This window comes from Streptomyces sp. DH12 (assembly GCF_020873895.1).
In the GTDB taxonomy this organism is placed as follows: domain Bacteria; phylum Actinomycetota; class Actinomycetes; order Streptomycetales; family Streptomycetaceae; genus Streptomyces.
Genome location: NZ_JAHWGT010000018.1, coordinates 114546 through 160375, shown reverse-complemented (window position 1 = coordinate 160375; position 45830 = coordinate 114546). Strand labels below are relative to the sequence as shown.

The window sequence follows — 45830 nt, the reverse complement described above, 5'->3', positions numbered from 1 at the left end:
GTGCCCGCCGTGCCCGCGTCCGCCGCCCCCGCGGCCGCCGTCAGCCCGGTGCTGCGTGTGCCGCCCGCCGCTCCCGCCGCGGCGGCCGCGTACTTCGCGGCCGGCCTGGCCTTCCACACGGACGTCTCCGACGTCGCCGCCGCCCTCGCCACCGGCGGGGACCCCGGGTTCGTCGTGCTCGACTCCCGCTCGACCGAGGCGTGGGACCAGGGGCACGTCCCCGGGGCCGTCCACCTACCGACGGCCCTCGTCGCCGAACGGGCCGAACGGCTCCTCGACCGGGACGTCCCGGTGGTCGTGTACTGCTGGGGGCCCGGATGCGACGGCGCCGCCCGCGCCGCCCTGGCCCTCGCCGAACGGGGCTTCCGGGTGAAGGAGATGCTCGGCGGCTTCGAGTACTGGGCCCGCGAGGGGTTCCCGTACGAGACGCGGGAGGGCCGGCGCCGCCAGGACGCCGACCCCCTGACCGCACCCGCCGGCACCGACCCCTGCGGCTGCTGACCGGGCCCGCGCCCCGGGGCCGGGCGCGGTCAGCAGCCGGGACAGCTCGTCAAGGCCGGGAGGGCTCGTCAGAGCCGGGACAGCTCGTCGACGAGGTCGTCCAGGCCGAGGGGGCCCTGGGAGAGCGCCGCCATGTGCCACTTCTTCGCGTCGAACGCGGCGCCGTGCGCCCGGCGGGCGTTCTCCCGGCCCAGCAGCCACGCCCGCTCGCCGAGCTTGTAGCCGATGGCCTGCGCCGGCATGGAGAGGTAGCGGACCATCTCGCTCTCGACGAACTCCGGCGGCCGGCTGCTGTGCCGCTGGAAGAACTCCTGCGCCAGCTCCGGCGTCCACCGCTCACCGGGCCGGAACGGCGAGTGCGCGGGGATCTCCAGCCCGAGGTGCATGCCGATGTCGACGATCACCCGGCACGCCCGCATCATCTGCGCGTCGAGGTAGCCGAGCCGCCGCTCCGGGTCGGGGAGGAAGCCCAGCTCGTCCATGAGCCGCTCCGCGTACAGCGCCCAGCCCTCCGCGTTGGCGCTGACCATGCCGACCGTCGCCTGGAAGCGGGAGAGCCGGTCCGCCACGTGCGCCCACTGCGCCAGCTGGAGGTGGTGCCCCGGCACGCCCTCGTGGTACCAGGTGGACACCAGGTCGTAGACGGGGAACCGCGTCTCGCCGTTGACGGGCAGCCAGGTCCGGCCGGGGCGGGAGAAGTCCTCCGACGGTCCCGTGTAGTACGGCGCCGCGGCGCTGCCGGGAGGCGCGATGCGCGACTCGACGCGCCGGACCCGCTCGGCGAGTTCGAAGTGCGTGCCGTCGAGGGCGTCGATCGCCTCGTCCATGAGCTGCTGGAGCCAGGCCCGGGCCTCCTCCGCGCCCTCGATGTGCGTACCGTGCTCGTCGAGGTGGGCCAGGGCCTCCCACGGGCCGGCGCCCGGCAGGATCTTGGCGGCCTCCTTCTCCATCTCGCCGAGGAGGCGGTGGTACTCGTCCCATCCGTACGCGTACGCCTCGTCCAGGTCGAAGTCCGTGCCGTTGTGGTACCGGGACCAGCGGGCGTACCGCTCGCGGCCCACCGTGTCCGGCGCGCCCGCCACGGCGGGGGCGTACACGTCGCGCATCCAGTCCCGCAGCCCGGCGACGGCCGCGGTGGCGCCGCGCGCCGCCACGTCCAGCTCCCCGCGCAGCGGGGACGGCCCGCCCGCGGCGAACTCCTCGAACCAGCCGCGGGCGCCCTCACCGCTGCCCGCCCACTTGCCCAACTGGTCCACGAAGGTGGCCGTGGCGCGCGGCCCGCCCGGCAGCCCGCGCTCCAGACCGAGCGCCAGGGACTCCCGGTAGCCGTCGAGCGCGGCCGGCACGGCGCGCAGCCGCTCGGCGACGGCCGCCCAGTCCTCGTGCGTCTCCGTCGGCATCACCGTGAAGGCCATGCGCACACTGTGCGCGGGCGAGCGGAGGTTGCTGACGGTGCGCAGGCCCTCCTGCGCCTCGTGGACGGCCAGTTCGGCGGTGAGCCGCTCCCGCAGGAGCCGCCCGCAGCGGCGCTCGGCGTCGCTGCGCGCGCCCGGCAGGAGTTCCGCCGCGTCGAGCCGGGCGAGCGTCTCGCGGGCCAGGACGGCCAGTTCCTCCTGGCCGGCGGGGGAGAAGTCGGGCAGGAGCGCGGAGCACTCGCGCACGCCCAGGTACGTGCCGGTGACCGGGTCGAGGGCGACGAGGGCGTCCACGAAGGCGTCCGCGACCTGTCGCGGCAGAGCGCTGCTGGGGGTATCTGGCATGCCCCCATCCTGGTACGCGTCCGCCGCCCGCGTCACCTCATTCGATCACAGTCGGCTGACAAATGAGCGACGGTCGCGTGCCCCGGTCGCGCGGTCCGGGGCGCCGGACCCCCGGCGGGCCGGGCGGCGCCGGGACGCCTGCCGCCGCGCGGTGCCGGTGCCGGGCGCGCCGCCGGTCGGCGCGACCTGTGGCGCAGCCCGAGCGGAGCGCCCCGCCGTCCGGCCGGCGGGCCCGCGGGGCGGGGGCCGGTGTGCCGGCGGGGGCGTGGCGGCCGGGCCGCCGGGTGGCCGCGGTGGGGGCGCGGTCCGGTTCGCCGGGTGGCCGACTTTGGCCGGATCGCGTCGATACCGGAGCGGGGGAGGCGGGGCTACGGCCGGTGCGAAGCGCCCTGACCGGCGGGACCCTGCCCGGTGGACCGGTCGGCGTACGGGGCGTGGCGGCCCTGCTCCCCGGCCGACTTGTGACGTTCGGCGTGCGGGCCGCCGAGCCGCGCGGTGATCACCAGGGTGCCTTCCTCGATCTGGTAGTCCAGCGGCAGGTGCAGCGCGCGCATCGCGGCGACCATGCCCGTGTTGGACGACTGGGTGACCGCGTACACGCTGTCGCACCCGGCGTCGACGGCGAGTCCCACCAGCCGGCGCAGCAGCTCGGAGCCGATGCCCCGGCGCTGCCAGTCGTCCTCGACCAGCAGGGCGACCTCGGTCTCGTCGCCGTCCCAGAGGAGGTGGCCCAGGGCGACCAGCCGGCCCGACCCGGACCGGACGGCGAGCGTCTGCCCGAAGCGCGGGCTCAGGAGATGGCCGAGGTAGCGGTCGGCGTCGGCGACCGGGCCGTGGTACCGCAGCCCGAGGGTGCGCTCGGAGCAGCGGTCGTGCATGGCGCGCGCGGCCGCCAGGTCGTCCTGGTCGGCGCGGCTGACGGTGATCTCGCCCCCCTCGGGCAGCGTCAGGACGTCCTGGCCGCGCGGGACCCGCGGCCCGAGCCGGGCGTCCAGCTCGACGAGGGCGCGGGCGCGGGCGAACTCGCTGGGGGTGAAGGGCAGGTAGGGGCGCTCGACGGTGAGCACACCGCCGTACGGGTCGCGCAGCAGCATGACGGTGTCGTCCTGCTCCAGCGCGCCCTCCACCGGAGCCGTGCGCTCGCTGCGGCGGCCGGTCGGGGACACGGGCGGGTGGGAGCGGATGGCGCAGCGGCCGAGCAGCTGGCGCAGTGCCAGGGGGAGTTCCGCGGCGTCCAGGGCGGTGCGGGTGGCGAGGGTGAGGACACGGGTGGGGGAGTCGACCAGGTCGTGGGCGTCGGCGCGTTCGACCCAGGTCCGCGCGCCGCCCGCCGCGGCGACCCGCCGGGTCAGGTCGGCCGGACGCAGCGGTTCGGGGGCGCGCAGCAGGAACTCGTCGACCGTGCCCTCGGCCAGGGGGTGGGTCTGCAGGGTGAGGATGTCGACCCGCAGCTCCGCGAGGGCGGCGCACAGGGCGGCCAGGCTGCCGGGCTCGTCACGCACGGTGGTCCGCATCCGCCACAGGGCGGTCTCCTCCCTCCCGCGGACCGCCCCTGCCGGTGCCGGTGTCGGTGTCGGTGCGGCCGAGGGCGCGGATGCCGGCGTGCTCGCGGTGGGCCGGGAGGGTGATGACGCGGGCGGCGCATGGCTGTGCCGCCGTGCCCACCAGGTGTGGAACGCGGCCGTCGCCACCAGCGCCACGGCGGAGACGGCCAGCAGGTACGGCCCGTCCGGGCCGTGCGCGATCGTGTTCGCGACCGCGTCCGCGACCGCCACGGCGGTGAAGAGGGCGGCCAGCTCTACGAGGTCCCGCCGCCAGTGGTGCTGACGGCGGGTACGCTGCGCGGGGGCGACGGTCGTCGCGGGAGTCGTGTCGGTCATGGCAGCACTCTCGCGCAGTGGTGTTGCGCGATCACGAACGGTCTGTGACCGATGGGTTAAGCATGCGTCTGTACGCTTAGTGGTTGATTTTTCCACTTTGCGCAGTCCGGGTCGATCGTGGCGCCGAGCGCTTGAGGACACCGGCGCCCGACACCGGCGCCCGACACCGGGGCCGCCTCCGACTCCGCCGGGGCGGCTCACCGAACGCCTCACCGACTGCTACGCCGATCGCTTCGCGGGCCGTCCCGCCGGCCGCTGCTCCCCGGCCCGCAGCGCCTGCGCGAGCCGTCTCGCCTGGACGGCGAGTCGTGTGGACCCCCGCCGCGCCGCCACCTCGGCCAGCCCCTCCGGCGGCCCGCCGGGAAGGTGCCGCGCGTCACCGCACCGCTCGGCGCAGTCGCCGCCCACCGCCAGCAACTCGCCGAGCCCCCGCGGCGGTTCGCCGCCGGTGAGGAGCGTCGGCAGCGCCGCCCCCAGCACCGTCCACACCGTCGCGTACGCGCCCGTCGCCGCCGCGGTGCGTACGGCGTCGGCCAGCCGGTTCACCTTGACCGTGCCGAGGCGGACCAGCTCGGCGAGGTCCCGGCCGAGGCGGGCCGCGTCCAGCTCCCCGCGCGTCGCCAGCACCAGCAGCGCGTCGACGGCCGCGAGCCGGTCCTCCGAGTGCCGCGCGCCGAGCCCGTACGCCACCGCCAGGTGCAGCGAGGGCCCCGCCTCCCCGCCCGCCTCGGCGAGGACCGGCAGCCACCGCGCACCGTCCGGCTCCTCGGTCTCGGTGGCCCGGGCGACCCGGGGCAGCAGCCACGCCGCGAGCGTCTCGCGGTCCTCGGGGAGCACCGTCAACTGGAGCCCGGTCACCGGCCCACGGCAGGAGCAGCGGTCGTCCGTCCCCGCGAACGGTTCGGCCAGGGCACGCAGGGCGGGCGGGAGACCCGCGCACAGCGCGGGCCGGCCCGGTGTCGCCACGGCCACGGGGACCACCGGTGGGCGCCCCGCCTCCCGGGCCCGGCCGGGCCGCGCGGCCTCGGTCGGCACCCGTGTGCCCGGCCCGTACGGCGCCGGGCCCGCCAGCCACGCGGCGAGGCGGTCGCCCGCCCGAGTGCCCAGCGCGCCGGCCGCCTCCGCGGCGGCGGCCGCCCCCGGGCCGGTCCGCTCGACGCGCAGCAGTGCCTGCGCGAGGTCGCACTCCGCGGGCCGCGCGTCCAGCCGCCGGTACTCCGCCAGCCGGGCCACCAGCTCGCCGGCGTCGACCGACCCGGTGTGCCAGGTGGGCGTCGCCAGCAGGAAGGGCAGCGGCTCGGTGAGCACCCGAAGCGCCGCCTCCTGCGTCCGCGCGAGCCAGACGAGCGCGAGCCGTTCCCCGGCGCACACCTCCGGCCCCGCCTGCCGGCGCAGCGCACGGCGCAGGTCACCGGGGTCGACCCGGCCCAGCAGCGCGGCCAGCACCAGGTGCAGGCCCTCCAGCCGGTCCGGGCCGAGCCGTGTCTCCCGCTGCCACCACAGGCCCGGCAGGAGCGCCGTCAGCGCCTCGCGGAGCGCGGCCGGGTCCGTGTGGGCGTGGCGTACGAGCCCGGCCAGCACCCGCTCGACGCCGATCGGGTCCGGGTCGCCGGGGCGGAGCGCCTCGGCCAGGTCCCCGACCAGCTCCGGCAGCGCCCGCGGGGCCGGAGCGACGCGCCCGCGCTCCGGGGCCGGCGGCAGCAGCTCCTCGTACGGGCCGTCCGCGCCGGCCGGCTCGGGCAGATCGCCGAACACGTCGACCGCCGCGGCCCGGTGTACCGGGCTCAGCAAATCGGCGGCGGTACCGGCCAGGGCGCGGCGCACGTCCGCGTCCACCGCGCCCAGGTGCCGGCCCACCAGCCCCAACGCCTGCTCCTGCATGCCGGTGTCCTCGTGCCCGAACAGCTCGGCCACCACCGGCAGCAGCTCCCCGGCCGCGCCGGCGTCGTCCCGCAGGATCCGCGCGAGCAGGGACAATTGGGCGCGGACCAGCTTCTTCTCCGGGCGGAACAGGACCGAGGCGGACGCCTCGGCGGCCTGCCGCACCGGCAGCCGGCCGGCCTCGGCCAGCCGGGACAGCACCTCCAGGGCGTGCCCCGCGACCGGCGACGGGGCTTGTGCCGCCAGCGCCGCCCAGTCGGCCGTGTGCGCCGCCTCCTCGTCCGCCGTCGGCTCCAGGGCCGTCAGCAGACCGAGGAAGAACCGCAGGTCGGCCTGACGGCCGCCGAGCAGCAGCCGCGCCACGCACCCGTCCACGAGGACTGTCCGCGCCACGGTGCCCGTGGCCGGGAGGGCCGCGAGGGCGTCCGTCCACTCCTTGCGCCACACCAGGGCCTGCGCCGCCCCGACGGTCTCGAACAGCCGGGGCACCAGGTCCGGCGCCTGCGGGTCGGACGCCAGGTCCGGCCGTGCCCCGTGCCGCGACAGCGAGTCCACCCAGCCGTGCAGGTAGCCGTCCGTCCTCGGCACCGCGCACCCGGCGCGCCGTACCAGCTCGTGGATGAGGGGGTAGTCGTCCCGTGCCGTGGCCGAGCGGCGCGCCAGTCGGTGCGCCACGTCCCCGAGCCACGCCCGGTCGCGGTCCGCCACCGCCTCCACCACCTGCTCGTAGGGGACCGGCACCCATCGCCGCAGGTCCCGGGCGGCGATCCAACCGGCCGCCGCGGCGGCGTCGTCGTGGCAGGCTGCCCCCGCCACGAGGAGGGCCCGCTGGGCGGCGCACCCCTCGTCCCACCGGTCCCAGCCCCAGTCGCGCACCTCCGCGCGCAGCGCCTTCAACCCGCGCAGCGCGGCGGCCCGGTCCGCCGGGGAGAGCCCCCGCACCACCGCGGGAACGTCCCGGAACCGGCCCTGCCGCACCGCGTCCGGCAACTCCGTCACCGCGCACCCCCGCCGACCGCCGTGCCGGGACGGCCCCCCGGAACGGCCGCGGCCGGCGTCCCGACCGGTCCTTCCGAACCGGGCGACCGGGCCGGGCGGGAGGAGCCGGGGGGTGTCTCGCCGATCATGCCGGGCTCCCGGCGTCCGGTGCCGCGCCTCGCCGCGTCGTCGTCGGTCGCCGATGCTCCGCATCGGCTCCCTCCTCCGCCCCGCGCCGCACGGCACCGGACACCGCTCGCCGATCCGGCCCGATCGACAAGGCACCCCCTGGGGGCGGACGGGCGTGCGGGGGCGAGTGCCTGAACGGATCGCGTCATGTCTCCGACCGTAGGCCCCGCCACTGACAACGCGGCCACGAGCCCGACCGCCCCGCGACCGGGGTCGCTCAACGTCGCCGCGGGCCGCATCGCCCGCCCGTCACGCGCCCCATGGGCCGCCGGGCGACCCACATCTACGAAGTGCCCGGTCCCCTGCCGCGCACCGCGTCGGCCAGGGCGCGGACCCCGCGCGCGATGTCGGCCGGGGAGAGGTGCGCGTACCCCAGCACCAACGCCGCACCGCCCCCGCCCGCCCTTCCCTCCGCGCCCCCGCCCGTATGCGCGCCCCCGCCGGCCTCCCGGTCCGTGCCGTAGTCGGTGAGTGGGCGCAGCACGACGCCCGCCGCGGCCGCGCGCTCCAGGAAGGCGGCCGCCGGCCCGTACCGCGCCGGTACGCGCGCGATGACGTGCAGCCCCGCGGCGATGCCGGTCACCTCCGTACCCGGCAGCGCGGCGGCCAAGGCGCGCACCAGGGCGTCCCGCCGCTCCCGGTACGCGCTGCGGCAGCGCCGCAGGTGCCGGTCGTAGCCGCCGCGCGCGACGAAGTCCGCCAGCACCGCCTGGTCGAGCACCGGACAGCCGAGGTCCGCCATCCGCTTCCGCTCGACCACGGCCTCCGCCAGGGCCTCCGGCAGCAGCAGCCACCCGAGCCGCAGCCCCGGGGCGAGCGACTTGCTCACCGAACCGGTGTGGACGACCCGCTCCGGGTCGAGCCCCTGCAGCGCGCCGACGGGCTCCCGGTCGTAGCGGAAGTCGCCGTCGTAGTCGTCCTCGACCACCCACCCGTCCACGTCGCGCGCCCAGTCGAGCAGCGCGGCCCGCCGCCCCGCCGAGTAGCCGATGCCCAGCGGGAACTGGTGCGCCGGCGTCGTCACGACCGCCCGGACGCCCGACGCGGCCAGCACCCCCGGCTCGGCCCCCTCCGAGTCCAGCGGCACCCCGACGGCGCGCAGCCCGACCGCCGCGAAGAGCGCGCCGTGGTTCGGGCTCCCGGGGTCCTCGACCCCCACCGACCGCTCGCCGCGCTCCCGCAGGACGGACCCCACCAGCGTCAGCGCCTGCGCGACGCCCGCGCAGACCACCAGGCGCTCCGGGTCCGCCACCACGCCCCGCCGCCGGGTGAGGAGCGCCGCCAGGGCGGTCCGCAGCTCCGGCAGGCCGCGCGGGTCCGGATAGCCCAACCGCCGGTGCGCGAGCCCGCCCAGCGCCGTCTTGTACGCCGCCGCCCACGCCGCGCGCGGGAACAGCGACAGGTCCGGGACGCCCGGCCGGAAGTCCACGCGCACACCGGGGGAGTGCGGCGCCAGGTCCCGCGCGCCGCCCGGGGCGGGGGCGCGCGCCGCGTCGCCGACCCAGGTTCCCGAACCCCGGGCGCTGCGCAGGTACCCCTCGGCGGTCAGCTGCTCGTACGCCTCCGTCACCAGCCCGCGCGACACGCCCAGTTCGGCCGCCAGCTCCCGGGTCGACGGCAGGCGCGTCCCGGCCGCGAGCCGTCCGCGGCGCACCGCGTCGCGCAGCGCCTCCCGCAGGGCGCGGCCCCGCGCGCGGGCCGGCGCGGCCGCCACCGGGGCCAGCAACTCCCACGTGCCGCCGCCCTCTTCGCGTACCGACATGACCGTGACCCTACAAGGCGCCGACGCGGCGGCGTTGTCAGTGCCGCGCACTAGGTTGCGGAGCAGAAAGTGGTCCCCGAAGAAAGGAGGAAAGTGGTCCTCAAGCAGGACAACCACGTTCCCTAGCGTCGACGTCATGAACGCCACCTCACGGAGCGGCGCCCTCCTCGCGGCCCTCGCCTGCGTCCTCGTCGGCGCCTCCTTCACCGCCAACAGCGTCCTCGGCTCCTACCCGTACGCGGGCGGCCAGGCCCTCCGCTACGGGCTCGCCTGCCTGCTCCTCCTGCCCCTGCTGGGCCGTGGCGGACTGGCGCCCCTGCGCGCCCTGTCCGCCGCCGCGTGGATCCGCCTCGCCGCCCTGGCCGCCATCGGCATGGTCGGCTTCAACCTCGCCGTGCTCGCCGCCGAGCGCACCGCGGAGCCCGCCGTGCCGGGCGTCCTCGTCGGCTGCGCGCCCGTCGTGGTCGCCGTCCTGGTACCGCTCCTGGCCGGCCGCGGACCCACGCGGCCCGTCCTGTACGGGTCGGCACTGGTCGCCGTCGGCGCCCTCACCGTGCAGGGGTGGGGGCGCACCGACGCGGCCGGTGTCCTCTTCTCGGTGTGCGCCCTGGTGGGCGAGGTGGGCTTCGCGGTGCTGGCCGTCCCGGTCCTGAAGCCGCTGGGCCCGAGGCTGCTGGCGGCGACGGTGTGCGGGGTCGCCGCCGCGGAGTCCGCCCTGCTCGCCGCGGTCACCGGTGGGGCGGACGCCCTGCGGCTCCCCGCCCCGGCGGAGGCGGCGGCGCTGCTGTGGCAGGCCGCCGTCGTCACGGTCGTCGGCTTCGTCTGCTGGTACACGGGCGTGCAGCGGATCGGCGCCGAGCGGGCGACGCTCTTCTGCGGACTGATCCCGGTGTCCGCCGCGCTCACCGCGCCGCTGGTGGCCGCCGGTTCCTACGGACCGGCCCAGGCGGTGGGCAGCGCCCTCGTCGGAGCCGGGGTGGCGTACGGCTCCGGGGCGCTCACGGGCACCGTCCCGCGCGGCCGGTCAGCGCTGCGACGGGCCTTCGCCGGCCGCGGCGCCGCCGCTCCGGCGGTCGGCCCCGCGGCCGGTGGGGCGGGCGGTCAGGCCGCCGCTGCCGTCCAGCAGGACGCGGGCGACGAGCGCCGGGTCGTCGTGCATGGGGACGTGCCCGCACCCCGGCAGCCGCACCAGGCGGGCCCGCGGCAGCACGCCCCGCGCCCGAAGACCCTGCCGCGGCGATAGCAGACGGTCCCGAGTGCCCCAGCCGATCGTCACGGGCACGCCGGGCACGTCCTCCCGGTACGGCACGCCCCGCCCGGCCGCCAGCGTCCGCTCGAAGCCGACGGCCGCGCGCAGCGCCAGTGCCTCGGCGACCACCGCTTCCGGCGAGCGGCGGGCGGGCCGGGCGTAGATGGCGCTCGTCAGCGCCACCCGCCCGGCGGCCGACCGCGACAGCCGCTCGATCAGCGGTACCGGCAGCGCGCGGGCCCCCAGCCGCATCGCCCGCAGGGCCGCGTAGGCGTACCTCCGCTCCGCCTCCGACCAGAACCCCGCCGGCGACAGCGCCGTGACCGACCGGGCGAGCCCCGCCCGGCCCATCCCCAGGGCCAGCAGGCCCCCCAGGGAGTTGCCCGCCACGTGCGGGCGCTCGACGCCCAGCGCCGCGCAGAGCGCCCCCAGGGCCGGCACGACCGCCACCGGGTCGTACGCCACCCCGTCCGGCAGCGCCTCCGACCCCCCGAAGCCGGGCAGGTCCGCGGCGATGACGTCCCGCTCGCCCGCCAGGACGTCCAGCACCGGTTCCCACGCCTGCCAGTGGTGCCCGATCCCGTGCAGCAGGAGGAGCGGCTCCCCCTCACCCCTGCGCTCGTAGCACACGGACAGCGCGCGCGGCCCCCGCGGCGTGTCCACCGTGAACGAGACCTCCGTGGCCATGTCGCCCCTCCTTGTTCGTCCGACCGTCGGGGCCCGGCGCCGCGGACACCCGCGGCCGCCCGGCCCGCTTGCCGGACCGCCCCGCGCGAACAGCTTGTCAGCCCCGATTACCGTGCGGTAGCCCCGCGTTCAGGCGCGGATCGGCCACACCCCGCCGCCGCGTTCCCCCCTTCGGCCACGATTGGTCTTGACCAAGCGGGTGGCCCGTCCTATGGTCGCAGGGATAGTGCAGGGACCTTTAATAAACAAGGGCAAGGAAAAGTCGTCCGGTACACGGCGATCGCGGAGGATCAGGGTGGGGACCACGCAGCTGGAAACGGTGCCGGAGCCCAAGTACTGGCACCTGAAGACCGTGCTCGGTGAGGCGCTCGACTCCGAGTTCCAGGTCGGGGAGGTCCTGCCCAACGAGCGGGAGCTCGCCGCGCGCTTCGGCGTCGCGCGCGCCACGCTCCGCCAGGCGCTCGAGCAGCTGGAGCTGGAGGGCCGCCTGCAGCGCCGCCGCGGCGTCGGCACGACCGTCGCCCCGCCGCGCGTAGGCGTCGACGTCTCCACCGCCCGGCACCACTGGCCCACCGCGGGCGACGAGAGCTGGCAGGCCGTCGACTGCTCCGCCGCCCGGCCGCCCCTCGCCGTCCTGCGCCTGCTGGACGCCGAAGCCGGTGCCCGCGGCGGCGCGGGCGCGCCCGCGGACCGCCCCGTGTACGTCGTGCGCAGGCTGCGGGCGACGCACGGCCAGGCCGTTGCCGCCGAGCAGCTCTACGTGCCCGCCGCCTCGGTCCCCGGCCTGGTGGCGCCCGGGACGCTGGGTGGCACCGCCCTGGCCCGCGGCGTCCTGCGCGAGTTGGAACGGCTGCCCCTGGAGGGCCAGGACCGCGCCGTCGAGCTGGGGTCGGCCCGCGCGGACGACGCCAAGGAGCTCGACCGCCTCCCCGGCGCGCCGGTCCTCGTCGTCACCACGCGCTACCTCTCCGGCGGCCGCACCGCGGCGGTCTCCGTCGCCACGTACCGCGCCGACACCTGCCGGCTCACCTTCGGCGACGCGGGCGACTTCCAGATCGCCTCCTGAACGCCCCCTGAGCGCTTCTTCCTGGCCCGGGAGGCCGGGTTCCACCCGGGGGCACGTGCCGTAAGGCCCGCCGGCCCGGGACGTGCCGTAGGGGTCCCGCCGGCCGGCCGCGGGCATCCGCGGGGGACACCGGCGCGGCCGCACGCGCCGCGGCGGGTCCGCGCGGCCGGCGGCGGTGCGGTCAGCGCCGGGCGGTGACCGTGCCCTCCACGGCGAACAGCTGCTCCTCCACGTGGTCCAGGGCCAACCGCAGCGCGCCCGTCGCCACCGCCGCCTCGCCCAGCAGCGACAGCGCCACGCGCGGCGGCCGCAGGCAGAACCGCGCCAACTCCTCCCGCAGCGGCGGCAGGATCCCGTCCAGTCCGGCGGCCCAGCCGCCCACCACGACCAGCTCCGGGTCGAGCGCCAGCACCAGCGCGCCCACGTCGTGCACCAGCCGCTGCGTGAACCGGTCCACCGCCGCCAGCGCCCCGGCGTCACCCCGGCGCGCCCGCGCGAACACCTCGGCCACGGCGTGCTCGTCCAGCGGGTGCAGCGGCTCGTCCGTCGTTGACAGGAGCGTCTCGGGGGTCGCGCCGCGCCCCAGCAGGTGCAGCGCGCCGATCTCGCCGGCCGCCCCGCCGAACCCGCGGTGCAGCCGCCCGCCGATCAGCGCCCCGGCGCCCGGGCTGAGTCCCGCGAGGACGAAGACGACGTCGTCGGAGTCGATCGCGGCGCCCTTCCAGTGCTCGGCGACCGCCGCGGCGTTGGCGTCGTTCTCCACCAGCACCGGGCAGCGGAAGGACCGGCTCAGCCGTTCGCCCAGCGCCAGCCCCGTCCACCCGGGCAGCGCCGTGCCGAGCCGGACCCTGCCGTCCGCCTCGACGATCCCGGGCGTGCCCACGCCGACCGCCCGCAGCATGCCGCGCGCGACGCCGGTGCGGCGCAGCACGTCGGCGACGGCCGCGCGGACCCGTTCCAGCCGCTCGTCGGCCGACGCCGTCTCGGATACCTGCCGGGTGCCCGCCCCGATGATCCGGCCGTCGAGCCCCGAGAGCAGCGCGGCGACCCGGTGGGGGCCGATCTCGATGCCCAGCAGGTGCCCCGCCTCGGCCCGGAAGCGGAAGCGGCGGGCCGGCCGCCCCTGGCGCCGCACCTCGCCCTCCTCGGGGCCCGCCTCGATGACGAGACCCGCCTCGATCAGCCCCTCGGTCACCCCCTCCACCGTGGGTCGCGAGAGGCCGGTGAGACGGGTGAGATCGGTCAGCGTGCGGGCTTCACCGCCGCGCAGCGCATGGAGTACCACCGCGGAGTTGATCCGCCGCAGCAGCGACGGGTCACCGCCGGTAAGTCGCCCCACCGTCTGTCCTCCCAGCTCGTGCCGCGTGTCTGCCGGATCGTACTCAATGTCGAGTGGAGCGGCGAGCGCGGGCCGCCCAGCGGTCCCGCCGCCCCGCGCCGGCGGCCGATCCCCGGCGGCCCCTGTACGACGGGCCCGTACCCGGCGGCCCGTGGTGCTCCTGGCGCCGTGGTCCCTGTGGTCCTGGGGTCCTGGTGGTCCTGGTAGTCCCGGTGGCCCCGGTGGTTCCCGTAGCCCCGGTGGTTCCCGTGGTTCCCCTGGCCCCCGTGGTCCCCGGGGCGCCGGCCCGTCGCCCGCGGCGCCCGAAGCGGCGCCCGCGGCCCGCAGCACGGAACCGCGCGGCACGCCGACGCGGGGCCCGTACGCGGGTGCCTGACGCGCCGCCAGTTGTCAGTGGCGGCCGGTTTACTGGAGCCATGACCACGGCCCGGCACCTGGCGACCATCGACCTGCTGCGCAGCCGCCCCTTCCCCGGGCGCCGCGGCAGATCGGACGCGGGCGACAGCGGCCCCGGCTACCACGTCGCCGAACTCGCCACGAGCGGGGACTTCTGGGAGGACCGCGACCGGGCCGAGGAGGTGGCGGAGCAGTACGAGGCGGAGCGCGACGCCCTCGGGGCGTCCCTGAGCGCGCGGTGGGGGCAGCCGCAGGTGTTCAGCCTCTGGTCGGTGTTCGTGCGCGGTGAGGAGGGCGAGGAGCTGCCCGAACCGTGGGACGGACTCGCCGCCCACGTCCCCGACGTCCACCTGTGGCGGGCGGGGGACCGCTGGATAGCCCTCGGCGTCTCGCAGTGGGACCGGGAGCTGCCCTACCAGCTCCTCGCCGTCGTCACCGAGACGGATCCGCCGTAGCGGCGACGCGCAGCCGGGCGAACTCCTCCGCCATCGTCGCCGCCGTCCAGTGCGCGTTGAGGCCGCTGGGGTTGGGCAGCGCCCAGATCCGGGTGTCGCCGATCGTCCGCTCCTGCGGCCCGATCACTGCCTTGGGCTCCCCGAAGGCGGTGCGGTAGGCGGTGATGCCGACGACCGCCAGCCACCGGGGGCGCAGGCGCTGCACCTTCGCGGTGAGGATCCGGCCGCCCTCGCGGAACTCCTCGGCCGTCAGCTCGTCCGCGCGCGCCGTCGCCCGCGCCACGACGTTGGTGATGCCCAGCCCGTACTCAAGGAGTTCGCGCTCCTCGGCCGGCGCGAGCCGGCGCGGAGTGAACCCCGACAGGTGGAGCACGGGCCAGAAGCGGTTGCCGGGGCGGGCGAAGTGGTGGCCCGTCGCCGCCGACATCAGCCCCGGGTTGATGCCGCAGAACAGCACGGACAGACCGCCCGCGGCCACATCGGGGACGACGCGGTCACGGGCGGCCTGGAGTTCCTCAGGTGTCATACGGGTCGTGTGCCCCGGGTCAGAGGATCGCACCGGGGACGTAACCGGCGGCCTCCGGGTGCCGCTTGGCGATCTCCTCGATCCGGGCGACGACCGCGCCGACCTGGTCGGCGGCGGCGCCCGTGAACGACAGCTTGTCCGCCATCGCCGCGTCCAGCTGCGCGCGGTCCAGCGGGATGCGGTCGTCGGCGGCGAGCTTGTCGAGCAGTTCGTTGCGCTCGGCGCCCTGCTCGCGCATGGCCAGCGCCGACGCGACGGCGTTCTCCTTGATGGCCTCGTGCGCCACCTCGCGGCCCACGCCGGCGCGCACCGACGCCATCAGCACCTTGGTGGTGGCGAGGAACGGCAGGTACCGGTCGAGCTCCCGGGCGACGACCGCCGGGAAGGCGCCGAACTCGTCGAGCACGGTCAGGAACGTCTCCAGCAGCCCGTCGAGCGCGAAGAACGCGTCCGGCAGCGCGACCCGGCGCACCACCGAGCACGAGACGTCACCCTCGTTCCACTGGTCGCCCGCCAGCTCGCCGGTCATCGACGCGTAGCCGCGCAGGATGACCATGAGGCCGTTGACGCGCTCGCAGGAGCGGGTGTTCATCTTGTGCGGCATCGCGGAGGAGCCGACCTGACCCGGCTTGAAGCCCTCGGTCACCAGCTCGTGCCCGGCCATCAGCCGGATCGTCTTCGCCAGCGAGGACGGGGCGGCAGCCAGCTGCACCAGCGCGGTGACGACCTCGTAGTCCAGCGACCGGGGGTAGACCTGGCCGACGGAGGTGAAGGCGTGGGCGAAGCCCAGGTGCCCGGCGATCCGCTGCTCCAGCTCCGCCAGCTTCGCCGCGTCGCCGCCGAGCAGGTCCAGCATATCCTGGGCGGTGCCGACCGGCCCCTTGATGCCGCGCAGCGGGTAGCGGCCCAGCAGCTCCTCCAGCCGCGCGTACGCGGTGAGCAGCTCGTCCGCCGCGGTCGCGAAGCGCTTGCCGAGGGTCGTGGCCTGGGCGGCGACGTTGTGCGAGCGGCCCGCCATGACCAGCTCGCCGTGCTCGCCGGCCAGCCTGCCGAGCCGCGCCAGGACCGCCACCGTGCGGTCGCGCACCAGCTCCAGGGAGAGCCGGACCTGGAGCTGCTCGACGTTCTCCGTCAGGTCGCGGGACGTCATGCCCTTGTGGACGTGCTCGTGGCCCGCGAGGTCGTTGAACTCCTCGATCCGCGCCTTCACGTCGTGCCGCGTGACCTTCTCCCGCTCGGCGATCGACGCCAGGTCGACCTGGTCGAGGACGCGCTCGTAGTCGGCGAGGGCGGCGTCCGGGACCTCGATCCCGAGGTCCTTCTGGGCGCGCAGCACGGCGAGCCACAGCCGGCGCTCCAGCTTCACCTTCTGCTCGGGAGACCAGAGGACGGCGAGCTCGGCGGAGGCGTAGCGGCCGGCGAGGACATTGGGGATGCGGGGCTTTGCAGTCACGTGGACGGATTCTACTGGCGGTTCGTGCAGGCCGGCGCGCCGGCCCGGCTTGTGCCTTGCTACGAGATCCACACCACGGCCCGGCCGCGCCGCCCCGTCCACGCCGCGGCGCCCACCATCCCGTGCCCGCGCCCCCGCGCTGTCCGCGCCCACCGGCCGGGGCGGTCGGCTCCGCCGCCGGGCGGTCCTACGCCGTCGGCCCTTCGCACGGCACCGTCGGCCCCTCGAACGGCAGCAGCTCCGGGCGCTTCGCGGGCCGGCCGTCGCCGGACGAGCGGCCCGTCAGCCGCCGGGCGATCCACGGGCCCAGGTGCTGCCGCGCGAAGCGCAGGTCCGCGCGCCGGCGGTCCGCCCACGGGCCCGGCACGTCCGGGCCCAGCGGCGCCCGCCAGTCCTCCTCGGCGTCGAGGCCGAGGGCCTGCCACACCGCCTCGGCGACCCGGCGGTGGCCCTCCGCCGTCAGGTGCAGCCGGTCCACGTCCCACATCCGCGGGTCGCCCATGACGTACGCGCCGTACAGGTCCACCACCAGCGCGTCGTGCCGCGCGGCCAGGTCGTCGACGTGCTGGAACAGCTCCTCCATGCGCGGGCGGAACCGCTCCATGACCGGACCGCGGCGGCCGGGGCTGCGCATCAGCACCAGCCGCTTGCACGACGGCGCGAGCCGCTCGACCGCCTCCTCCAGCAGCCCCCGCACGCGGCCCATGTCGCACTTGGGGCGCAGGGTGTCGTTGAGCCCGCCGACGAGCGTGATCACGTCGGCCCCCATCGCGGCCGCCGGTCCCACCTGTTCGGCGAGGATCTGGCCGATCAGCTTCCCGCGGACCGCGAGGTTCGCGTAGCGGAACCCGGGCGTACGGGTGGCGAGCCGGGCGGCGAGGAGGTCCGCCCACCCCCGGTAGGAGCCGTCGGGCAGCAGGTCCGACATGCCCTCGGTGAAGCTGTCGCCCACCGCGACGAAACTCGTGTACGTAGCATTCATCTCCATGGCGGAGCGATCGTACCGTCCGGACGGTGCGGCGGCTCAGGCGGCCGGCCCGCCCACCAGCTCCCGCAGCACGTCCTCCATCGTGACCAGCCCCGCGAGCCGGCCGTCCTCGTCGAGGACGGCGGCCAGGTGCGTACGGCTGCGGCGCATCGCCGTCAGCACGTCGTCCAGCGGGGTCGCGGCCCGCACCCGGGCGATCGGCCGCATCGCCGCCACGGGGAAGGGCAGGTCCCGGGAGGTGACGTCCAGCGCGTCCTTCACGTGCAGGTAGCCCAGGATGCGGCGGGTGGCGTCCACGACGGGGAAGCGGGAGAAGCCGGTGCGCGCGGCGAGCCCCTCCACCTCCTCCGGCGTGGCGCCCAGCCGGACGTAGACGACCCGCTCCAACGGCATGACCACGTCCCGCACCGGGCGCCTGCCCAGCTCCAGGGCGTCGTGCAGCCGCTCGGCGGCGCGGTCGTCCAGCAGGCCCGCGTCACCCGCGTCCGTCACCATGCGGGCCAGCTCGTCGTCCGAGAACGTCGCCTCGACCTCGTCCTTCGGCTCCACGCGCATCAGCCGCAGCAGCGCGTTGGCGGACGCGTTCACCGTGAAGATCACCGGGCGCAGCGCCCGCGCCGCCGCCACCAGGGGCGGGCCGAGGAGCAGCGCCGTGCGCACCGGTTCGGCGAGCGCGACGTTCTTCGGCACCATCTCGCCGAGCAGCATGTGGAGGTACGTGGCGACCGCCAGGGCGATCACGAACGAGATCGGGTGCACGAGGCCGTGCGGCACGCCCACCGCCTCGAACACCGGCTCCAGCAGGTGCGCGATGGCCGGTTCGGCGACGATGCCGAGGACCAGCGTGGAGAGCGTGATGCCCAGCTGGGCCGCCGCGAGCAGCGCCGAGACGTGCTCCAACCCCCACAGGACGCTGCGCGCCCGGCGGTCGCCGGCCTCCGCCCGCGGCTCGATCTGGCTGCGGCGGACGGAGATCAGGGCGAACTCGGCCCCCACGAAGAAGGCGTTCAGCACCAGGGTGAGCAGCCCCACCAGCAACTGGACCGCGATCATCGTCCCGCCCTCCCGCCGGTGCGGCCGGCGCTCCGCGCGCCGTCCCGAGGAGCCCCGCCCTCCTCACGCTCCCGGCCGCCGTCGCCACCGCCGTCGCCGTCGCCACCGTCCTCGGCGGCCGGGGCGTGCAGCAGGACGCGCGCAGCCCGGTGCCCCGAGGCGTCGACCACGTCCAGCAGCCAGCCGGCGACGACGACGGCGTCGCCGACCTCCGGGATGCGGCCGAGCTCCGTGGCCACCAGCCCGGCCAGCGTCTCGTACGGGCCCTCCGGCGCGTTCAGCCCGAGGGAGCGGAGCTGGTCGGTGCGGACGGCGCCGTCGGCGGACCACAGCGCGCGCCCTTCGGCGTCGTCGCCCGCCCGCAGCAGCCCGGGCATCTCGTGCGGATCGTGCTCGTCGCGCACCTCGCCGACGACCTCCTCCACGATGTCCTCCATCGTCACCACGCCCGCCGTGCCGCCGTACTCGTCGATGACGACGGCCATGGTGGCCCTGCCGTACATGCGGTCGAGCAGCCGGTCCACGGTGAGGCTCTCCGGCACCAGCACCGGTTCCCGCAGCAGCTCCACCACCGGAGTCCACGGGCGCCGCTCGGCGGGCACGGCGAGGACGTCCTTGATGTGGGCGGTGCCGATGACGGTGTCGAGGCCGCCGCGGTACACGGGGAAGCGGGACAGGCCGGTCGCGCGGGTCGCGTTGGCGACGTCCTCGGCGGTCGCCCGCGCCTCCAGGGCGATGACCTGGACGCGGGGCGTCATGACGTTCTCGGCGGTGAGTTCGGCGAGGTTCAGCGTGCGGACGAACAGCTCGGCGGTGTCCGGCTCCAGGGCTCCCTCGCGCGCGGAGTGGCGGGCCAGGGCGACCAGCTCCTGCGGGCTGCGGGCCGAGGCCAGCTCCTCCGCCGGCTCCATGCCCAGCCGGCGCACGATGCGGTTCGCGGTGTTGTTGAGATGGCTGATCAGAGGCTTGAAGGCGGCGCTGAAGACCCGCTGCGGGGTGGCCACCACCTTGGCGACCGCGAGGGGGAAGGAGATGGCCCAGTTCTTCGGCACCAGCTCGCCGACCACCATCAGCACGACCGTCGACAGGGCCGTACCGATGACCAGCGCCAGGGACGAGGCCACCGACGGCGACGCGCCGAGGCCGCGGATCGGGCCGCTGATCAGACGGGCCACGGACGGCTCGGCGAGCATGCCGACGACCAGGTTGGTCACCGTGATGCCCAGTTGGGCGCCGGAGAGCTGGAAGGTCAGCGACCGCACGGCCCGCAGCGCCCCGGCGGCGCCGCGCTCACCGCGCTCCACCGCCTCCTCCAGCGTGCCCCGCTCCACCGTCGTCAGCGAGAACTCCGCCGCGACGAACGCCCCGCACGCGAGCGCGAGCAGCAGCGCCAGGAGCAGCAGCAGTACTTCCGTCATCGGTTCACCTCCGTCCCATGATCGCCCAGAGGGCGGATCCCCGCGACGCCGGCCGCGGCCACTGGGAGCGTCGCCCGTGCGCGCGGGTTCACACCCCTCCGCGCGGCGGTCGGGCGGTGCGCCCGTCCCGGTACGGCCGCGTCCGGCACCCCGGGGCGCCGGTCAGGGGGCGAGCGGCTTGACCCAGCGGCTCCACTCCGGCTGGGGCGCGTACCCGGCCGTCCGCCAGGCGTGGTGGGCGGTGCCGTTGCGGTCCAGCACCATGGCGTCGGAGCGGCGGCCGCCCAGCCGGGCGAAGCGATCCTCAGCGGCGGCGATCAGCGCCGTCCCGACGCCCCGCCGGCGGCGCTCCGGGTGGACGGCGAGCCGGTACAGGTGGCACCGCCAGCCGTCGAACCCGGCGATGACGGTCCCCAGGAGCACGCCGCCGGCGTCCTCGGCCAGCAGCAGCGCCTCGGGGTCGCGGGCGACCAGCCGCTCGACGCCCTCCCGGTCGTCGCTGATGCTCGTGCCCTCGGCGGCCGTCTTCCAGAAGGCGAGGACGGCGTCCAGGTCGGCGGGGGCGGCGGGACGCACCCGCAGGTCACCCGCGCCGCCCGCGCTGCCCGTGTCGTACGCGCCACCCGTGCCGTACGCGCTGTCCGTGGTGTGGGGGGAGGGAGGTGGGGGAGTGTCGTGCTTCCGGAGATCGCTCACCTGTGACATCCCATCACCGGCCACCCGGCCGGGGCGAAGGGATTTCGGCGCCGGCGGAGAGCGGCGGAGGGGCCGGCCCTTGCCAGTGCTAGCGCCATCGCGCTAGCGTGGTGGGGTGGCGAAAACTCAGCTGAACGTACGGGTGGACGAGGCGACGGCCGAGGCCGCCCGCCGCAGGGCGCAGCAGCGGGGGGTCAGTGTGAACCGGTACATCGAGGAGCTCGTCCAGCGTGACGTGGGCGAGGCGGGCCGCACCTTCGTGGACGCGGCGGCCGACTTCATGAAGCAGTACGAGTCGGTGTTCGCCGACGAGTTCCGCGGCGACCCGTCGCTCGGCCCCGCCCCCCGGCCGGAGGGCGGTCGGTGAGGTCGTCCGCGCGCGCATGAACCTCTCCATCGACCTCGCCTGGCTGTTGATGGTCGCCGAGCAGAAGGCCCCGGGCGACCCCCAGGTCGTCGACTGGGGCGCCCTCGTGGCCGCCGTCGGCCGGCACGACGCGGAGATCTTCGGCATCCCCGTCTACGACGACCCGCACGTCCGGGCCGCCGCACTCCTCCAACTGCTGCTGCACGTACCGGCGCTGGAGCACTCCAACGCGCTGTTCGCGTCGGCGGTCGCCTACGGCTACCTCGTCGCGTCGGGCCTGCGCGTGACGACGTCACCGGAACGGGTCAGGGACCTCGCGCGGATCGTCAAGGGCAGGGGTGCCGACATCCGCGACATCGCGGCGGAACTGGAGCGCTGGACCCTCTGACCGGCCGTCACCGGGCCGGGTACGACCTCACCCCGGCCCACGGCCGTGAGTACGCCGGGCCCGCGGCTGAGTACGCCACCGGATGTCCCCGCCCCCGCCCGGCCGGTCGAATGGCCCCATGACCCGCGCACCAGTCCGCCGCCCCGCACCCGGGCAGCTCGTCACGCTCGGCACGGCCCTCGCCGGAGCGCTGCTGCCGCTCGCCCTCGGCGTCCTGTTCGCCAAGGCGATGGCCGCCGACCCCATGGCCCCGGTCAACGCCCTCATCACCAACGGCGGCCGCGCCCGGCTCACCCCGGCGCACCTGCGCGGCCGCGCCCGCGGCCGGTTCAGGCGCCACCCGAGGCGGGCGGCCGACGCGCCACACCCAGCACGCACGGCGACGACGGCAGCGCAACGCCCCGCTCCGGCAGACGCAGCCGCCGGAACGCGACGATCTCGAATCCTGCCGCGGCGATCGCGCCCAACGGGTCCCGCGCCGTGTGACAGCCGCCGAACAGCCGAGGCCACAGCGTGAGGTCCAGCCCGCGCTGCACCATCGGCACCACCCGGCCCCGCGCGCGGCCGTGCTCGAAGAACCGCAGCTCGCCGCCGGGTCTGAGGACCCGCCACACCTCGGCGAGCGACCGCCGCACGTCCCGCACGCTGCACAGCACCAGCGAGGCCACCGCCGCGTCGAACGCCTCGCCCTCCACCGGCAGGGCCTCCGCCACCCCGGGCACCACGTCCACGGGCACCCCGGCGCGCAGCCCCGCCTCGACGGCGAGCCGCCGCAGCACCCGCTCCGGTTCGACCGCGACGACCTCGGAGACGGCGGCGGGGTAGTGCGCGAAGTTCAGCCCGTTGCCGGCGCCGATCTCGACGACCCGGCCCGACAGCCCGTCCAGCAGCTCCCGGCGCAGCGGCCCCACCCCGGCGCCCGTCTCGGCCCGCACGCTGAGTCGGGCGTAGCAGCGGGCGAACAGCGGGTGGGCCACGGCGTCCCCGCCGGTCCTCGTACGGCGCTCCGACATCACGGTTCCTCCTCCGGCAGCGTGCCCACCACCACCCGCGCGTCGCGACGGGCGCGGCCCCGACCGGTTCCGCGTGCTCGATCCCGCTCCCGCGGCCCGGTCGGGCCGGTCAGCCGCTCACGAAGCAGAACTCGTTGCCCTCGGGGTCCCGCAGGACCTGGAAGCAGCCGTGCTCGTCCTGCACGAGCCCGCCGACCCGCTCGGCGCCCCGTGCCACCGCGGCCTCGGCGGCCGCGGCCACCTCCCCCGCCTCCAGGTCGAGGTGGAGCCGGTTCTTCACCGCCTTGCCCTCGGGCACCCGCTGGAACGCCAGCCGCGCGAACTCCGGCGGGTCGACGTAGGACCAGTCCGCCGACCGGTCCACCGGCTCCCCGCCGAGCAGCCCGGCCCAGAACCGCACCTGCGCGGCCGGGTCCGCGCAGTCGAAGACGATCTCGCTCACAGTCGCACGCATACGGCCCAGCGTAGGCGCCCCGCGCCGTGCGCGGGGCGCCCACGCCGGGGCGTCGGTCAGGCGTGCGCGGCCCGGGTGAACGCCGCCGCGTCCCAGTCGCCGCCCAGCGCCGGCGCCAGCCACGTCGGCGCGGCGGCGCGGAACGACGCGGGTGCCAGCGCCCCGGCGCCCCGCGGGACCACGCCCAGCAGGGGGGCGCCCGCCGCGGTCGGCAGGTCGGCCAGGTTGCACCGCTCGGCCAGACCGGGCGCCTCGGGCCAACTGCCCACCACCACCCCCGTCTGGGTGATGCCCCGCGCCCGCAGCGCCTCCCCGGTCAGGGCCGCCAGGTTCAGCGTGCCGAGCCCGGCGGCGGCCACGACCAGCACGGGCGCGCCCAGCAGCCGCGCCGCGTCCGCCAGGGTGGCGCCCTCCCCGTCGTACCGGACCAGCAGCCCGCCGGCGCCCTCGACGAGTACGAGGTCGTGCCGCGCGGCCAGCTCCTCGGCGGCCTCGGCGACGGCCGCCGGGCGCACCGGCGGCATGCCGGCGCGCCGTGCCGCGGTCTCCGGGGCCAGCGGCTCGGGGAACCGGGCCAGCTCCCGGCCCGTCACCCCGTCGCCGACCAGCCGTACGACCTCGTCCGCGTCGCCCGGCTCGCCCGGCGCGACGCCCGTCTGGGCGGGCTTCAGCACGGCCACCGTACGGCCCGCCGCCCGCGCCGCCGCGGCGACGGCGGCCGTCACCACCGTCTTGCCGATCTCCGTACCGGTACCGCTCACCACGAGGACCGGCATGTCACCCCTCCCTCGCGGCGGCGACGACCGCGCCGCAGATCCGTGCCACGTCGTCGTCGCCCGTGACGTACGGCGGCATCACGTACACCAGGTCGCGGAAGGGCCGCAGCCACACGCCCTCCCGCACGGCCGCGGCGGTGGCGGCGGCCACGTCCACCGGGTGGTCGAGCTGGACCACGCCGATCGCCCCGAGCACCCGCACGTCCCGGACGCCCGGCACCTCCCGCGCGGGGGCGAGCCCCTCGACCAGCCCGGCCTCGATGCGCCCGACCTCCCTCTCCCAGTCCTGACCCAGCAGCAGGTCGATCGAGGCGCACGCCACCGCCGAGGCCAGCGGGTTCCCCATGAACGTCGGGCCGTGCGCCAGCACCGGCACGTCGCCGCGCGAGATGCCCCGCGCCACCCGCGGGGTGCACAGGGTGGCCGCCATCGACAGGTATCCGCCGGTGAGCGCCTTGCCCAGGCACATCACGTCCGGCGCCACCCCCGCGTGCCCGGCCGCGAACAGCCGGCCCGTGCGGCCGAAGCCCGTCGCGATCTCGTCGAACACCAGCAGCACGTCGTGCTCGTCGCACGCCTCGCGCAGGTCCCGCAGGTAGTCGGGGGAGTGGAAGCGCATCCCGCCCGCGCCCTGCACCACCGGCTCGACGATCACCGCGGCCACCTCGTCGGCGTGCTTGGCCACCAGGGCGCGCAGCTCCCGCGCGTACCCCTCGTCGTACGCGACCGGGGGCGGCGGGGCGAACACCTGCCGCTGCAGCACCCCCGACCACAGGTCGTGCATGCCGCCCTCGGGGTCGCACACCGACATCGGCTGCCAGGTGTCCCCGTGGTAGCCGCCCCGCCAGGTCAGCAGCCGCCGCTTGGCGGGGCGGCCGGTCGACCGCCAGTACTGCAGGCACATCTTCACGGCGACCTCGACGGAGACCGAGCCGGAGTCGCTGAGGAAGACGTGCCGCAGCGGCTCGGGGGTGATCTCCACCAGGCGGGCGGCGAGGCGGACGGCCGGCTCGTGCGTGAGCCCGCCGAACATCACATGGCTCATCCGGTCGAGCTGGCCGCGCACGGCCTCGTTGAGGACCGGGTGGTTGTAGCCGTGCACCGCCGACCACCACGACGACATGCCGTCTACCAGCTCCGAGCGCCCCTGCGCCGGCTCGGCGAGCCGCAGCCGCACCCCGGACGCCGACTCGACCACCAGCGGGTCCTCGCGGCCGGGCATGGGGCCGTACGGGTGCCAGACGTGCTCCCGGTCCAGGGCGAGCAGCTCGCCCGGGGTGCGGCGGGGCTCAGGCATTGGGCGCGAGGTCCGTGCCGGCGCCGCGGCGGCGCACCGCCACCAGGTCGGGGCGTGCCGCCGTCGCGGCCTCGTCCCCACCGGCCGTGCCGTTCGTGCCGTCGGCCGCGGCGTCCCCGGTGACGGCTGCGGCGCCGACCGTCTCCGGGCCCGTGGCCGCGGACCCGCACACGCCGCCGGCGTCGTCCGAGCCGCAGCCGCCGCCCGTGCCGCAGCCACGCGCCGCCGCGTCCGCGCGGTGCTCGGGCAGCGTCGTCGTCTCCGCGCCCTCCACCTCGAACCCCGCGTCGGCGATCATCTCCAGGTCCGACGCGCCGGCCTGGCCCTCGCTGGTCAGGTAGTCGCCGAGGAAGATCGAGTTGGCCAGGTGCAGGGCGAGCGGCTGGAGCGTGCGCAGGTGCACCTCGCGCCCTCCGGCGAGCCGGACCTCGACGTCCGGGCAGACGAAGCGGACCATCGCCAGGATGCGAAGCGCCCGCTGCGGGGTGAGGTTCCACTCCTTGGCGAGCGGCGTCCCCTCGAAGGGGATGAGGAAGTTCACCGGCACCGAGTCCGGGTCCAGCTCCCGCAGCGCGAAGACCACGTCGACCAGGTCCTCGTCGCTCTCGCCCATGCCCGCGATCAGGCCCGAGCACGCCGACAGGCCCGCGGCGTGCGCCTTGCGCACCGTGTCGACCCGGTCCGCGTAGGTGTGGGTGGTGGTGATCTCGCCGTACGTGCCCTCGGAGGTGTTGAGGTTGTGGTTGTACGCGTCGGCGCCCGCCGTCCGCAGCCGCTCCGCCTGGCCGTCGGAGAGCAGGCCGAGGCACGCGCACACCTCGACGTCCTCGTTCTCCTCCTTGATGGCCGCGATCGTCTTCGACACCCGGTCCACGTCCCGGTCCGTCGGCCCCCGGCCGCTGGCGACGAGGCAGACGCGCTTGGCGCCGCCCGCGATGCCCGCGGCGGCGGCCTTCGACGCGTCCTCCGGCTTCAGCCACGTGTACTTGAGGATGTCCGCCTTCGACCCGAGCCGCTGCGAGCAGTACGAGCAGTCCTCGGGGCACAGCCCGGACTTCAGGTTGACCAGGTAGTTGAGCTTCACCCGCCGCCCGAACCAGTGGCGCCGCACCTTCCCGGCCGCGGCCACCACGTCCAGCAGCTCGTCGTCGGAGGTCGCCAGCACGGCGAGCGCCTCTCCACGGGTCGGCAGCTCCCGCCGCAGCCCCTTGTCCACCAGCGTGTTCAACAGGTCCATGGCGCTGATCCTGGCCTACGGCACACCCCGCGGCCAAGGAGGAAGCCGACAACGGAGCCGGTCTGGGGTGTGTGGATGACCACACTCTGACCACGGCCGTTCTTCGTTAGGGTCTGTGCGCTGCCTACAAAGGGGACCCACTCATGCCGATGGACGCGCCCGGTGACGCCGCCGTGCCCCAGGCCCCGTTCGACTGGACCGGCGCCGAGGCCCGCCGCCGGGCCGACGCCGGGCTCGTCCGCACGCTGCGCCCCCGTGCCGCCGAGGCGGACGCCCTCGACCTCGCGGGCAACGACTACCTCGGGCTGACCCGCCACCCGGACGTCACCGAAGCCGCCGCGCGGGCCGCCCGCCGCTGGGGTGCCGGGGCGACCGGCTCGCGCCTCGTCACCGGATCGACCGAGCTGCACGCCGCCCTGGAGCGGGAGCTGGCGGCGTTCTGCGGCTTCGAGGCGGCGCTCGTCTTCTCCTCCGGGTACGCCGCCAACCTCGCCGCGCTCACCGCGCTCACCGCGCGCGGTTCGCTCCTCGTCTCCGACGCCGGCAACCACGCCTCGATCGTCGACGGCTGCCGCCTCTCCCGCGCCGACACCGAGGTCGTCCCGCACGCCGACCCCGACGCCGTGCGCAAGACCCTGGCGGCCCACCCGGGACGGCGGGCGCTCGTGGTCAGTGACTCGGTCTTCTCCGTCGACGGCGACGCCGCCCCGCTCACCGCCCTCGCCGCCGCCTGCCGGGCGCACGGCGCCGCCCTCGTCGTGGACGACGCCCACGGCCTGGGCGTCCTGGGCGCGGGCGGACGCGGCGCCCCGCACGCCGCGGGCCTCGCGGGCGCACCCGACGTGGTCGCCACGGTCACCCTCTCCAAGTCCCTGGGCAGCCAGGGCGGCGCCGTCCTCGGCCCGGCGCGGGTCGTCGACCACCTGGTGAACTCCGCCCGGACCTTCATCTTCGACACCGGCCTCGCCCCGGCCGCCGCGGGCGCCGCCCTCGCGGGGCTGCGCCTGCTGCGCGACCGGCCCGGGCTCGCCGACCGGGTCCGCGCGGTGGCGGCGGCCCTCCACGGGCGGCTCACCGCCGCGGGCCTGTCGGCGGTACGGCCGGACGCCGCGGTCGTGTCGGTACGGGCGCCCTCGGCCGCCGCGGCCGTGCGCTGGGCCGCGGACTGCCGCGCCGAGGGGCTGGCGGTCGGCTGCTTCCGGCCGCCGTCCGTACCGGACGGGGTGTCGCGGCTGCGGCTCACGGCCCGCGCTGACCTGACGGACGATCAGATCGCCTCGGCGGTGGCCACGGTGGTGCGGACCGCGCCGGTCGGCGCGGTGCGGCCCGGTTGACCGCCCGTCAACCGCGCCGACCGGCCGGTTGCGCCCCGTCCGATCCGCTCTCCCGTCGCAGAGTTCACCGCATCGAGCGACAGATATCTCCCTATCCCGGTGGATCCCTCCCCCGGGGGCGACAGGAGTGGCAGTCTGGCGCGAAGCGCAATCCGGGGCCGTCCGGCCTGACCTCCACGACCTGTCGGAGTCGGGCCCCGGTGGGAAAGGGACAGCGTCGCCATGGCAGACCACCAAGAAGCGTCCGTCACTCTGCCGAGCGATCCCGCCTCGGTCTCCGCGGCCCGGAGGTACGTGTCCGACGTGCTCGCCCAGTGGGGCCTCCCCGACGGCGCCGACGCCGCGGACACCGTCCGGCTGATCGTCTCCGAACTCGCCACCAACGCCGTGCAGCACACCTTCGGGCTGTCGCCCACCTTCACCGTCGACCTCCGCCTCGACCGTGACGAGCGGCTGCGCATCGGTGTGACGGACAGCCACCCGCGCTGGCCGCAGCGGCTCCCGGCGGCCGTCCAGCAGGACAACGGCCGGGGGATGGTCATCATCCGCTGGCTGACCGCCGAGTGCGGCGGACGCCTGTCGGTCACGCCGACCGACGAGGGCGGCAAGACGGTCTGGATCGCCCTGCCCTGGACGGCCGCCGTCCAGGGCTGATCCCGAGCGGCCCGCGCCCGCCCCGGTCGCGCCCCACGGCCCGCGGTGCGGGGGCGCCGGCCCGGCGTCGCCGGGTCCCCGCACCGCGGGTCACGCGGTGCCCGTGCCGTGGCGGGTCGTCAGCGCACGCGGCCGTAGGAGACCGAACCCGACCAGATCCGGTCGAGCTTCACCCACGAACCGGTCTTGGGGGAGTGCCAGATCTTGTTCGACCCGGCGTAGATGCCGACGTGGTACACGCCGCCGCGGCCGTGGAAGAAGACCAGGTCGCCCTTGCGCCGCTCCGAACGCCCGACGCGCCGCGTCTTGTTGTACTGGGCCTGCGCGGTGCGGGGCAGCTTCTTCCCGGCCCGCTTGTACGAGTAGAGCGTCAGCCCGGAGCAGTCGAAGCGGTGCGGGCCGCTCGCCCCGTACTGGTAGGGGGCGCCCCGCTTGGACTGGGCGACCTTCAGCGCCTTGCCGGCGGCGGCCGGAGCGGCGTGCGCGTCGGGCGCCGCGCCGGGCGCGAGCATCGTGCCGCCGACCGCGGCCAGGGTGAGGGCCGACAGCGCCCGGGCCATCCGGGCGGGCAGCGGGTGGGTGGGGGAGGGGGCCGGGGAGGACTGCCCGACCGGAGCGGGTGCGATGTCGTCGGAGGGCCGGACCGGGACCTGATTCTGCGCGGACAATGCAGTACCCTTCGTCAACCCGCCTGTGAAGGATTGCCTGTCGGGTTCGGACAGGACGAAGATGCCCGGCCGCTGACGCGGCTTCACCCCAAGGGGGACCGGCCCGCACCACGTGCGGTGGCCTCCCCGTACTGCTCGGGTCCTCCACTCCTGCCGATCCACTGGTGTCGACCAGGCGTCCGGACGGCGGCAGGACTCGGCGTCCACCCGGACCGCCCCGCCGGGGTGGCGGGGGCTTGTCGTCGAGACGGATCTTTCCCGCCGGCTGCCGGATTCCCGAGGTCCGACGGGTCTGTGTGAGCCTCGTCACGACTGATCCGATCGGGTGGACACGGCCCGTCCCGCGCCCGCCGGTGGCGCGCTGCCGACCCCCGCACCTGCGGTGGAAGGCCCGCCGGCCGAGCGCCACGTACACGCGGTCCGCAACTCGTCCGGGACGAAGTTCGTCCCTTTGCCTCAGCCGAACGGCCGAGGGGCCTTCCTCCGTGCGGGTCCGAAACCGGTCACCCGCAACGATCGTGAGGCAGCGTCACGTGTGCGGTGCGCCGCTCACCGTCCGGCGCACGCAGCGCACGCCCCAGGGTCCGCGCGTGCACCTCGGCCCCGCTCCTGCCGTGCCTCGGCGTCAGTGCCGCGCGCAGCGCCTCCGCCCCCGCGACCAGCGCCCGGGCGGCCCGCAGTGCGCCGTAGGTGTGTGTGGCGCGGGCGGGGTCGGGGCGTCGCGGCTGGTCGACGGCGTCGAGGCAGGCGTCCGGGTGGGCGCCTTCGCGGGTGAGCGCCGGCCGGGGCGGGGGCTCCGGAGGGCGCGCGGCCGGCTCCGGCGGCCGGGGGCGACATGGTCCACCAGGCCGTGCGCCCGTGCGCCGGTCGCGTCGAGTACCGGCTCCCGGTCGAGGTCCGCCTCGACGCGGTCGCGGCCGGTGTGCCGTACCGGCAGCCCGGGGAGGAACTCCCGCTGCCTCGGCACCTCGTGGGCGGGGGCCTCCAGGTCCGAGGGGCGGCCCCGCAGGGGCTCGTCGAGTGCCGGCTGCCGTCAGGACGACCCGGGTGCCGGGGAGCGCCGCACGCTTGCCCGGCGCACCGGCGGCGAGCGGCAGCGCGGCCGTGGACGCGGCCTGGCCGACGTAAGTCGTGGCCACGTCGCAGGCGATGACCCGCATGGCGTCGTGGATCGCGGTCATCGCGTCGAACGGGCCGCCGACCCCTGGTCGCGCTCGTCTCCGCCGCCGACATCCGAAGACTTCAGGCGGACCGGGACTACGTGCCTGCTCGGCCGCCGGCTCGGTGGTGGAGTTCGGGAACGCGCCGCCCGCTCCCGGCGGACACCGCCGCCTCGGCATCGCGGCGGAGCACCGGTCCCGCGGCGGCTGACCCGCTCTCCGCCGCGCGCACACGAAGGCCGCGCGCCCCCGCCCGGTGGGCGAAGGGCGCGCGGCCGTCCACGCCCGGGGTCAGCCGACGGGTGCCGGCTCCTGCGTAGGCGTACCGGGCGCCGGGCGTCCGGCCGGGGCGCGGCGGGCGCCCAGGAAGACCAGCGCCAGCCCGAGCAGCGCCCACACCACCAGCGTGGCCAGCGGCGCGGCGGCCCCGGCCCCGTCGAAGAACGCCACGGAGCGCAGCAGGGACGCGCCCGCCCCCGGGGGCAGCAGCTGGCCCAGCGTGCCCACCGGCTCGGGCAGCATCTCCGGCGCGCTGGTCACCCCGGAGAAGGGGTTGCCCAGCAGCACCATCAGGACGGCGCCGATCCCGATGCCGGGCGGGCCGATCAGCGCCGCGAACCCGGCCACCGCCGCACCCGTGGCCAGGACGGTCAGCCCGATCACGCCGGCCTCGGCCAACCAGGGCCCGTCGACCGTGCCGAGCCAGGTGTCGGTGATGGCGGCCGCGACCAGGCCCACCAGGGCGGACGCGCCGACCAGGGCGACCGCGCCCCGCCGGCCCCGCAGCCCCAGCAGGGTCACCACCGCGCCGGCCGCGAGACCGGCCAGGGCGAGCGGGAGGATGCTCGCGATCATGCCGCTGCCGCGGGGGTCACCGCTGGGGGACGGCACCACGTCGGTGACCTTCACCCGGCCGTCCGGGCTCTGGGCGGCGGCCGCCTGCTGGAGCAGCTGCGCGACGGCGGGGCCGGCGGCCGACGCCACGAGCACCTCGGGGCCGGCCGGGCCCGCGACCACCGCGCCGTACACGGAGCGGTCCTCGATCGCGGAGCGGGCGGCGTCGGCGTCGGCGTCGGCGTAGCGGTGCAGTTCGAACCCGCCGCCGGCCTGCCGGAACCCCTTCTCCAGCTGCGTGACGGCGGACTCCGGGCCGGCCAGGCCGACGGGGAGGTCGCGGGGGGCGACGCGTGCGGCGGGCCAGACGAACGCCCAGACGGCGAGCGCGGCGAACACCGGGACGAGCACCATCGCCGCGGTCATGCGGCGCTGGGGCGTGGCGGACATGGGGAGCCTCCAGGGCGATAGCCAGCAAAAAGAAGGATCGTTCGTTTTAGGGTTCCCAATCTGGCGCCGCGCGGGTCTCCTTGTCAAGAATGAACGTTCGTTTTATCCTTTTGATCATGGCTCGCGTATCCCAGGAACACCTCGACGCCCGCCGCCGCCAGATCCTCAACGGCGCCGCGCGCTGCTTCGCGCGCAACGGCTTCCACGCCACGTCGATGCAGGACGTGCTCCGCGAGGTCGACCTGTCCGCCGGAGCCGTCTACCGCTACTTCCGCGGCAAGGAACAGCTCATCGAGGCCATCGTCACCGAGGTGCTCGACGCGATCCGCGACACCTTCGAGTCGGCCGCGGCGCAGACCCCGCCGCCCCCGCCGGACGTCCTCGTCGGCCGGGTCATGACGGAGGTCCTCACCGAACGCTCCGGCCTGCCCTACGAGGGCGAGGAGAGCCTGCCCCGCCTCATGATCCAGGTGTGGACCGAGACCCTCCGCAACGACCGGCTCTCCGCCACCATGCGCCAGGGGTACTCCCGCGTCCACGAGGCGTGGGTCGGCGTCGTCGAGGCGTACCAGGCGTCCGGGCTCATGCGCGGCGACGTGCCCGCCGAACACGTCGCCCGCACACTGATCGCGGCGGCCCAGGGATTCGCTGCCCAGCAGGCCCTGTTCGGCGCGGCCCCGGTCTCCGTGCTCCAGGACGGCCTGCGCGGGCTGATGTCCATGGGGCGGCAAAAGGCTGGTTAACGCGCCGGAAAGACTTCTGCGAGAGATGGAAATAAATCCCTGTCACAGTCGTGCCCGCAGGTCAACAGCGTGTTGAAGCCGGATAGTGTCCCGCTGCGCCCGGGACGCCGCCGGGCGGGAACTGTGAGGTGGAGCCGTGCGACTGACCCCCCATGAGCAGGAGCGCCTGCTCCTCCACGTGGCCGCCGACGTGGCCGAGAGGCGCCGGGCCCGCGGCGTACGGCTCAACCACCCCGAGGCCGTCGCGCTGATCACCGCGCACGTCCTGGAGGGCGCCCGGGACGGCCGTACCGTCACCGAGTTGATGGCGTCCGGCCGGAAGGTGCTCAGCCGCGACGACGTCATGGACGGCATCGCCGAGATGATCCCCGACGTGCAGGTGGAGGCCACCTTCCCGGACGGCACCAAGCTCGTCACCGTCCACGACCCCATCGTCTGAGGGGCCGCCGTGATCCCCGGAGAGATCCTGTACGCGGACGGGCCCGTCGCCGTCAACGAGGGCCGACCCGTCACCCGCCTCACCGTGCTGAACGCCGCCGACCGCCCGGTCCAGGTGGGCTCCCACTACCACTTCGCCGAGGCCAACCCCGGACTCCGCTTCGACCGCGCCGCCGCGCACGGCCTGCGGCTCCACGTCCCCGCCGGCACCGCCGTCCGGTTCGAGCCGGGCGTACCGGTCGACGTGGACCTCGTCCCCCTCGCCGGCGCCCGGATCGTCCCCGGGCTGCGCGGCGCGACCGGAGGTGCCCTCGATGGCTGACCCCCGCCCCCGCCCCCTGCTCCTCGACCGCGCCGTCCACGCCGACCTCTACGGCCCCACCACCGGCGACCGCGTCCGCCTCGCCGACACCGACCTCCTCGTCGAGATCGAGGAGGACCGCTGCGGCGGCCCCGGCCGCGCCGGGGACGAGGCCGTCTTCGGCGGCGGCAAGGTCATCCGCGAGTCCATGGGGCAGTCCCGCGCCACCCGAGCCGAGGGCGCGCCCGACACGGTCATCACCGGCGCCGTGATCATCGACCACTGGGGCGTCGTCAAGGCCGACGTCGGCATCCGCGACGGGCGCGTCACCGGCATCGGCAAGGCCGGCAACCCCGACACCATGGACGGCGTCCACCCCGACCTGGTCATCGGCCCCGAGACGGAGATCATCGCCGGCAACGGCAGGATCCTCACCGCCGGAGCCGTCGACGCGCACGTCCACTTCATCTCGCCCACCCTGGTGCACCAGGCCCTCGCCTCCGGGATCACCACCCTCGTCGGCGGGGGCACCGGACCCGCCGAGGGCAGCAAGGCCACCACCGTCACCCCCGGCCCCTGGCACCTCGCCCGCATGTGGGAGGCCCTGGACGGCTTCCCCGTCAACATCGGCCTCCTCGGCAAGGGCAACACGCTCTCCCGCGAGGCGCTCCACTCCCAACTGCGTGGCGGAGCCCTCGGATTCAAGATCCACGAGGACTGGGGCGCCACCCCCGCCGCCATCGACGCCTGCCTGGAGGTGTGCGAGGAGACCGGCGCCCAACTGGCCATCCACACCGACACCCTCAACGAGGCCGGCTTCGTCGGCGACACCCTCGCCGCCATCGCCGGGCGCACGGTCCACGCGTACCACACCGAGGGCGCGGGCGGCGGCCACGCGCCGGACATCATCACCGTCGTGTCCGAGCCGTACGTCCTGCCCAGTTCCACCAACCCGACCCGCCCGCACACCGTCAACACCGTCGAGGAGCACCTCGACATGCTGATGGTCTGCCACCACCTCAACCCGGCCGTCCCCGAGGACCTGGCCTTCGCCGAGTCCCGCATCCGGCCGACCACCATCGCCGCCGAGGACGTCCTGCACGACCTCGGCGCCATCTCGATCATCTCGTCCGACTCCCAGGCCATGGGGCGCATCGGCGAGGTGATCACCCGCACCTGGCAGACCGCGCACGTCATGAAGCGGCGCCGCGGCGCCCTGCCCGGCGACGGCCGCGCCGACAACCACCGCGCCCGCCGCTACGTCGCCAAGTACACGATCAACCCGGCCGTCGCCCAGGGCATCGACCACGAGACCGGCTCCGTCGAGACGGGCAAGCTCGCCGACCTCGTCCTGTGGGAGCCGGCCTTCTTCGGCGTCAAGCCGCTGCTCGTCCTCAAGGGCGGCCAGATCGCCTACGCCCAGATGGGAGACGCCAACGCCTCCGTCCCCACCCCCCAGCCCGTCCTGCCCCGCCCCATGTTCGGCGCCCACGGCCGCGCGCCCGCCGCCAACTCCGTCAACTTCGTCGCGCCCGCCGCCCTGGAGGACGGACTGCCCGACCGGCTCGGCCTCGGCAAGCGGTTCGCCGCCATCACCAGCACCCGCGGCGTCACCAAGGCGGACATGCGCGAGAACGCCACCATGCCCCGCGTCGAGGTCGATCCCGACACCTTCACCGTCACCATCGACGGCGACCCGGTCGAACCCGCCCCCGCCGCGGAACTCCCCATGGCGCAACGCTACTTCCTCTTCTGACCGGGACGTACGCCATGAGCCGATCCGCACTCCTCGTCCTGGCCGACGGGCGGTTCCCCGCCGGCGGGCACGCCCACTCCGGCGGCGCCGAGGCCGCCGTCAAGGCCGGCCGCCTGCGCGACGCCGCCGACCTGGAGCACTTCTGCCGCGGCCGCCTGCACACCACCGGCCTCACCGCCGCCGGCCTCGCCGCCGCGGCCGCCCTCGGGCACGACACCGCCGCGCTGGACGCGGCGGCCGACGCCCGCACCCCGTCACCGGCCCTGCGCACGGCGGCGCGGCGGCTCGGACGGCAGTTTTTGCGCGCCGCGCGCGCCGCCTGGCCGTGCCCCGAACTCGACGCGCTGGCGCGCGACTTCCCCCGGGGCACCCACCAGCCCGTCGTCCTCGGCACCACCGCCCGCGCCGCCGGACTCGGGCCCGGCGACGCCGCGCACTGCGCCGCGTACGAGACGGTCAGCGGGCCGGTCACCGCCGCCGTGCGGCTGCTCGGCCTCGACCCGTTCCACGCCACCGCCGTCCTCGCCCGGCTCGCCGCGGACACCGACCGCGTGGCCGACCGCGCCACCGCGGCCGCCCAGCGCGTGCCCCTGGGCGGCACCGACGCGCTGCCCGCCGCGTCCGCGCCGCTGCTGGACATCACCGCGGAGCAGCACGCGGCCTGGCCCGTACGCCTCTTCGCCTCGTGACTCTGAACGGAGCCCCCAAGTGCACCTCGACCACACCCACGACGGCCCCGCCGCCGTCAGCGCCGACGCCCACCGCCGCGACGGCACCCGCCGCGCCCTGCGCATCGGGCTCGGCGGGCCCGTCGGCTCGGGCAAGACCGCGACCGTCGCCGCGCTCTGCCGCGAGTTGCGCGACCGGCTGTCGCTGGCGGTCGTCACCAACGACATCTACACCCGGGAGGACGCGGAGTTCCTGCTGCGCGAGGCGGTGTTGCCGCCCGAGCGGATCGCCGCCGTGGAGACCGGGGCCTGCCCGCACACCGCGATCCGCGACGACATCTCCGCCAACCTCGAAGCCGTCGAGGACCTGGAGGACGCCGTCGGCCCCCTGGACCTCATCCTGGTCGAGTCCGGCGGCGACAACCTCACCGCGACCTTCTCCAAAGGGCTCGTCGACGCGCAGGTCTTCGTCATCGACGTCGCGGGCGGCGACGACATCCCCCGCAAGGGCGGCCCCGGCGTCACCACCGCCGACCTCCTCGTGATCAACAAGACCGACCTCGCCCCCCACGTCGGCTCCGACCTCGACCGGATGGCCCGCGAGGCCAAGGCACAGCGCGGCCACCTGCCCGTCGCCTTCACCTCGCTGAAGGGGCAGGACGGCGTCGCCCCGGTCGCCGACTGGGTCCGGGAGCGGCTCGCCGCCTGGACGTCGGCCCCCGCCGCGTGAGCGTCCGCGCCACCGCGCGGATCGTCGCCGCGGCGGGCGGGGCGCTCCCCGTCCTGGAGAGCGAGGGCCCGCTCGCCGTGCGCCGCACCCGCGCCCGGCGGCCGGGTGCCGCGCGCGTCACCGTCGTCGGCGCCATGAGCGCCCCCCTCGGCGGTGACCGGCTGGCCCTGGAGGTCCGCGCCGGCGACGACGCCCGGCTCACCGTCGACGCGGCGGCGGCGACCGTGTCGCTGCCCGGTCCGAGCGGCGCCCCCGCCCACTACGACGTGCGCCTCGCCGTCGGCGAGCGGGCCCGGCTGGACTGGCTGCCCGAGCAGCTGATCGCCGCGAGGGGTTCGTCGCTGCGGACGCGCACGACGGTCGACCTCGCCGCGACCTCCCGCCTCGTCCTGCGCGAGGAGCAGGTGCTGGGCCGCACCGACGAGGAGCCGGGCACCCTCGTCACCCGCCTCACCGTGCGGCGGGCCGGGCGCCCCCTCCTCGACCAGGAGCTCGCCTGCGGCCCCGGCGCGCCCGCCGGCTGGGACGGCCCCGCCGTCCTGGCGGGCCACCGGGCGGTGGGGCAGCTCCTCGTCGTGGACGGGGCGTTCGAGACCGGACCGGTGGCGCCGCGGCAGCTGGACACGGCGGCCGTCCTCACCCCGCTGGCCGGCCCGGCCGCACTGGTCACGGCCCTGGCCCCGGACGCCCGCGCCCTGCGCCGCGTCCTCGACGACGCCCTCGCCGAGCTCACCGCCGGCGACGGCGGGTAGCGTCAGCCGTCCTGCCCCCGCGAGGGCTCGGGTCCGGCCGCGGCGGCCCCCGGCTCGACCGCCGACGCGCCCGCCCCGGCCGCCGTCGAACCCGCCCCGGCCGCCGTCGCCCCGGGACCGGCCTGCGCGGCGCCAGGGCCGGGGCGCCGGCGGCCGGCGAGGAGCCCCGCCGGCCGCTCCTGCGCCGCCGCCTTCACGTCCGCCGCGTAGTCGTCCACGTACTCCTGCCCCGACAGCTCCAGGATCCGGTACATGATCTCGTCCGTCACCGCGCGGACGACGGTCCTGTCGTTCTCCATGCCCGCGTACCGCGAGAAGTCCAGCGGCTCGCCGAAGCGGATCGTCACCCGCCGGATCCTCGGGACGACCTTGCCGGGCGGCTGGATCTCGAACGTGCCGACCATCGCGCAGGGCACGACCGGGACGCCCGCCTTCAGGGCCATGACCGCGACGCCCACCTTGCCCTTGTACAGCCGGCCGTCGTGCGAGCGGGTGCCCTCCGGGTAGATGCCCAGCAGCTCACCGCCGTCGAGCACCCCGAGGCCCTCCCGGATCGCCGCCTGCCCGGCCGCCTTGCCCGAACGGTCGACCGGGATCTGCCCGGCGCTGCGGAAGAACGCGGCGGTCAGCCGCCCCTTCAGACCCGGACCGGTGAAGTACTCCTGCTTCGCCAGGAAGGTGATGCGGCGCTTCAGCACCGCCGGCATCAGGAAGTGGTCCGAGAACGACAGGTGGTTGCCCGCCACGATGGCCGCACCCGTCTCCGGCACATGCTCCAGCCCCTCGGTCCTCGGGCGGAACAGCAGCCGCAGCAGCGGTCCCAGGAGCACGTACTTGAGCACGTAATAGAACACGGTCCTGCTCCCTACTGCGGCCACGACCGCGGCGGAAAGGTCTCCTCCTGTGCATCTTCCCGGGACGCCCGGTTCCTCTCATCCGTACGCGTACTCAATCGCCGACCGCACCACCCCGTTCGGCCCAGTGCCCGGCCGGCGCGTACGCCGGGGGGCCGCGGCGGATCTCCGCCGCGGCCCCCCGGGTCGCTCGCCTGCGTGGCTCCCCGCGCCGCTCGGGCGCGGGTCACGTCACCGGTGGGTGACGTCCGACGCCGCGTACCGGCAGAAGCTGCCGTCCGGGCCCTTGCCCAGCTGCTTCGGCTCCTTGCCGCTGCTGTTGCCCTGGTAGTGCGCGCACGGCTGGAGCTTGCGGCTCTTGTCACCGTGGATGCGGACGTTGCGCAGGGTGGCCGTGTCGCCGTAGTTGGAGTTGATGCCCACCAGCTGCTTGCCGGGGGCGGTCGCGTCCACGCCGTCGATCACGATGGTCCGCTTGTACTGCTTGGAGCAGTTGCCGCAGCTGCGCACCAGCTTGCCGAAGTCCGCGACCTGGAAGCCGGTGATCCGCAGGGTGCCGGCGCCATTGAACTGGAAGACCTTGTCGGACGCCTTCCGGGCGCCGCCGCCCTCCACCCGGTAGACCGCCGAGGCGGACTTGCCCTTGAAGGAGGCGGCGTCCTCGCCGACGTCCTCCCACCAGACGTTCTGCAGCGTGCAGCTGCCCAGGCAGTGGACGCCGTCACCGGCGGGGGCGCCGATCACGACGTTCTTGAGGATGGCGCCGTCCTTGAGGGTGAACAGCGGCTTCTGGTTCTCGTCCTGGCCGCCGTCGCCCAGCGCGCCGCTGCCGTGGAAGCGCTTCAGCTTGCCGTCGTACGTGCCGCCGAACTCGATCGTCTTCGTGACGGGCGCGTTCTCCTTCGGCGCGGGCCAGGAGGAGGCGGCGCCCGCGGGGCTCAGCAGACCCGTCCCGGCGAGCGCGGCGCCGGTCAGGCCGAGCGCGGCGGCCCCGCCGACGAGCGCGCGGCGGCGGGTGAGCGTGCGGCGGTGCCGGGCGCGCGGCTGTGTGGTCGAACTCATGTGATTCCTCTGCTGGGGGGTACGTGCACCCGGTGGTCGCCGCCGCCACCGGATGGGTTGCCGCCCCGCGGAGAGAATTTCGAGGAGATCCTTCCCCGGCCCCCGCTCAGCCGTCGCGGGTCGCGACCATCCCGAGCGTCACCAGCCCCAGCACGATCCAGGCGAACCACAGCCAGCCGCTGCTGCCCAGCGCGACCGTGTACGCCGTGATCACCACCAGGGCGCCCACGGTGATGGTCCCCATGGTCCTCGTCGCTGACATGGTGCCCTCCTCCCGGCCGCCGGCCTGCTGCCATGGTCACCCGGAAGGGGCCTCCCGCGCTACCGCCCGCGCGCCTGGAGCGAGGCGAGGTAGGCGTTGTACGCGACGAGCTCCTTGTCGCCGTCCCGGTCGGCGGCCCGGTCGGCGCGCTTCGCCACCCGCTGCTCGGAGCGGTACCACTGGTACAGCAGCGCGACGAGCACCACCACCGACGGGATCTCGCTGAACGCCCACGCGATGCCGCCGGCCGCGTTCTGGTCGGCCAGGGCGTCGATGCCGAGCGAGGCCGGCGGGTTCGCGTACGTGCCGACCATCGGCTCCGAGCCCATCATCAGCGCGATGCCGAAGAAGGCGTGGAAGGGCATGCCCGCGAAGAGCTCCAGCATCCGCATGACGTATCCGGGCCGGTGCGGGCCCGGGTCCACGCCCATGATCGGCCAGAAGAAGACCACGCCCACCGCCAGGAAGTGCACCATCATCGCGATGTGCCCGGCCGTGGACCCCATGAGGAAGTCGAAGACCGGCGTGAAGTACAGCGCGTACAGGCTCGCGATGAAGAGCGGGATGGTGAAGGCGGGGTGCGTGATCACCCGCATGTACCGGCTGTGCAGCAGCCAGAGCAGCAGCTCGCGCGGCCCCTTCCCGCGGCCGCGGCCCGCGACCGGCAGCGCCCGCAGGGCCAGCGTCACCGGGGCGCCGAGGAGCAGCAGGATCGGCGACAGCATGCTGATCACCATGTGCTGCACCATGTGCACGCTGAACATGACCATGCCGTAGTCGTTCAGCCCCGTGCACATCACCAGCGCCACGGAGAGCACACCGAGCGTGAAGAAGACGATACGGCCGACGGGCCAGGAGTCACCGCGCCGCCGCAGCCGCAGCACGCCCCAGCCGTACAGCGCCAGTGCCAGCACGCAGCCGACCAGGAAGAACGTGTCGGGCGAGTACGCGAGCCCCCGCTCCAGCGTGAACGGCGGCAGGTCCGACGTCATGCCGTGCCCGTGATCCATCCGGCGGCTCCTGGTTCGTGCTGGCTTGTCCGCTTGCGGCACCAGACTAGAACCGCCCCCGGCCGCGTCGGCGACCGGGGGCGGCTTCCCGGTGCGGCGGCGGCCCGGACCGGTCGGACCCGGCCGGGAGAGCGGCCCGCGGCGCCGGACCGTACGGGTCCCGCGACACCGGCCGGCCGGGTCAGAGGACGGTCTCGGCCTCGGCGTACCGCTCGGTGGGGACGGTCTTGAGGGTCTCGACGGCCTCCGCGAGCGGCACCATGACGATGTCCGTGCCGCGCAGCGCGGTCAGCATGCCGAACTCCCCGCGGTGCGCCGCCTCCACCGCGTGCCAGCCGAAGCGGGTCGCGAGGACGCGGTCGTACGCGGTGGGCGTGCCGCCGCGCTGGACGTGGCCGAGGATGACGGGGCGCGCCTCCTTGCCGAGGCGCCCCTCCAGCTCGATCGACAGCTGCCGCGCGATGCCGGCGAACCGCTCGTGGCCGTAGATGTCCTTGCCGCCCTCGTCGAAGTCCATGGAGCCGGCCCGCGGCTTGGCGCCCTCCGCGGCGACGACGATCGCGAACCGCTTGCCGGCCGCGAAGCGGGCGCCGACGCGGGCGGTCAGCTCGTCGATGTCGAACGGCCGCTCCGGGACGACGATGGCGTGCGCGCCGGCCGCCATGCCGGAGTGCAGCGCGATCCACCCGGTGTGCCGGCCCATCACCTCGACGATGAGGACGCGCTGGTGCGACTCCGCCGTCGTCTTCAGCCGGTCCAGCGCCTCCGTGGCCACGCCGACGGCCGTGTCGAAGCCGAAGGTGACGTCCGTCGAGGCGATGTCGTTGTCGATCGTCTTCGGCACGCCGACGATCGGCAGCCCCGCCTCGGAGAGCAGGTTCGCGGCCTTCAGGGTGCCCTCGCCGCCGATCGGGATGATCGCGTCGAGGCCGAGGTCGGCGACGTGCCCCCTCGCCCGCTCCACCCCGTCCACGAGGTGCGCCGGCTGGACCCGGGAGGAGCCGAGGATCGTGCCGCCCTGGGCGAGGATGCCGCCCACCGCGTCGAGGTCGAGCTTGCGGTAGTCGGCCTCCAGCAGGCCCCGCCACCCGTCGTGGAACCCGATGACCTCGTCGCCGTGGTCGACGACGGCGCGGTGCACGACGGAACGGATGACCGCGTTCAGACCGGGGCAGTCGCCGCCGGAGGTGAGCACGCCAATGCGCATAGCCCGAAATACCTTTGCAACGTGGGCCGACACCCGGACCACGTCGTCCGGCCTGGATCACCGCCACCCTACCGGCGAGGGGCAGGGCAGCCGAACCGGACGTCCGACCCGTGGACGGAGTTCGGAGGAACAGACGAAGACGGTGCGCGCGGGGGCGGCCGCCGCCCGCTCACGGGTCGGTCGGCCGCCCCCGGGGCGTCGCGGGCCGGCGGGTCAGGCCGGCTGGCTGGCCGCCGCGATCCGCTCGGCGCGCAGCGCCTCGTACCACCGGTCGTCGGTCGGCGGCAGCGCGTTCACGTCCAGGGCCAGCTTCAGCAGCAGATCGGCGATCTGCGGGTTGCGGGCCATGACCGGGCCGTGCATGTACGTACCGAAGACGGTGTCGTTGTACGCGCCCTCCGTGCCGTCGCCGGTGCCGTTGCCCTTGCCGAAGACGGTGCGCGCGAAGGGGCGCGCCGACGGGCCGAGGTGCGTGACGCCCTGGTGGTTCTCGAAGCCGGTCAGCTGCGGCAGGCCCAGGCGCGGGTCGATGTCGGCGAGCACGTCACCGACACAGCGCTCGCCCTCGCCGCGCGTGGAGACCACGTCGATCAGGCCGAGGCCCGGCTCCCGCTCGCCGAGGTCGTTGATGAACTCGTGGCCGAGGATCTGGTACCCGGCGCAGACCGAGAAGATGATCGCGCCGTTCTCGGCGGCGCGGCTCAGGCCGCCGTCGCGCCGCAGCCGCTCGGCGGCCAGCCGCTGCGGCCGGTCCTCGCCGCCGCCGATCAGGTAGATGTCGCCGGAGGTCGGCACCGGCTGGTCGCTGCGGACGTCCACGCGCTGCACGTCCAGGCCGCGCTGCCGGGCGCGGCGCTCGACGACGAGGGCGTTGCCCTGGTCGCCGTAGGTGCTGAGCAGGTCGGGGTAGACCCACACCAGACGCAGACTGCTGTCGCTCATGCTCTCTCGTCCTATCGGAGGTCGGGTCAGTTGCCGACGCGGCGGCGTACGTCCTGGAACGCGGTGTAGTTGGCGATCAGCTCGATCCGCCCGGGCGGGGCCAGCTGCACCGCCTCGTCGAGCGTCTCGCACACCCGGAAGTCCAGGCCCGCGACCTCCAGCCGCACGGCGAGGTCCAGCCGGCGGTCGCCGATCACGAAGAGCGGGTGGCCGGCGAGCCGGGTGTAGTCGACGTCCCACAGCCACGACGTGTCCGTGCCGTCCGCGCCGCGCGCGTTGACCGAGAGCACCACCGGCGTCGGCGGCCGGTCGATCAGGGAGAACGTCTCCAGCCACCCGGCGGGGTTCTTCGCCAGCAGCAGCCGCACGTCACGGCCCTCGAAGGACACGACGTCGTAGCGGCCGGCGACGGCCTGCACCTGGTACATGCGCTCCAGGGCGACCTGGGGCGGCACGCCGAACACGGCGGCCACCGCGGCCGAGCTGGCGGCGTTGGCCTTGTTGGCGCGGCCCGGCAGCTGCAGGTGGATCGGCCAGGCCGAGCCGTGCGGGTCGAGGACGTGGTCGCCGCTGAGCGCCCAGGTAGGGGCCGGGCGGCGGAAGCCGCACTCGCCGCAGAACCAGTCGTCGCCGGGGCGCTGCATCACACCGCCGCAGGCCGGGCACGACCAGGCGTCGTCCTTCCACTCCTGGCCGGCCGCCACCCACACCACGTTCGGGGAGGAGGAGGCGGCCCAGACGACGAGCGGGTCGTCGGCGTTGGCGACGACCACGGCCTTCGTGCCGGCCAGGCCCTCGCGCCACTTCTCCGCGAGCATGCGGGTCTCGGCGGCGCGGTCCAGCTGGTCGCGCGAGAGGTTGAGCAGCGCGATCACCTTCGGGGTGGTGTCACGGGCGACCCCGGCGAGGTACTTCTCGTCCACCTCGATGACGCCGTACTTCGCGTCCGATCCGCCGGCCAGGGCGGAGGTGATGCCCGCGGGCATGTTCGCGCCGAGCGCGTTGGAGACGACCGGGCCGCTGGCGCGCAGCGCCTCGGCGATGAGTCGCGTGGTGGTGGTCTTGCCGTTGGTCGCCGACACCAGGATGACGTCCAGGTGCTGCGCGAGCCGGCCCAGAAGGTCGGGGTCGAGCTTGAGCGCCACCCGGCCGCCGATCACCGATCCGCTGCCGCGTCCCGCCGCGCGAGACACCGCCGCCGCGGCCTTGCCCGCCGTCACGGCCAGCTTGGCGCGCGGCGACAGCGGCTCCGAGTTGCCTGCCATCGTCCTTGTTCCTCCTAGCGTGGGTCCGACCTCAGCCTATCGAGATCCGGTCGTGGTCCCGCACCCCGCTACCTGCCGGGAGGCTGGTGGCGGGCCGGAACGTACCCTGACGCCATGCGAAACCGGCCGATCCCCGGCAGTTCCGGCGCCGTGCGGGCGATGAGCCTGCTCGGCTCGCCCGTGCTGCACGCCCCCTGTGAGACCGTCACCGACTTCGGGCCCTCGCTCGTCCGTCTGGTGGAGGACCTGTTCGCCACGATGTACGCGGCGAACGGCGTCGGTCTGGCGGCGAACCAGGTCGGGGTGGCCTCGCGCGTCTTCGTCTACGACTGCCCGGACGACGAGGACGTCCGGCACCTCGGGCACGTCGTCAACCCCCGTCTGGTCGAGGCGGACGGCCTCGTCGTGCGCGGCCCCGAGGGCTGCCTGTCGCTGCCCGGTCTGGAGGCCGGGACCGAGCGGTTCGACCGGGCCGTCGTCGAGGGCGTCGACGTGCGCGGCGAGCCGGTGCGGGTCGAGGGCACGGGGTTCTTCGCCCGCTGCCTCCAGCACGAGTGCGACCACCTGGACGGGCTGGTCTACCCCGACCGCCTCGGCGGCTGGCGCCGCGCCCGGGTGCTGCGGGCGGCCCGCCGGGCCCCGTGGGGCGGAGCCCGCTGACCCTCCGCCACGGGCCGGGGCCGCGCGGCCGGGCCCGCGCGGGCGGGTCCCCTAGAAGCGCGGGCCGCCGGCGCGGTCCTCCGCCTCGGCGAGCCGCCCCCACAACAGGTCGGCCAGGGCCGACACCAGCGCGGCGCGGCCGCAGGGGCGCTCGCCGAGCCACCAGTCGCCGGCCGCGTACATCATGCCGACGATGCCGTGGCCCCACATCCGGGCCACGGCGTCGCCGTCCTCGCCCAGGTCGACGCGCTCGGCGATGACGTCGGCGAGCTCCTCGCCCATCCGCCGCAGCACCGGCGCCGAGTGGCGGCCGACGTCGAAGCCCTGTTCCTGCTGCGGGGCCGCGTCCTCGGAGGGGTGCATCAGGAAGCGGTACACCTGCGGTCGGGCCTCGATCGCGGCGAGGTACGTGTCGAGCGTCGCCTCGACGCGCTGGCGGCGCCCGGCGGGGGCGTCCAGCGCGGCCCGCAGCGCGCCGAGCAGGGCGTCGGTGTGGCGTTTGGCGAGGGCCCGGTACAGGCCGCCCTTGTCGCCGAAGTGGCGGTACAGGATCGGCTTGGTGATGCCGGCCTCGGCGGCGATGGCGTTCATGGACGCCTGCGGACCGTCGCGCAGGACCACCCGGTCGGCCGCCTCCAGCAGTTCGCGTCGCCGCTGTTCGGCCGACCGCTGCTGCTCGGTCCGGTGTGTGGTCTCCATAGCGTCTCTCCCCGCCCGTCGATGTTCCCAAGGCCAGCGCAACGTAACACCGCCCCGGCGGCCGCTGCCGGTTGACAGCTTCTACTTACCGGTAACAGACTGCGGTTACCGCTAGTAACAATGTACGCCGCAGGAGGACGCATGTCCGGGTTCACGCTCGAGCTCAACGACGACCAGAAGCAGGTCCGTGACTGGCTGCACGGGTTCGCCGCGGACGTGATCCGGCCGGCCGCCGCCGAGTGGGACGAGCGCGAGGAGACCCCCTGGCCGATCATCCAGGAAGCCGCCAAGGTCGGCATCTACTCCCTGGACTTCTACGCGCAGCAGTTCTTCGACCCCACCGGCCTCGGCATCCCGGTGGCGATGGAGGAGCTGTTCTGGGGCGACGCCGGCATCGCCCTGTCCATCGTCGGCACCGGCCTCGCCGCCGTCGGCGTCCTCACCAACGGCACCGAGGAGCAGATCGGGACCTGGATCCCGCAGATGTACGGCGACGCGAACGACGTGAAGGTCGCCGCCTTCTGCTCCTCCGAGCCCGACGCCGGCTCCGACGTCGCCGCCATGCGCACCCGCGCGGTGTACGACGCGGCCAAGGACGAATGGGTCCTCGACGGCACCAAGACCTGGGCCACCAACGGCGGCATCGCCGACGTCCACGTCGTCGTCGCCGTCGTCGACCCCGAGCTCGGCTCCAAGGGCCACGCCTCCTTCATCGTCCCGCCCGGCACCCCCGGCCTCGCGCAGGGGCAGAAGTTCAAGAAGCACGGCATCCGCGCCTCGCACACCGCCGAGGTCGTCCTGGACGGCGTCCGCGTCCCCGGCTCCTGCCTCCTCGGCGGCAAGGAGAAGCTGGACGAGCGCCTCGCCCGCGCCCGCGAGAAGGCCCGCAGGGGCGGGGGCGCGGAGCGGGTGAAGAACGCCGCCATGGCTACCTTCGAGGCGTCCCGCCCCGCCGTCGGCGCCATGGCCGTGGGCACCGCCCGCGCCGCCTACGAGGTCGCCCTCGACTACGCCACCACCCGCCACCAGTTCGGCCGGCCGATCATCGACAACCAGGGCGTGGCCTTCCAACTCGCCGACATGCGCACGCAGATCGACGCCGCCCGCCTCCTCGTGTGGCGCGCCTCCTGGATGGCCACCGCGGGCAAGCCCTTCACGGCCGCCGAGGGCTCCATGTCGAAGCTGTACGCCAGCGAGGTCGCCAAGAAGGTCACGGCCCAGGCGGTCCAGATCCTCGGCGGCAACGGCTACACCCGCGAGTACCCGGTCGAGCGCATGCACCGGGACGCCGGGATCTACACGATCTTCGAGGGCACGAGCGAGATCCAGCGCCTGGTCATCGCCCGCACCCTCTCCGGCGTGCCGATCCGCTGACGGCTCACTTCACCGAACCGGCCATCACCCCCCGCACGAAGTGGCGCTGGAACACCAGGAACACCACGACCGGGACCACCAGGGAGAGGAAGGCACCCGGCGCCAGGACGTCGACGTTGCTGCCGAACTGACGTACCTGCGACTGGAGTTCAACCGTCAGCGGCTGGGAGGACGAGTCGGCGAACAGCAGCGCCACGA

The 45830-nt window shown here is 75.5% G+C and carries 44 protein-coding genes, 3 pseudogenes and 1 riboswitch (1 of these 48 only partly in view); of the genes and pseudogenes, 17 read left to right on the top strand and 30 right to left on the bottom strand.

What is annotated here, in order from left to right; all coding sequences use genetic code 11:
• Positions 1-501 (top strand): rhodanese-like domain-containing protein, encoded by a 501-nt coding sequence (locus tag LPA54_RS18635; RefSeq protein WP_228979154.1) that lies wholly within the window; start codon positions 1-3, stop codon positions 499-501.
• 68 nt (positions 502-569) lie between these two features.
• Here LPA54_RS18635 and LPA54_RS18630 read toward each other — a convergent pair whose 3' ends face one another.
• The 4 genes from LPA54_RS18630 to LPA54_RS18615 form a co-directional block, all read right to left on the bottom strand.
• The gene (locus LPA54_RS18630) at positions 570-2261 is read right to left on the bottom strand and encodes a DUF885 domain-containing protein (RefSeq protein WP_228979153.1); all 1692 of its coding nucleotides are present in this window, start codon (positions 2259-2261) and stop codon (positions 570-572) included.
• A 368-nt stretch (positions 2262-2629) separates the two neighbouring features.
• Positions 2630-4141 (bottom strand): GNAT family N-acetyltransferase, encoded by a 1512-nt coding sequence (locus LPA54_RS18625; RefSeq protein ID WP_228979152.1) that lies wholly within the window; start codon positions 4139-4141, stop codon positions 2630-2632.
• 219 nt (positions 4142-4360) lie between these two features.
• Entirely contained in the window at positions 4361-7021 is a 2661-nt protein-coding gene (locus tag LPA54_RS18620; RefSeq protein WP_228979150.1) for a DUF6493 family protein, read from the bottom strand.
• Between the two features lie 451 nt (positions 7022-7472).
• Complete coding sequence (locus LPA54_RS18615; protein WP_228979148.1) at positions 7473-8951, bottom strand: PLP-dependent aminotransferase family protein; 1479 nt, start codon at positions 8949-8951, stop codon at positions 7473-7475.
• Between LPA54_RS18615 and LPA54_RS18610 the strand changes: the two are divergent.
• Positions 8950-9921: pseudogene (locus LPA54_RS18610) on the top strand (EamA family transporter); the annotation flags it as partial. The gene LPA54_RS18615 and the pseudogene LPA54_RS18610 sit on opposite strands and share 2 nt — an antisense overlap.
• Before the next feature lie 54 nt (positions 9922-9975).
• On the opposite strand, the gene LPA54_RS18605 reads toward LPA54_RS18610, so the two are convergent.
• The gene (locus LPA54_RS18605; RefSeq protein WP_228979146.1) at positions 9976-10887 is read right to left on the bottom strand and encodes an alpha/beta fold hydrolase; all 912 of its coding nucleotides are present in this window, start codon (positions 10885-10887) and stop codon (positions 9976-9978) included.
• 295 nt (positions 10888-11182) lie between these two features.
• Here LPA54_RS18605 and LPA54_RS18600 point away from each other — a divergent pair, with 295 nt between their 5' ends.
• Positions 11183-11953 carry a GntR family transcriptional regulator gene (locus LPA54_RS18600; protein ID WP_228979143.1) on the top strand — a complete coding sequence of 257 codons (771 nt, stop codon included), beginning with the start codon at positions 11183-11185 and terminating at the stop codon, positions 11951-11953.
• 181 nt (positions 11954-12134) lie between these two features.
• Here LPA54_RS18600 and LPA54_RS18595 read toward each other — a convergent pair whose 3' ends face one another.
• Complete coding sequence (locus tag LPA54_RS18595) at positions 12135-13292, bottom strand: ROK family transcriptional regulator (protein WP_228979141.1); 1158 nt, start codon at positions 13290-13292, stop codon at positions 12135-12137.
• 416 nt (positions 13293-13708) lie between these two features.
• Between LPA54_RS18595 and LPA54_RS18590 the strand changes: the two genes are divergently transcribed.
• On the top strand, positions 13709-14143 hold the full coding sequence (locus LPA54_RS18590; RefSeq protein ID WP_228979140.1) for a hypothetical protein: 435 nt from the start codon (positions 13709-13711) through the stop codon (positions 14141-14143).
• On the opposite strand, the gene mug is transcribed toward LPA54_RS18590, so the two are convergent.
• The 6 genes from mug to LPA54_RS18560 all read right to left on the bottom strand — a co-directional run bounded on the left by mug (position 14121) and on the right by LPA54_RS18560 (position 20163).
• Positions 14121-14669 carry a G/U mismatch-specific DNA glycosylase gene (mug, locus tag LPA54_RS18585; protein WP_228979138.1) on the bottom strand — a complete coding sequence of 183 codons (549 nt, stop codon included), beginning with the start codon at positions 14667-14669 and terminating at the stop codon, positions 14121-14123. The two genes, LPA54_RS18590 and mug, sit on opposite strands and share 23 nt — an antisense overlap.
• Before the next feature lie 19 nt (positions 14670-14688).
• The gene (gene purB / locus LPA54_RS18580) at positions 14689-16122 is read right to left on the bottom strand and encodes an adenylosuccinate lyase (protein ID WP_228979137.1); all 1434 of its coding nucleotides are present in this window, start codon (positions 16120-16122) and stop codon (positions 14689-14691) included.
• 187 nt (positions 16123-16309) lie between these two features.
• On the bottom strand, positions 16310-17110 hold the full coding sequence (locus tag LPA54_RS18575) for an SGNH/GDSL hydrolase family protein (RefSeq protein ID WP_228979136.1): 801 nt from the start codon (positions 17108-17110) through the stop codon (positions 16310-16312).
• Between the two features lie 36 nt (positions 17111-17146).
• Complete coding sequence (locus tag LPA54_RS18570) at positions 17147-18163, bottom strand: hemolysin family protein (RefSeq protein WP_228979135.1); 1017 nt, start codon at positions 18161-18163, stop codon at positions 17147-17149.
• Positions 18160-19581, bottom strand: coding sequence for a hemolysin family protein (locus tag LPA54_RS18565; RefSeq protein WP_228979134.1), 1422 nt, complete (start codon positions 19579-19581; stop codon positions 18160-18162). Before LPA54_RS18565 ends, LPA54_RS18570 begins: the two co-directional genes overlap by 4 nt.
• A 162-nt stretch (positions 19582-19743) precedes the next feature.
• On the bottom strand, positions 19744-20163 hold the full coding sequence (locus LPA54_RS18560) for a GNAT family N-acetyltransferase (RefSeq protein ID WP_228979174.1): 420 nt from the start codon (positions 20161-20163) through the stop codon (positions 19744-19746).
• A gap of 229 nt (positions 20164-20392) precedes the next feature.
• Here LPA54_RS18560 and LPA54_RS18555 point away from each other — a divergent pair, with 229 nt between their 5' ends.
• Together LPA54_RS18555 and LPA54_RS18550 are read left to right on the top strand one after the other, a co-directional pair.
• Entirely contained in the window at positions 20393-20644 is a 252-nt protein-coding gene (locus LPA54_RS18555) for a toxin-antitoxin system HicB family antitoxin (protein ID WP_228979133.1), read from the top strand.
• 16 nt (positions 20645-20660) lie between these two features.
• The gene (locus tag LPA54_RS18550; RefSeq protein ID WP_228979129.1) at positions 20661-21032 is read left to right on the top strand and encodes a fic family toxin-antitoxin system, toxin component; all 372 of its coding nucleotides are present in this window, start codon (positions 20661-20663) and stop codon (positions 21030-21032) included.
• A 329-nt stretch (positions 21033-21361) separates the two neighbouring features.
• Here LPA54_RS18550 and LPA54_RS18540 read toward each other — a convergent pair whose 3' ends face one another.
• From LPA54_RS18540 to bioB, 5 genes are all read right to left on the bottom strand, one after another.
• The gene (locus tag LPA54_RS18540; protein ID WP_228979127.1) at positions 21362-22045 is read right to left on the bottom strand and encodes a class I SAM-dependent methyltransferase; all 684 of its coding nucleotides are present in this window, start codon (positions 22043-22045) and stop codon (positions 21362-21364) included.
• Between the two features lie 109 nt (positions 22046-22154).
• A complete protein-coding gene (locus LPA54_RS18535) occupies positions 22155-22499 on the bottom strand; it encodes a VOC family protein (RefSeq protein WP_228979125.1) in 345 nt (114 codons plus the stop codon).
• A 56-nt stretch (positions 22500-22555) separates the two neighbouring features.
• On the bottom strand, positions 22556-23275 hold the full coding sequence (gene bioD, locus LPA54_RS18530) for a dethiobiotin synthase (RefSeq protein WP_228979124.1): 720 nt from the start codon (positions 23273-23275) through the stop codon (positions 22556-22558).
• 1 nt (position 23276) lies between these two features.
• Positions 23277-24572, bottom strand: coding sequence for an adenosylmethionine--8-amino-7-oxononanoate transaminase (locus tag LPA54_RS18525; RefSeq protein ID WP_228979122.1), 1296 nt, complete (start codon positions 24570-24572; stop codon positions 23277-23279).
• Entirely contained in the window at positions 24565-25809 is a 1245-nt protein-coding gene (gene bioB, locus LPA54_RS18520) for a biotin synthase BioB (protein ID WP_228979115.1), read from the bottom strand. Before bioB ends, LPA54_RS18525 begins: the two co-directional genes overlap by 8 nt.
• A 143-nt stretch (positions 25810-25952) precedes the next feature.
• Between bioB and LPA54_RS18515 the strand changes: the two genes are divergently transcribed.
• Both LPA54_RS18515 and LPA54_RS18510 read left to right on the top strand, forming a co-directional pair.
• Positions 25953-27143, top strand: coding sequence for an aminotransferase class I/II-fold pyridoxal phosphate-dependent enzyme (locus LPA54_RS18515; RefSeq protein WP_228979114.1), 1191 nt, complete (start codon positions 25953-25955; stop codon positions 27141-27143).
• A 222-nt stretch (positions 27144-27365) separates the two neighbouring features.
• Positions 27366-27797 (top strand): ATP-binding protein, encoded by a 432-nt coding sequence (locus LPA54_RS18510; RefSeq protein ID WP_228979111.1) that lies wholly within the window; start codon positions 27366-27368, stop codon positions 27795-27797.
• Positions 27798-27916: 119 nt separating this feature from the next.
• Here LPA54_RS18510 and LPA54_RS18505 read toward each other — a convergent pair whose 3' ends face one another.
• The 4 genes and pseudogenes from LPA54_RS18505 to LPA54_RS18495 all read right to left on the bottom strand — a co-directional run bounded on the left by LPA54_RS18505 (position 27917) and on the right by LPA54_RS18495 (position 30909).
• Entirely contained in the window at positions 27917-28357 is a 441-nt protein-coding gene (locus tag LPA54_RS18505) for a C40 family peptidase (RefSeq protein ID WP_228979172.1), read from the bottom strand.
• 111 nt (positions 28358-28468) lie between these two features.
• Positions 28469-28648, bottom strand: a riboswitch (cyclic di-AMP (ydaO/yuaA leader).
• 442 nt (positions 28649-29090) lie between these two features.
• Positions 29091-29432, bottom strand: coding sequence for a hypothetical protein (locus tag LPA54_RS42665; RefSeq protein ID WP_308112873.1), 342 nt, complete (start codon positions 29430-29432; stop codon positions 29091-29093).
• 124 nt (positions 29433-29556) lie between these two features.
• Positions 29557-29625, bottom strand: a pseudogene (locus LPA54_RS42350) (ATP-dependent Clp protease proteolytic subunit); the annotation flags it as partial.
• A 291-nt stretch (positions 29626-29916) separates the two neighbouring features.
• Positions 29917-30909: an ABC transporter permease gene (locus LPA54_RS18495; RefSeq protein ID WP_228979108.1), complete on the bottom strand. Its 993-nt coding sequence runs from the start codon at positions 30907-30909 to the stop codon at positions 29917-29919.
• A gap of 116 nt (positions 30910-31025) precedes the next feature.
• Here LPA54_RS18495 and LPA54_RS18490 point away from each other — a divergent pair, with 116 nt between their 5' ends.
• The 7 genes from LPA54_RS18490 to LPA54_RS18460 all read left to right on the top strand — a co-directional run bounded on the left by LPA54_RS18490 (position 31026) and on the right by LPA54_RS18460 (position 36297).
• Positions 31026-31652: a TetR/AcrR family transcriptional regulator gene (locus LPA54_RS18490; RefSeq protein WP_228979106.1), complete on the top strand. Its 627-nt coding sequence runs from the start codon at positions 31026-31028 to the stop codon at positions 31650-31652.
• 136 nt (positions 31653-31788) lie between these two features.
• Positions 31789-32091 carry an urease subunit gamma gene (locus LPA54_RS18485; protein ID WP_228979104.1) on the top strand — a complete coding sequence of 101 codons (303 nt, stop codon included), beginning with the start codon at positions 31789-31791 and terminating at the stop codon, positions 32089-32091.
• Between the two features lie 9 nt (positions 32092-32100).
• Complete coding sequence (locus LPA54_RS18480) at positions 32101-32412, top strand: urease subunit beta (protein ID WP_228979102.1); 312 nt, start codon at positions 32101-32103, stop codon at positions 32410-32412.
• Positions 32405-34147: an urease subunit alpha gene (locus LPA54_RS18475; RefSeq protein ID WP_228979094.1), complete on the top strand. Its 1743-nt coding sequence runs from the start codon at positions 32405-32407 to the stop codon at positions 34145-34147. The genes LPA54_RS18480 and LPA54_RS18475 overlap by 8 nt, the downstream gene beginning before the upstream one ends.
• Positions 34148-34161: 14 nt before the next feature.
• The gene (locus LPA54_RS18470) at positions 34162-34836 is read left to right on the top strand and encodes an urease accessory protein UreF (RefSeq protein ID WP_228979093.1); all 675 of its coding nucleotides are present in this window, start codon (positions 34162-34164) and stop codon (positions 34834-34836) included.
• 19 nt (positions 34837-34855) lie between these two features.
• Positions 34856-35545 carry an urease accessory protein UreG gene (ureG, locus tag LPA54_RS18465; protein WP_228979090.1) on the top strand — a complete coding sequence of 230 codons (690 nt, stop codon included), beginning with the start codon at positions 34856-34858 and terminating at the stop codon, positions 35543-35545.
• Positions 35542-36297: an urease accessory protein UreD gene (locus tag LPA54_RS18460; RefSeq protein WP_228979088.1), complete on the top strand. Its 756-nt coding sequence runs from the start codon at positions 35542-35544 to the stop codon at positions 36295-36297. The genes ureG and LPA54_RS18460 overlap by 4 nt, the downstream gene beginning before the upstream one ends.
• Positions 36298-36473: 176 nt before the next feature.
• Here LPA54_RS18460 and LPA54_RS18455 read toward each other — a convergent pair.
• The 7 genes and pseudogenes from LPA54_RS18455 to LPA54_RS18425 form a co-directional block, all read right to left on the bottom strand.
• Positions 36474-37151, bottom strand: a pseudogene (locus LPA54_RS18455) (lysophospholipid acyltransferase family protein); the annotation flags it as partial.
• Between the two features lie 231 nt (positions 37152-37382).
• Positions 37383-38213, bottom strand: a complete 831-nt coding sequence (locus LPA54_RS18450) for a pectate lyase (RefSeq protein ID WP_228979081.1) — start codon at positions 38211-38213, stop codon at positions 37383-37385.
• A gap of 106 nt (positions 38214-38319) precedes the next feature.
• Positions 38320-38475 (bottom strand): hypothetical protein, encoded by a 156-nt coding sequence (locus tag LPA54_RS18445; RefSeq protein WP_228979080.1) that lies wholly within the window; start codon positions 38473-38475, stop codon positions 38320-38322.
• Between the two features lie 59 nt (positions 38476-38534).
• Positions 38535-39485 carry a cytochrome c oxidase assembly protein gene (locus LPA54_RS18440; RefSeq protein WP_228979078.1) on the bottom strand — a complete coding sequence of 317 codons (951 nt, stop codon included), beginning with the start codon at positions 39483-39485 and terminating at the stop codon, positions 38535-38537.
• Positions 39486-39666: 181 nt separating this feature from the next.
• Positions 39667-40692, bottom strand: coding sequence for a 6-phosphofructokinase (locus LPA54_RS18435; RefSeq protein WP_228979076.1), 1026 nt, complete (start codon positions 40690-40692; stop codon positions 39667-39669).
• A gap of 213 nt (positions 40693-40905) precedes the next feature.
• On the bottom strand, positions 40906-41634 hold the full coding sequence (locus LPA54_RS18430) for a type 1 glutamine amidotransferase (protein WP_228979074.1): 729 nt from the start codon (positions 41632-41634) through the stop codon (positions 40906-40908).
• A gap of 26 nt (positions 41635-41660) precedes the next feature.
• Positions 41661-42899, bottom strand: a complete 1239-nt coding sequence (locus tag LPA54_RS18425) for a Mur ligase family protein (RefSeq protein WP_228979072.1) — start codon at positions 42897-42899, stop codon at positions 41661-41663.
• Positions 42900-43013: 114 nt separating this feature from the next.
• On the opposite strand from LPA54_RS18425, the gene def reads away from it, so the two are divergent.
• The gene (def, locus tag LPA54_RS18420; protein WP_228979068.1) at positions 43014-43559 is read left to right on the top strand and encodes a peptide deformylase; all 546 of its coding nucleotides are present in this window, start codon (positions 43014-43016) and stop codon (positions 43557-43559) included.
• Between the two features lie 51 nt (positions 43560-43610).
• Here the strand turns inward: def and LPA54_RS18415 are convergent, their stop codons facing one another.
• Positions 43611-44258, bottom strand: a complete 648-nt coding sequence (locus LPA54_RS18415) for a TetR family transcriptional regulator (RefSeq protein WP_228979066.1) — start codon at positions 44256-44258, stop codon at positions 43611-43613.
• Between the two features lie 141 nt (positions 44259-44399).
• On the opposite strand from LPA54_RS18415, the gene LPA54_RS18410 reads away from it, so the two are divergent.
• Positions 44400-45632 (top strand): acyl-CoA dehydrogenase family protein, encoded by a 1233-nt coding sequence (locus tag LPA54_RS18410; protein WP_228979064.1) that lies wholly within the window; start codon positions 44400-44402, stop codon positions 45630-45632.
• Between the two features lie 4 nt (positions 45633-45636).
• On the opposite strand, the gene LPA54_RS18405 is transcribed toward LPA54_RS18410, so the two are convergent.
• A protein-coding gene (locus LPA54_RS18405; RefSeq protein ID WP_228979062.1) for a carbohydrate ABC transporter permease crosses the window boundary here: on the bottom strand, positions 45637-45830 show its 3' end. Its footprint extends 730 nt past the window's final position; only the last 194 of its 924 coding nucleotides appear in the window; the start codon falls outside the window, past its right edge; it ends in the stop codon at positions 45637-45639.

Coding starts and splice junctions, on each gene's coding strand:
- LPA54_RS18630 (WP_228979153.1), bottom strand. CDS start 2,261: ATGCCAGATACCCCCAGCAGCGCTCTGCCGCGACAGGTCGCGGACGCC.
- LPA54_RS18625 (WP_228979152.1), bottom strand. CDS start 4,141: ATGACCGACACGACTCCCGCGACGACCGTCGCCCCCGCGCAGCGTACC.
- LPA54_RS18615 (WP_228979148.1), bottom strand. CDS start 8,951: ATGTCGGTACGCGAAGAGGGCGGCGGCACGTGGGAGTTGCTGGCCCCG.
- LPA54_RS18605 (WP_228979146.1), bottom strand. CDS start 10,887: ATGGCCACGGAGGTCTCGTTCACGGTGGACACGCCGCGGGGGCCGCGC.
- LPA54_RS18590 (WP_228979140.1), top strand. CDS start 13,709: ATGACCACGGCCCGGCACCTGGCGACCATCGACCTGCTGCGCAGCCGC.
- mug (WP_228979138.1), bottom strand. CDS start 14,669: ATGACACCTGAGGAACTCCAGGCCGCCCGTGACCGCGTCGTCCCCGAT.
- LPA54_RS18575 (WP_228979136.1), bottom strand. CDS start 17,110: ATGGAGATGAATGCTACGTACACGAGTTTCGTCGCGGTGGGCGACAGC.
- LPA54_RS18570 (WP_228979135.1), bottom strand. CDS start 18,163: ATGATCGCGGTCCAGTTGCTGGTGGGGCTGCTCACCCTGGTGCTGAAC.
- LPA54_RS18565 (WP_228979134.1), bottom strand. CDS start 19,581: ATGACGGAAGTACTGCTGCTGCTCCTGGCGCTGCTGCTCGCGCTCGCG.
- LPA54_RS18550 (WP_228979129.1), top strand. CDS start 20,661: ATGAACCTCTCCATCGACCTCGCCTGGCTGTTGATGGTCGCCGAGCAG.
- LPA54_RS18540 (WP_228979127.1), bottom strand. CDS start 22,045: ATGTCGGAGCGCCGTACGAGGACCGGCGGGGACGCCGTGGCCCACCCG.
- LPA54_RS18535 (WP_228979125.1), bottom strand. CDS start 22,499: ATGCGTGCGACTGTGAGCGAGATCGTCTTCGACTGCGCGGACCCGGCC.
- bioD (WP_228979124.1), bottom strand. CDS start 23,275: ATGCCGGTCCTCGTGGTGAGCGGTACCGGTACGGAGATCGGCAAGACG.
- LPA54_RS18525 (WP_228979122.1), bottom strand. CDS start 24,572: ATGCCTGAGCCCCGCCGCACCCCGGGCGAGCTGCTCGCCCTGGACCGG.
- bioB (WP_228979115.1), bottom strand. CDS start 25,809: ATGGACCTGTTGAACACGCTGGTGGACAAGGGGCTGCGGCGGGAGCTG.
- LPA54_RS18515 (WP_228979114.1), top strand. CDS start 25,953: ATGCCGATGGACGCGCCCGGTGACGCCGCCGTGCCCCAGGCCCCGTTC.
- LPA54_RS18510 (WP_228979111.1), top strand. CDS start 27,366: ATGGCAGACCACCAAGAAGCGTCCGTCACTCTGCCGAGCGATCCCGCC.
- LPA54_RS18505 (WP_228979172.1), bottom strand. CDS start 28,357: ATGGCCCGGGCGCTGTCGGCCCTCACCCTGGCCGCGGTCGGCGGCACG.
- LPA54_RS18495 (WP_228979108.1), bottom strand. CDS start 30,909: ATGTCCGCCACGCCCCAGCGCCGCATGACCGCGGCGATGGTGCTCGTC.
- LPA54_RS18490 (WP_228979106.1), top strand. CDS start 31,026: ATGGCTCGCGTATCCCAGGAACACCTCGACGCCCGCCGCCGCCAGATC.
- LPA54_RS18475 (WP_228979094.1), top strand. CDS start 32,405: ATGGCTGACCCCCGCCCCCGCCCCCTGCTCCTCGACCGCGCCGTCCAC.
- LPA54_RS18470 (WP_228979093.1), top strand. CDS start 34,162: ATGAGCCGATCCGCACTCCTCGTCCTGGCCGACGGGCGGTTCCCCGCC.
- LPA54_RS18450 (WP_228979081.1), bottom strand. CDS start 38,213: ATGAGTTCGACCACACAGCCGCGCGCCCGGCACCGCCGCACGCTCACC.
- LPA54_RS18445 (WP_228979080.1), bottom strand. CDS start 38,475: ATGTCAGCGACGAGGACCATGGGGACCATCACCGTGGGCGCCCTGGTG.
- LPA54_RS18440 (WP_228979078.1), bottom strand. CDS start 39,485: ATGGATCACGGGCACGGCATGACGTCGGACCTGCCGCCGTTCACGCTG.
- LPA54_RS18435 (WP_228979076.1), bottom strand. CDS start 40,692: ATGCGCATTGGCGTGCTCACCTCCGGCGGCGACTGCCCCGGTCTGAAC.
- LPA54_RS18430 (WP_228979074.1), bottom strand. CDS start 41,634: ATGAGCGACAGCAGTCTGCGTCTGGTGTGGGTCTACCCCGACCTGCTC.
- LPA54_RS18425 (WP_228979072.1), bottom strand. CDS start 42,899: ATGGCAGGCAACTCGGAGCCGCTGTCGCCGCGCGCCAAGCTGGCCGTG.
- def (WP_228979068.1), top strand. CDS start 43,014: ATGCGAAACCGGCCGATCCCCGGCAGTTCCGGCGCCGTGCGGGCGATG.
- LPA54_RS18415 (WP_228979066.1), bottom strand. CDS start 44,258: ATGGAGACCACACACCGGACCGAGCAGCAGCGGTCGGCCGAACAGCGG.
- LPA54_RS18410 (WP_228979064.1), top strand. CDS start 44,400: ATGTCCGGGTTCACGCTCGAGCTCAACGACGACCAGAAGCAGGTCCGT.